The 57,549-nt window shown below is 48.7% G+C and carries 57 protein-coding genes and 2 pseudogenes (1 of these 59 only partly in view); 47 read left to right on the forward strand and 12 right to left on the reverse strand.

The window, feature by feature from the left end; translation table 11 throughout:
- The 31 genes and pseudogenes from OCV62_RS14945 to OCV62_RS15095 all read left to right on the forward strand — a co-directional run.
- Nucleotides 1–707 (forward strand): AAA family ATPase (locus OCV62_RS14945; protein ID WP_262587688.1); only part of this gene is annotated, 707 nt, incomplete at its 5' end.
- A gap of 141 nt (nt 708–848) precedes the next feature.
- A complete protein-coding gene (locus OCV62_RS14950; RefSeq protein ID WP_081016876.1) occupies nt 849–1,007 on the forward strand; it encodes a transposon-encoded TnpW family protein in 159 nt (52 codons plus the stop codon).
- 42 nt (nt 1,008–1,049) lie between these two features.
- Nucleotides 1,050–1,862: pseudogene (locus tag OCV62_RS14955) on the forward strand (VirD4-like conjugal transfer protein, CD1115 family); the annotation flags it as partial.
- A 206-nt stretch (nt 1,863–2,068) separates the two neighbouring features.
- Nucleotides 2,069–2,284, forward strand: a complete 216-nt coding sequence (locus tag OCV62_RS14960) for a Maff2 family mobile element protein (protein ID WP_002576404.1) — start codon at nt 2,069–2,071, stop codon at nt 2,282–2,284.
- 306 nt (nt 2,285–2,590) lie between these two features.
- On the forward strand, nt 2,591–3,457 hold the full coding sequence (locus OCV62_RS14965; protein ID WP_262587691.1) for a VirB6/TrbL-like conjugal transfer protein, CD1112 family: 867 nt from the start codon (nt 2,591–2,593) through the stop codon (nt 3,455–3,457).
- A 17-nt stretch (nt 3,458–3,474) separates the two neighbouring features.
- Nucleotides 3,475–3,867 (forward strand): PrgI family protein, encoded by a 393-nt coding sequence (locus OCV62_RS14970; protein ID WP_118728666.1) that lies wholly within the window; start codon nt 3,475–3,477, stop codon nt 3,865–3,867.
- A 19-nt stretch (nt 3,868–3,886) separates the two neighbouring features.
- Entirely contained in the window at nt 3,887–6,274 is a 2,388-nt protein-coding gene (locus OCV62_RS14975; protein ID WP_262587750.1) for a VirB4-like conjugal transfer ATPase, CD1110 family, read from the forward strand.
- A gap of 3 nt (nt 6,275–6,277) precedes the next feature.
- Complete coding sequence (locus tag OCV62_RS14980; protein ID WP_262587694.1) at nt 6,278–8,047, forward strand: C40 family peptidase; 1,770 nt, start codon at nt 6,278–6,280, stop codon at nt 8,045–8,047.
- A gap of 35 nt (nt 8,048–8,082) precedes the next feature.
- Nucleotides 8,083–8,334 (forward strand): DUF4315 family protein, encoded by a 252-nt coding sequence (locus OCV62_RS14985; RefSeq protein ID WP_013274293.1) that lies wholly within the window; start codon nt 8,083–8,085, stop codon nt 8,332–8,334.
- The gene (locus OCV62_RS14990) at nt 8,331–9,494 is read left to right on the forward strand and encodes a CD1107 family mobile element protein (RefSeq protein ID WP_262587696.1); all 1,164 of its coding nucleotides are present in this window, start codon (nt 8,331–8,333) and stop codon (nt 9,492–9,494) included. Before OCV62_RS14985 ends, OCV62_RS14990 begins: the two co-directional genes overlap by 4 nt.
- A 175-nt stretch (nt 9,495–9,669) precedes the next feature.
- Nucleotides 9,670–10,122 (forward strand): VOC family protein, encoded by a 453-nt coding sequence (locus OCV62_RS14995; protein ID WP_097783062.1) that lies wholly within the window; start codon nt 9,670–9,672, stop codon nt 10,120–10,122.
- 129 nt (nt 10,123–10,251) lie between these two features.
- Nucleotides 10,252–12,330, forward strand: a complete 2,079-nt coding sequence (locus OCV62_RS15000) for a DNA topoisomerase 3 (protein WP_262587700.1) — start codon at nt 10,252–10,254, stop codon at nt 12,328–12,330.
- The gene (locus tag OCV62_RS15005) at nt 12,327–13,214 is read left to right on the forward strand and encodes an LPD16 domain-containing protein (protein ID WP_262587702.1); all 888 of its coding nucleotides are present in this window, start codon (nt 12,327–12,329) and stop codon (nt 13,212–13,214) included. The genes OCV62_RS15000 and OCV62_RS15005 overlap by 4 nt, the downstream gene beginning before the upstream one ends.
- Nucleotides 13,211–13,519, forward strand: coding sequence for an immunoglobulin (locus OCV62_RS15010; protein WP_173859825.1), 309 nt, complete (start codon nt 13,211–13,213; stop codon nt 13,517–13,519). Before OCV62_RS15005 ends, OCV62_RS15010 begins: the two co-directional genes overlap by 4 nt.
- Nucleotides 13,506–14,099 carry a YodL domain-containing protein gene (locus OCV62_RS15015; protein WP_101871407.1) on the forward strand — a complete coding sequence of 198 codons (594 nt, stop codon included), beginning with the start codon at nt 13,506–13,508 and terminating at the stop codon, nt 14,097–14,099. Before OCV62_RS15010 ends, OCV62_RS15015 begins: the two co-directional genes overlap by 14 nt.
- On the forward strand, nt 14,100–14,306 hold the full coding sequence (locus OCV62_RS15020; RefSeq protein ID WP_101871406.1) for a transposon-transfer assisting family protein: 207 nt from the start codon (nt 14,100–14,102) through the stop codon (nt 14,304–14,306). It abuts the gene before it with no gap.
- Between the two features lie 801 nt (nt 14,307–15,107).
- Nucleotides 15,108–15,452 (forward strand): TnpV protein, encoded by a 345-nt coding sequence (locus tag OCV62_RS15025; protein ID WP_227148148.1) that lies wholly within the window; start codon nt 15,108–15,110, stop codon nt 15,450–15,452.
- A 266-nt stretch (nt 15,453–15,718) separates the two neighbouring features.
- Nucleotides 15,719–21,715, forward strand: coding sequence for a DEAD/DEAH box helicase family protein (locus OCV62_RS18545; protein WP_334308300.1), 5,997 nt, complete (start codon nt 15,719–15,721; stop codon nt 21,713–21,715).
- Complete coding sequence (locus OCV62_RS15035; RefSeq protein WP_002576391.1) at nt 21,712–22,044, forward strand: plasmid mobilization protein; 333 nt, start codon at nt 21,712–21,714, stop codon at nt 22,042–22,044. Before OCV62_RS18545 ends, OCV62_RS15035 begins: the two co-directional genes overlap by 4 nt.
- Nucleotides 22,045–22,198: 154 nt before the next feature.
- Nucleotides 22,199–22,504 (forward strand): hypothetical protein, encoded by a 306-nt coding sequence (locus OCV62_RS15040; RefSeq protein WP_112120970.1) that lies wholly within the window; start codon nt 22,199–22,201, stop codon nt 22,502–22,504.
- Nucleotides 22,505–22,520: 16 nt separating this feature from the next.
- A complete protein-coding gene (locus tag OCV62_RS15045) occupies nt 22,521–22,790 on the forward strand; it encodes a hypothetical protein (RefSeq protein ID WP_008396502.1) in 270 nt (89 codons plus the stop codon).
- A gap of 59 nt (nt 22,791–22,849) precedes the next feature.
- A complete protein-coding gene (locus tag OCV62_RS15050) occupies nt 22,850–24,304 on the forward strand; it encodes a relaxase/mobilization nuclease domain-containing protein (protein WP_242410990.1) in 1,455 nt (484 codons plus the stop codon).
- Between the two features lie 183 nt (nt 24,305–24,487).
- Nucleotides 24,488–25,855 (forward strand): hypothetical protein, encoded by a 1,368-nt coding sequence (locus OCV62_RS15055; protein ID WP_262587711.1) that lies wholly within the window; start codon nt 24,488–24,490, stop codon nt 25,853–25,855.
- A 30-nt stretch (nt 25,856–25,885) separates the two neighbouring features.
- Nucleotides 25,886–26,929 (forward strand): O-acetyl-ADP-ribose deacetylase, encoded by a 1,044-nt coding sequence (locus OCV62_RS15060; protein ID WP_262587713.1) that lies wholly within the window; start codon nt 25,886–25,888, stop codon nt 26,927–26,929.
- Nucleotides 26,930–26,934: 5 nt separating this feature from the next.
- Complete coding sequence (locus OCV62_RS15065) at nt 26,935–28,467, forward strand: hypothetical protein (protein ID WP_262587715.1); 1,533 nt, start codon at nt 26,935–26,937, stop codon at nt 28,465–28,467.
- 22 nt (nt 28,468–28,489) lie between these two features.
- Nucleotides 28,490–29,998 carry a Y-family DNA polymerase gene (locus tag OCV62_RS15070; protein WP_262587716.1) on the forward strand — a complete coding sequence of 503 codons (1,509 nt, stop codon included), beginning with the start codon at nt 28,490–28,492 and terminating at the stop codon, nt 29,996–29,998.
- Entirely contained in the window at nt 29,995–30,417 is a 423-nt protein-coding gene (locus tag OCV62_RS15075; protein WP_262587718.1) for a YolD-like family protein, read from the forward strand. The genes OCV62_RS15070 and OCV62_RS15075 overlap by 4 nt, the downstream gene beginning before the upstream one ends.
- A gap of 101 nt (nt 30,418–30,518) precedes the next feature.
- The gene (locus tag OCV62_RS15080; protein WP_242410995.1) at nt 30,519–31,178 is read left to right on the forward strand and encodes a vWA domain-containing protein; all 660 of its coding nucleotides are present in this window, start codon (nt 30,519–30,521) and stop codon (nt 31,176–31,178) included.
- Nucleotides 31,179–31,286: 108 nt separating this feature from the next.
- The gene (locus OCV62_RS15085) at nt 31,287–31,634 is read left to right on the forward strand and encodes a hypothetical protein (RefSeq protein ID WP_262587722.1); all 348 of its coding nucleotides are present in this window, start codon (nt 31,287–31,289) and stop codon (nt 31,632–31,634) included.
- A gap of 40 nt (nt 31,635–31,674) precedes the next feature.
- Entirely contained in the window at nt 31,675–32,067 is a 393-nt protein-coding gene (locus OCV62_RS15090; protein ID WP_262587724.1) for a hypothetical protein, read from the forward strand.
- A gap of 77 nt (nt 32,068–32,144) precedes the next feature.
- Nucleotides 32,145–32,360, forward strand: a complete 216-nt coding sequence (locus tag OCV62_RS15095; protein WP_330667411.1) for a recombinase family protein — start codon at nt 32,145–32,147, stop codon at nt 32,358–32,360.
- Here OCV62_RS15095 and OCV62_RS15100 read toward each other — a convergent pair.
- From OCV62_RS15100 to OCV62_RS15125, 6 genes are all read right to left on the reverse strand, one after another.
- Nucleotides 32,353–34,026 (reverse strand): recombinase family protein, encoded by a 1,674-nt coding sequence (locus OCV62_RS15100; RefSeq protein ID WP_262587726.1) that lies wholly within the window; start codon nt 34,024–34,026, stop codon nt 32,353–32,355. The genes OCV62_RS15095 and OCV62_RS15100 overlap by 8 nt on opposite strands.
- 77 nt (nt 34,027–34,103) lie before the next feature.
- Nucleotides 34,104–34,277, reverse strand: coding sequence for a transposon-encoded TnpW family protein (locus OCV62_RS15105; RefSeq protein ID WP_002604472.1), 174 nt, complete (start codon nt 34,275–34,277; stop codon nt 34,104–34,106).
- A gap of 458 nt (nt 34,278–34,735) precedes the next feature.
- On the reverse strand, nt 34,736–34,978 hold the full coding sequence (locus OCV62_RS15110; RefSeq protein ID WP_002604473.1) for a helix-turn-helix domain-containing protein: 243 nt from the start codon (nt 34,976–34,978) through the stop codon (nt 34,736–34,738).
- On the reverse strand, nt 34,962–35,399 hold the full coding sequence (locus OCV62_RS15115) for a sigma-70 family RNA polymerase sigma factor (protein ID WP_002604474.1): 438 nt from the start codon (nt 35,397–35,399) through the stop codon (nt 34,962–34,964). The genes OCV62_RS15110 and OCV62_RS15115 overlap by 17 nt, the downstream gene beginning before the upstream one ends.
- A 473-nt stretch (nt 35,400–35,872) precedes the next feature.
- Nucleotides 35,873–36,856 (reverse strand): 23S rRNA (adenine(2503)-C(2))-methyltransferase RlmN, encoded by a 984-nt coding sequence (rlmN, locus tag OCV62_RS15120; protein ID WP_002584956.1) that lies wholly within the window; start codon nt 36,854–36,856, stop codon nt 35,873–35,875.
- A 16-nt stretch (nt 36,857–36,872) separates the two neighbouring features.
- Nucleotides 36,873–37,058 carry a cysteine-rich KTR domain-containing protein gene (locus OCV62_RS15125; protein WP_003431289.1) on the reverse strand — a complete coding sequence of 62 codons (186 nt, stop codon included), beginning with the start codon at nt 37,056–37,058 and terminating at the stop codon, nt 36,873–36,875.
- A gap of 398 nt (nt 37,059–37,456) precedes the next feature.
- Between OCV62_RS15125 and OCV62_RS15130 the strand changes: the two genes are divergently transcribed.
- The 3 genes from OCV62_RS15130 to OCV62_RS15140 all read left to right on the forward strand — a co-directional run bounded on the left by OCV62_RS15130 (nt 37,457) and on the right by OCV62_RS15140 (nt 39,639).
- Nucleotides 37,457–37,813: a helix-turn-helix transcriptional regulator gene (locus OCV62_RS15130; protein WP_002584957.1), complete on the forward strand. Its 357-nt coding sequence runs from the start codon at nt 37,457–37,459 to the stop codon at nt 37,811–37,813.
- 201 nt (nt 37,814–38,014) lie between these two features.
- Complete coding sequence (locus tag OCV62_RS15135) at nt 38,015–38,344, forward strand: plasmid mobilization protein (protein WP_002584958.1); 330 nt, start codon at nt 38,015–38,017, stop codon at nt 38,342–38,344.
- Nucleotides 38,305–39,639 (forward strand): relaxase/mobilization nuclease domain-containing protein, encoded by a 1,335-nt coding sequence (locus OCV62_RS15140; protein WP_002584959.1) that lies wholly within the window; start codon nt 38,305–38,307, stop codon nt 39,637–39,639. The genes OCV62_RS15135 and OCV62_RS15140 overlap by 40 nt, the downstream gene beginning before the upstream one ends.
- 201 nt (nt 39,640–39,840) lie before the next feature.
- On the opposite strand, the gene OCV62_RS15145 is transcribed toward OCV62_RS15140, so the two are convergent.
- From OCV62_RS15145 to OCV62_RS15160, 3 genes are all read right to left on the reverse strand, one after another.
- Nucleotides 39,841–40,050, reverse strand: a complete 210-nt coding sequence (locus OCV62_RS15145; protein ID WP_002584960.1) for a transposon-transfer assisting family protein — start codon at nt 40,048–40,050, stop codon at nt 39,841–39,843.
- A gap of 4 nt (nt 40,051–40,054) precedes the next feature.
- Nucleotides 40,055–44,299: a DUF6017 domain-containing protein gene (locus tag OCV62_RS15150; RefSeq protein ID WP_330667412.1), complete on the reverse strand. Its 4,245-nt coding sequence runs from the start codon at nt 44,297–44,299 to the stop codon at nt 40,055–40,057.
- A 128-nt stretch (nt 44,300–44,427) separates the two neighbouring features.
- A complete protein-coding gene (locus tag OCV62_RS15160; protein ID WP_002604486.1) occupies nt 44,428–44,646 on the reverse strand; it encodes a hypothetical protein in 219 nt (72 codons plus the stop codon).
- Between the two features lie 134 nt (nt 44,647–44,780).
- Between OCV62_RS15160 and OCV62_RS15165 the strand changes: the two genes are divergently transcribed.
- Nucleotides 44,781–46,286 (forward strand): recombinase family protein, encoded by a 1,506-nt coding sequence (locus OCV62_RS15165; protein ID WP_262587733.1) that lies wholly within the window; start codon nt 44,781–44,783, stop codon nt 46,284–46,286.
- Between the two features lie 41 nt (nt 46,287–46,327).
- Here OCV62_RS15165 and OCV62_RS15170 read toward each other — a convergent pair whose 3' ends face one another.
- A complete protein-coding gene (locus tag OCV62_RS15170; protein ID WP_330667413.1) occupies nt 46,328–46,852 on the reverse strand; it encodes an ImmA/IrrE family metallo-endopeptidase in 525 nt (174 codons plus the stop codon).
- Between the two features lie 45 nt (nt 46,853–46,897).
- Nucleotides 46,898–47,314 (reverse strand): helix-turn-helix domain-containing protein, encoded by a 417-nt coding sequence (locus tag OCV62_RS15175; protein ID WP_002576372.1) that lies wholly within the window; start codon nt 47,312–47,314, stop codon nt 46,898–46,900.
- 201 nt (nt 47,315–47,515) lie between these two features.
- On the opposite strand from OCV62_RS15175, the gene OCV62_RS15180 reads away from it, so the two are divergent.
- The 5 genes from OCV62_RS15180 to OCV62_RS15200 all read left to right on the forward strand — a co-directional run bounded on the left by OCV62_RS15180 (nt 47,516) and on the right by OCV62_RS15200 (nt 50,585).
- Nucleotides 47,516–48,751, forward strand: a complete 1,236-nt coding sequence (locus OCV62_RS15180; RefSeq protein WP_008396547.1) for a DNA polymerase Y family protein — start codon at nt 47,516–47,518, stop codon at nt 48,749–48,751.
- Nucleotides 48,752–48,832: 81 nt separating this feature from the next.
- Nucleotides 48,833–49,093 carry a hypothetical protein gene (locus OCV62_RS15185; protein ID WP_262587735.1) on the forward strand — a complete coding sequence of 87 codons (261 nt, stop codon included), beginning with the start codon at nt 48,833–48,835 and terminating at the stop codon, nt 49,091–49,093.
- Nucleotides 49,090–49,821 (forward strand): ImmA/IrrE family metallo-endopeptidase, encoded by a 732-nt coding sequence (locus OCV62_RS15190; RefSeq protein ID WP_154265718.1) that lies wholly within the window; start codon nt 49,090–49,092, stop codon nt 49,819–49,821. The genes OCV62_RS15185 and OCV62_RS15190 overlap by 4 nt, the downstream gene beginning before the upstream one ends.
- Nucleotides 49,818–50,078: a hypothetical protein gene (locus OCV62_RS15195; protein ID WP_008396552.1), complete on the forward strand. Its 261-nt coding sequence runs from the start codon at nt 49,818–49,820 to the stop codon at nt 50,076–50,078. The genes OCV62_RS15190 and OCV62_RS15195 overlap by 4 nt, the downstream gene beginning before the upstream one ends.
- Before the next feature lie 216 nt (nt 50,079–50,294).
- A complete protein-coding gene (locus OCV62_RS15200) occupies nt 50,295–50,585 on the forward strand; it encodes a helix-turn-helix domain-containing protein (protein WP_002576367.1) in 291 nt (96 codons plus the stop codon).
- Between the two features lie 265 nt (nt 50,586–50,850).
- Here OCV62_RS15200 and OCV62_RS18555 read toward each other — a convergent pair.
- Nucleotides 50,851–51,033 (reverse strand): annotated as a pseudogene (locus tag OCV62_RS18555) (ATP-binding protein); the annotation flags it as partial.
- 145 nt (nt 51,034–51,178) lie between these two features.
- On the opposite strand from OCV62_RS18555, the gene OCV62_RS15210 reads away from it, so the two are divergent.
- The 7 genes from OCV62_RS15210 to OCV62_RS15240 form a co-directional block, all read left to right on the forward strand.
- Nucleotides 51,179–52,330: an AAA family ATPase gene (locus tag OCV62_RS15210; protein WP_262587741.1), complete on the forward strand. Its 1,152-nt coding sequence runs from the start codon at nt 51,179–51,181 to the stop codon at nt 52,328–52,330.
- A 12-nt stretch (nt 52,331–52,342) separates the two neighbouring features.
- Nucleotides 52,343–52,861: a hypothetical protein gene (locus OCV62_RS15215; protein ID WP_002576365.1), complete on the forward strand. Its 519-nt coding sequence runs from the start codon at nt 52,343–52,345 to the stop codon at nt 52,859–52,861.
- 648 nt (nt 52,862–53,509) lie between these two features.
- Nucleotides 53,510–53,932, forward strand: coding sequence for a type II toxin-antitoxin system PemK/MazF family toxin (locus OCV62_RS15220; RefSeq protein ID WP_002576364.1), 423 nt, complete (start codon nt 53,510–53,512; stop codon nt 53,930–53,932).
- A complete protein-coding gene (locus tag OCV62_RS15225; RefSeq protein WP_002576363.1) occupies nt 53,925–54,155 on the forward strand; it encodes a MerR family transcriptional regulator in 231 nt (76 codons plus the stop codon). The genes OCV62_RS15220 and OCV62_RS15225 overlap by 8 nt, the downstream gene beginning before the upstream one ends.
- Before the next feature lie 71 nt (nt 54,156–54,226).
- Nucleotides 54,227–55,435: a tyrosine-type recombinase/integrase gene (locus OCV62_RS15230; protein WP_002576362.1), complete on the forward strand. Its 1,209-nt coding sequence runs from the start codon at nt 54,227–54,229 to the stop codon at nt 55,433–55,435.
- Between the two features lie 145 nt (nt 55,436–55,580).
- Nucleotides 55,581–56,792, forward strand: a complete 1,212-nt coding sequence (locus OCV62_RS15235; RefSeq protein WP_055222189.1) for a tyrosine-type recombinase/integrase — start codon at nt 55,581–55,583, stop codon at nt 56,790–56,792.
- A 622-nt stretch (nt 56,793–57,414) separates the two neighbouring features.
- On the forward strand, nt 57,415–57,549 hold the beginning of the coding sequence (locus tag OCV62_RS15240) for a ParA family protein (protein WP_004797470.1). The gene runs 687 nt beyond the window's last position; the window shows 135 of its 822 coding nt (coding positions 1–135); it begins with the start codon at nt 57,415–57,417; the stop codon falls past the right edge of the window.

Below are 57,549 nucleotides of genomic sequence, written 5' to 3' on the forward strand. Positions count from 1 at the left end.
AAGCGGAAGCAGACCTTGAAAGAGTGCTTGTCATTGACGATAGGGACACACCGCTGACCCTTGCCGATGAGCGCATAGCAAGAGCAATCCGTGAGAACAACGCAAGGCTGGTTATCATTGACCCGGTGCAGGCGTTTATGGGCGCAGATGTGGATATGAACCGGGCAAATGAAGTCCGTCCCATCTTCCGCAGTCTGGGAGACATTGCACAGGCTACAGGGTGCGCTATCGTTCTGATAGGACACCTCAACAAAGCCGCAGGAACGCAAAGCACCTACCGGGGATTAGGCTCTATCGACATTACGGCGGCAGTCCGCAGTCTGCTGTTTATCGGCAAACTGAAAGACAATCCCACAACGAGGGTGCTTATCCATGAGAAAAGCTCTCTTGCACCACCCGGACAGTCCCTTGCTTTTTCTCTGGGAGACGAGAAAGGGTTTGAATGGATAGGTGCTTATGACATTACCGCCGATGAACTGCTTGCCGGAACGGACACAGCCAAGACGGAAAGCAAGACCGCACAGGCAGAAATGCTGATACTGGAACTGCTGGCAAACGGAAAGAAAATGCCAAGTGCAGAGCTGGAAAAAGCGGTCAATGACCGAGGGATTTCCTCACGCACCATGCGAACGGCGAAAAGCCGTATCGGAGACAGGCTCATAACCGAGAAAGACGGCACAGCATGGGTCTGCTATCTCCGAAGCTGACGCAGGAACACGGCAAGCATGGCAAAGACGGCAAGGTTTTTATAGATACCTTAATGTTGCCGCCTTGCCTTGTTCCCTCATACCGACACCGCCCGATGATGAACAGTCACCGGGCATTTTTCATTTACAGGAGGATTTTGAATGAACAATACCGCAACCAACAGCACCACTTGCCCGACTGTCAGAAAGCAGATCGGCAAGACAACCTATATCGTCCGTGTGCATTTCAGCCAGACTGCAAAAGAAACGATGGAGGACAAAATCAAGCGTCTGCTCCGTGAGGAAGTCCGCAAAATGTGACTTCTTTTTTGAATTTGATGAAAAAGTCCTTGACTTTTTGTCTCTGGCAAGACCTTAAAGTCGATTCTGGTGAGCTGCGGCGCACGTCTTGCTCCCTTCGATATTGAGGAAGTCCGTGGTATCACTATGTACGATGAGCTGTCGCTGGATACGGTGGGAGATAAGAAAACGGCTCTGTTCCTCATTATGAGCGATACAGACCCGACTTTTAATTTCCTGATTTCCATGATTTACACACAGCTGTTTAACCTGCTGTGCGAAAAAGCGGATGATGTTTACGGCGGCAGACTGCCGGTGCATGTGCGCTGCCTGATTGATGAGTGTGCGAACATTGGTCAGATTCCGAATCTGGAAAAGCTGGTAGCCACCATCCGATCAAGAGAAATCTCGGCGTGTCTGGTGCTTCAGGCACAGAGCCAGTTGAAGGCAATCTACAAGGACAATGCCGATACCATCATCGGCAATATGGATTCCCGTATTTTTCTTGGCGGTTCGGAGCCGACTACGCTGAAAGAGCTGAATCAGGCACTGGGGAAAGAAACGATTGATCTGTACAACACTTCCGATACCAGAGGTAATAGCCCATCCTACGGCACCAATTACCAAAAAGTCGGGCATGACCTGGCCTCGGTGGATGAACTGTCTGTGTTGGATGGCGGTAAGTGCATTTTGCAACTGCGCGGTGTGAGACCGTTCAAGTCAGATAAATACGATCTGACCCAGCATCCGAACTACAAGCTCACTGCCGGTGCTGATAAGAAAAACACGTTCAGCATCGAGGCGTTTCTTGACCATCGGCTGAAACTCAAGCCCGGTGATAAGTACGAAGTGGTTGATGCAGATCATGCCAAGTAAGTTCGTTCCGGTGACGAAGATGTCATAGGTGTGCTGTTGGCAACAGAATAAGAAGGGGCGGCGAGCTGCCGCCTCTTTACATAGCCAGGTTTCTGATTGGGATTGGAAATCTGGCTATATGTTTGCCCATTTGCAGGTGCACATGCAGATGGAAAATCACTATTCATCAGCCCATAAGGGCGCAACGTACAAGGAGGTACACATTTATGGCATTTTTCAACAGCGCAGTAACCGTTCTTCAGACCCTCGTTATCGCACTGGGTGCCGGCCTCGGCATCTGGGGAGCGATCAACCTGCTGGAAGGCTACGGCAACGACAACCCTGGTGCCAAGTCTCAGGGCATGAAGCAGCTGATGGCCGGTGGCGGTGTAGCACTGATCGGCACGACTCTGGTGCCGCTGCTTTCCGGTCTGTTCGGTTAAGCAAAGGCTGTCGGAGCGAAGATTCCGACCGGGCGGCGAAAGCTGCCTGTTACATAGTCAGGTGCAGGCAATATCCGCAGCTGGCTATTTTCTGCGCTCTCCGGCAGGTGCACATGTTGGAAGTATGGCGCAGAACCGCAGTTTAGAATCGCACCGGCTGATAGGCCGGACAAGTTACAGGAGGACAAATCTATGGCGTTTCTTACTACAACTGCATCGGCACTGTCTCTTTTCTCACAGCTGTTTATGCTTCTGTCCCGGATGGCGAAGCTGTTCGGCGTGTTCGCGTAAGGAAGGAGGCGGCTCATGCAGAGTATCCTTGAACAGATCACAGATTGGCTCAAGAGCATGATCATCAGCGGTATCATGGGAAATCTTTCAGGGATGTTCGATTCGGTCAACCAGCAGGTTGGACAGATCGCAAGCGATGTGGGAACCACACCGGTGAACTTTTCACCTGCGGTTTTCTCTATGATCCGTAACATCTCGGAATCCGTGATCCTGCCCATTGCCGGAATGGTGCTGACATTCATCGCTTGTTATGAGCTGATCCAGATGCTCATCGAGCATAACAATCTGGCAAATTTCGAGACGTGGACATTTTTCAAATGGGTCTTTAAGACCTTTCTGGCAGTGACTCTGATCTCGAACACATTCAATATCACGATGGCTGTCTTTGATGTGGCGCAGCAAGTGATCTCCCGAAGTGGCGGTCTGATTTCCGGCAGTACGTCCGTCAGCGATGCGACCCTGACAGCAATGCAGGCTACACTGGAAGGCATGGACTTGGGACCGCTGCTGGGACTGTATTTGCAGACCTTTGTGGTTCAGGTCACGATGCTGGCGTTGTCGGCTATCATCTTTGTCATCGTGTATGGCCGAATGGTGGAAATTTACCTCATGGTGAGTCTTGCGCCGATTCCGTTCGCAACCTTTGGAAACCATGAGCAGAGCCACACCGGTCAAAACTATCTGCGCTCCCTGTTTGCACTGGGATTCCAGGGGTTTCTTATCATGATCTGTGTAGGCATCTACGCAGTTCTGATTCAGAACCTGTCCTTTTCGGATAACATCATCAGCAGCATTTGGGGCGTTATGGGCTATACGGTTTTGCTGGCATTTACGCTGTTTAAGACGGGAAGCCTCGCAAAATCCGTGTTTGCAGCGCATTAAGGAAGGAGGCATGATTCGTGGCATCTTATATTTCTGTACCGCGTGACCTTTCAAAGGTCAAAACCAAGGTCTTTATGAACCTGACCAAACGGCAGATTTTCTGCTTCGGAGCCGGTGCGCTGATTGGCGTTCCGGTTTTCTTTTTGCTCAAGTCCAGCGGGAATCTGAGCCTTGCTGCACTTGGCATGATGGCAGTGATGCTACCGCTTTTCTTTCTTGCCATGTACGAGAAAGACGGTCAGCCGCTGGAAGTGGTGGCAAAGCACTTCTATGAGGCAAAGTTCAAGAGGCCGAAAACGCGGCCTTACAAAACAAAAAATTACTATGCACTGCTGGTTCAGCAGGCAGACATGGAAATGGAGGTAAATCGCATTGTTCAAAATTCTCGAAAAGCTGACAGCGAAGAATAAAAAGCAGGATGACATCCGAATGCCGTCTCATCTGTCAGCCGCAGAGCAGAAACAGGTGCAGACGGTGATTGACCGAGCAAGGGTTGACCGCACGATTCCGCATTCGGCACAGGAGAGCATTCCTTTTCAGCGGATGTTCCCGGACGGTATCTGCCGTGTGACGGACAACTACTACACCAAAACCATCCAGTTTCAGGATATCAATTATCAGCTGGCACAACAGGAGGATCAGACGGCTATCTTTGAAGAATGGTGCAGCTTCCTGAACTTCTTTGATTCCAGCATCCGCTTTGAGCTTTCTTTTATGAATATGGCTACGGATGCTTCGAATTTTGAGAAGATGGTGCGTATCCCGTACCAGAAGGATCATTTCAATCCGGTGCGCACGGAGTACAGCACCATGCTGCGCCGCCAGCTTGCCCAGGGCAACAACGGCCTGACCAAGACGAAGTACCTGACGTTTGGCATTGAAGCAGAATCCATGAAACAGGCAAAGCCGAGGCTCATTCACATTGAGATTGACCTGATGAACAACTTCAAACGCTTGGGTGTCCGGGCAAAACTGCTGAACGGCAAGGAACGGCTTCATCTGATGCACGATATGTTCCACATGGGCGACCATGACCGGTTCAATTTCGATTGGAAGTGGCTGCCGGAGAGCGGGCTGTCGGTAAAGGACTTTATTGCTCCGACCGGATTTGCCTTTCCGAAGAACCGGATTTTTCAGATGGGCGGGATGTATGGTTCTATGTCCTATCTCCAGATCACAGCTTCCGACCTGTCGGATCAGCTGCTGAAGGACTTTCTGGATATGGAATCCAGCCAGATCGTGACCATGCACATTCAGTCGGTAGACCAGAACAAAGCAATCAAGTCCATTAAGCATACCATCACGGAGCTGGATCGTTCCAAGATTGAGGAACAGAAGAAAGCAGTCCGTTCCGGATACGATATGGACATCATTCCGTCGGATTTGGCGACTTATGGTAAGGACGCAAAGGCATTGCTGAAGGAATTGCAGAGCCAGAATGAGCGTATGTTCCTGCTGACCTTTCTGGTGATGAACACCGGCGAGACGGAGCAGGAGCTAGAGACCAACGTGTTTCAGGCTTCCAGCATCGCACAGAAGTACAACTGCAACCTGCGCCGTCTGGACTTTCAGCAAGAGCAGGGGCTGATGAGCTGCCTGCCGCTGGCACAGAACCTGATTGAGATTCAGCGCAGCATGACTACCAGCAGCACGGCAATTTTCGTGCCGTTTACCACCCAGGAACTGTTTCAGACCGGGAAAGAGGCTCTGTACTATGGGTTGAATGCCCTGTCCAACAACCTGATCATGGTTGACCGGAAAAAGCTCAAGAACCCCAACGGGCTGATTCTTGGTACTCCCGGTTCCGGTAAATCCTTTTCTGCCAAGCGTGAAATCGCCAATGCGTTTCTGGTGACGGATGACGATGTAATCGTGTGCGATCCGGAAGCCGAGTACACGGCTCTGGTGCAGAAATTTGAGGGGCAGGTTATTAAAATCAGCCCTTCCAGCACGCAGTATATCAACCCGATGGACATCAATGCGAACTATTCGGAAGAGGATAATCCGATTGCCCTGAAAGCAGATTTCATCCTGTCCCTGTGTGAGCTGATCGTGGGCGGAAAAGAAGGCTTGCAACCGGTAGAAAAGACGGTCATCGACCGATGTGTTCATCAGATTTACCAGACCTATTTTGAGAATCCGGTGCCGGAGAACATGCCGGTGTTGCAGGACTTGTACGAGGCATTGCTCCGGCAGGATGAAAAGGAAGCACACCATGTGGCAACGGCACTGGAAATCTATGTGACCGGTTCGCTGAACCTATTTAACCACCGCACCAACGTAGATATCAATAACCGGCTGGTCTGCTATGACATCAAGGAGCTGGGCAAGCAGCTGAAAAAGATCGGTATGCTGGTGGTGCAGGATCAGGTCTGGGGGCGTGTAACCGCCAACCGCAATGCCGGTAAAGCCACCCGCTACTATATGGACGAGTTCCATCTGCTTTTGAAAGAAGAGCAGACAGCGGCTTACAGCGTGGAAATCTGGAAGCGATTCCGTAAATGGGGTGGTATTCCCACCGGCATCACCCAGAACGTAAAAGATCTGCTTTCTTCCCGCGAAGTGACGAACATTTTTGAGAACAGCGACTTCATTTATATGCTGAATCAGGCAGCCGGTGACCGTCAGATTCTGGCGGATCAGCTGAATATCAGCCCGCACCAGCTGTCCTATGTGACTCACTCCGGCGAAGGCGAAGGACTGCTGTTCTACGGAAATGTGATTTTGCCGTTCGTTGATCGTTTCCCGACCGATCTGGAACTGTACCGGATTATGACGACAAAATTAACCGAAGTTCAGGAAGCAAAGGAGGCGTAAGCAATGGCTGGCAAGAAAAATCCGAATCTCGGAGACAAGCTGCGGCAGGAGCGCGAGGGTACGGAGAACACCCTTCGCGATTCCAGAAGCAAAACCGCAGATAGCAGTACGGGAGACGGCGGCAAGAAAAAAGCGGAACACCGAAGGCAGATTCGTCACGAGGCCGATCTTGCTAAGATGCGCAGTAAGAAGCTGAAATCAGATCAGGAAGTAAAAGCGAAAAAGAATGCAGCAGCTTCCGGGAAAAAAGGCGGAAAGCCAAAGAAGCCGGGAAATCTTGCGGCAGATGCACTTTCAGCCAAGGCACATCAGAGTGTGCGCAATGCCGACCAGGATAATAATTCTGGTGTGGAGGCAGCGCATTTTACCGAAGGCTCAGCGGAAGGTGCAGCCCGTGCTGGTTCCCGGTTCCAATATGGTCGAAAGCTGCGGCAGTACAAAAAGCTGGAGCGGTTGGAGAAAAAGGCAGATAAAGATGCCGTAGATTCCATCTTTACGGAACGCATGAAGTCTGATCCGCAGGCTGCCTCCAATTTCTTTTCCCGATGGCGGCAGAAGCAGGCCATTAAAAAAGAGTATGCCGCTGCGAAGGCAGGTGCGGCCGCTACGGAGAACACAGCAGCTGGCACAGCCAAAGCTGCGCAGGGTACTGCCAGTATAACGGAAAAGGCATTTCAGTTTGTGCAGAGCCACTCGCATATCATCATCGGTATCGCAGCCGTGGGACTGCTTGTTTTGGTGATTGCCGGGTCGGTTTCGTCCTGCTCCGTCTTGATCAATGGCGGCGGCAATGTGGTGCTGGGGACTTCCTACACGGCAGAAGATGAAGATTTGAAAGGCGTGGAGACGGATTATACCAAGCTGGAAGATAAACTTCGCAAACAAATCGACCGCATTGAAACCGACCATCCGGGCTATGACGAGTATCGCTACAATCTGGCAGAGATCGGACACAATCCCTATGAGCTTGCATCTCTGCTGACCGTAGAATTTGAAAATTACACGAGAAGCCAGGTGCAGGCGCGGCTCCAGAGTATTTTTGAAGCGCAGTATGAGTTGAAGCTGGTGGAAAAGGTGGAAATCCGGACAAGGAAAGAAACTCGTGTGGGTTATAGTTACAATCCAATCACCGGAACCGGGCACACCTACACCTATCAGGTAACGGTACAGTATGAGTATAAAATCCTCAATGTAACGCTGCTCAATCGGGGTATGGACTATGTTGCCAGAAATTCCGGTCTTACAGATGACCAGCTGGAACGCTACGAAGTCACATTGGAGTGCCGGGGCAATCGGGATGACCTGTTTGCAGGCATCGCCTTTGCAACGCCGGATGGCGCAGGTTCCAGCGGAGAATACCAGGATTACGACATTCCGGGCGAGGCTCTGACGGATGAAAAATTCCGAAAGATGATTACCGAAGCAGAAAAATATCTCGGTTATCCCTATGTCTGGGGCGGCAGCTCGCCGAGCACGAGCTTTGATTGTTCCGGCTTTGTCAGCTGGGTCATCAACCACTGCGGCAATGGCTGGCATGTAGACAGACAGACGGCCAATGGTCTGATGGGAAAATGCGACATTATTCCGAAAAGTGAGGCAAAGCCCGGAGACCTGATCTTCTTCCAGAAAACCTACAACACCAGCGGAGCGTCCCATGTGGGCATTTATGTCGGCAACGGGATGATGATTCACTGCGGCAACCCAATTTCCTATGCTTCCACTGAGACGAACTACTGGAGGCAGCACTACTACTGCATGGGAAGAATTCGATAAAAACAGGGCGTTTATTCGCCCGGAAAGGACACAACATGAGTTTGAAACTGGAAAAGATTGCTGCGGAGCGTGAGAAAGCCCGCAGGAAACGCGATGAGTGGGAGGAACGCAGAAAGGAATGGGACAGAAAGTACCACGAGCAGGAAAACAGCGAAATCTGTGAAATGGTACATGCCCAGAGCCTGACCCCGGAACAGCTGGCAGTTATCATTCAGATGGCGCAGGCTGCGGTTCCCAACCCGGAAAATCTGAAACTGGATGAGAAAGAAACGGAGGATATGGAATGAAAAAGATGATGGCAATGCTGCTTGCCAGTGTGATGGCGGCAGGAACCTTTACGACCACTGCATTTGCCTATACGGGCGATGATGTGCAGAAGAACACATCTGTCAGTACCGCTGCGCAGGAAGCGGATGCAGCAGAAAGCGCAAATGCAGGGGAAACGGACAATACCGACAGCATCGAAATCGACTCGGACATGCAGGTGCTGCCGGATGGCTATGAGGTCTCTACGGATGCGGATGGGAACCTGATCGTTACGGTGGGCGGCAAGGAATACAATATCGGCAGCGAAAAGTCCCAAAAGCAGATGGGTACGGTGGTGCCGGGTATCACCAGCCTGCATTTTCGTTCCGGTCCCGGCATGGATCAGGAGATTATCGGATATCTGCATTCCGGCGATACGGTGGAGATTGTCGAAAAATGCGGTGACTGGTATAAGGTAAACTTCAACGGCAAAACCGGGTATGCACATGGAAAGTACCTGAATGTCACGGATTCTGCAAAAGACAGCAGCATGTTCAGTGAAGATGCGCTGAAGCTGTTTCTGGATCTGATGCAGAGCGGAATGTCATCCGAGGATGAGACGGAATCCAGTACAGCTTTGACTCCGGAAGGAAATATGACGCTGGTGGACGATATCGGTGAGGAAGAAGATAAATCCAGCCAGCAGTTCATTACGCTGGTGACAAAGGCGGGCAACACCTTTTATCTGATCATCGACCGCGATAAAGACGGCAACCAGAATGTGCATTTTCTGAATATGGTGGATGAGGCCGATCTGCTTGCGCTGATGGATGAAGAGGAAGCCGCCAAGTATCAGGAGAAGAAACCGGAAGTCACGGAACCTGCTGAAACCGAAAAGCCGAAGGAGACGGAACCTGCACCGGAAGAGCAAAAAACAGAGGGCGAGCAGAAGAAAGCTTCCCCGCTCCCGATGATTATGCTGCTTCTGTTTGTGATCGGTGCAGCCGGTGTCGGCGGTTATCTTTATGTTAAGATGAAGGGCGTAAAGCCTGCGTCCAAGAAAAATCAGTCGGACCCGGATGCGGATTATCACGATGAGGATGAAGACGTACTCCAGCTGCCGGAGGATGATGGTGACGAGGGCGAAGAAGTGGATGTCAACGAGGATTACGAAGCAGAATCGGACGATGAACCTGTCTGATTAACGCAGCGTTGACCGGTGGGGCGGCTGAGAAGCCGTCCCTTTTACATAGCCAAATGGTTTGTGGATGAACTATTTTGAGCCATGAAGCTATGGAATCTGTAGGCGATATCTGATAAAATAGAAAGTAAAAACAGCTCAACAACTCGGGATTTTCTCAGGAGGCTATAAAAATATGATTGGAAGAATTTATCATGTTGGATTGACCGTTTCTGATTTGGATCGCTCGATTGCTTTCTACAGAGACATCCTTGGACTTGAATTTCAAGGAGAAATTTTTATGGAAGGCGAAGAAACAGATAAAATGTTTCGCAAGTCGAATTGCAAAGCAAGGGTCGCTTATTTGAACGGTTCTAAGGTTATTGAAACGCCACCGGTCGAGCTGATTCAGTTCGTAGATAGCGAGATCCATAAAGAACAATCAGACTTGTTTACGACATCCATCTCGGAAGTATGTTTCTATACGGATGACATTGATTCTGTCTATAATATCCTTATCGAAAATCATGTGGAGTGCTTATCTGAACCGCAGTATTTCGACTTTAGAGCAAATGGATTTGGGGAGAGCCGAGCTTTTTATTTCAGAGACCCGGATGGCATTATCCTTGAAATGATGCAGCCTCTTTGATAAGAAATTATAGGTATAGGAAATTGCCAACTTCAAGTTTGTAGACCTAAAACAGAATACCGTTCCTTACATAGCAGTCATGTGCTTCGGTGCCTGGCTGCTAATTTTTTGCGAAAGGAGCAGTATCGAATGAAGCTTGTATTAGCGGAAAAGCCCTCAGTTGCCATGAGCCTCTCGAAGGTGATCGGATCAAATCAGCGCGGGAACGGTTATATGGAGGGCAATGGTTACCTTGTCAGCTGGTGTGTGGGGCATCTGGTGGAACTTTCCCAGCCGGAAGCCTATGATGAAAAATATGCTAAGTGGAGATATGATGATCTTCCAATTTTGCCGGAACATTGGCAGTATCAGGTGTCCGCCAGCACGAAAAAGCAGTTTGGAATCCTGAAAAAGCTCATGCAGAGGAAAGATGTGGAGAGCCTGATCTGTGCAACTGACGCAGGGCGTGAGGGAGAACTGATTTTCCGATTGGTTTACCATCAGTGCGGCTGCAAAAAGCCGGTAGAACGCCTGTGGATTTCCTCAATGGAGGACAGTGCTATCCGGGAAGGCTTTCAGAAGCTCAGACCGGGAACAGAATATGATGCCTTATATGAGGCGGCTTTATGCCGGGAGCGTGCCGACTGGATTGTCGGAATCAACGCAACCCGGCTTTTTTCATGCCTGTATGGGCAGACCCTGAATGTGGGGCGCGTGATGACACCAACGCTTGCGATGGTGGTTATGCGGGATGCAGCTATTCGGGCGTTCAAGCCGGAACCATTCTACTCGGCAGAATTGAAATTCCGGGATTTTCAAGCGGGTGGTGAGCGGATGAAAGCAAAAGCAGATGCAGAAAAACTGGTGGCAGAGTGCTGTCAGGCGGGTAGTGCCATCATTACCAAGGTGGAGCAGAAAGAAAAATCAGAGAAGCCCCCGGCCTTGTTTGATCTGACATCGCTTCAGAGAGAAGCAAACCGGCAGCTGGGATTCACTGCCCAGCAGACCTTGGATTACACGCAGGCTCTGTACGAGAAGAAACTCGTGACCTATCCCCGTACCGACAGCCGGTATCTGACGGATGATATGGCACCGCTTGTGCCGGAACTTGTTTCCGTGATTCAGCAGAGCTTTCAGATTCAGCCAGATGCACCGGCACCGGTGAATACAGCACAGGTCATCAATACCAAGAAAGTTACCGATCACCATGCTATTATCCCTACAAAAACAGCGGCGGGTTATGACATTTCCTCTCTTCCCAGTGGAGAACAGGCGATTCTTACCATGCTGACGGTGCGGCTGATTTGCGCGGTAGGCACTCCCTGCCGCTATGCAGAGACCATAGTAGAAGCCGAGTGCGCCGGTCAGAAGTTCCGCACGAAAGGCAAAACAGTCACGGATATGGGCTGGAGGCAATATGCAGGAAAGGCAGTTGAAGATGCTGAGAAGAATGCAGAGGCAGGTGAACTTCCGATACTTTCGGAAGGCATGACACTGGAACTTGCCGGTGTCGATCTGAAAGAGGGCAAGACCAGCCCGCCTAAGAGATTTACCGAAGATCTTCTGCTTTCAGCGATGGAGAGTGCCAGCTCGGATGAATTTCCGGCTGGTGTAGAGCGAAAAGGCATCGGTACACCAGCTACACGCGCTGCCATCATCGAAAAACTGGTGCAGAAAGGCTTTATCGAGCGTAGGGGTGATAAGAAAACGAAATACCTTTGCTCTACGGACAAGGGAAATGCGCTGGTGACGGTGGTGCCGGAACAGATTCAGTCTCCATCCATGACGGCAGACTGGGAGGAAAAACTGCTGAAAATAGAACACGGCGAGTATGACAGCGATGCCTTTATGGGCGAAATCAGCAGCATGGTTAGCGGACTTGTTAAAACCTACGAGGCTGTAAAAGGAGCCGATGTGCTGATGCAGCCGGAACGCAAGGTCATTGGTTCCTGTCCCGCCTGCGGCAGTGATGTCTGCGAAACGGCAAAAGGATGGTTTTGCAGGGATAAGAGCTGTAAATTTGCGCTCTGGAAGGAAAACAGGTTTTTTCAGACACTGGGAAAGCAGATGACAGAGGAACTGGCAAAGCAACTGGTAAATCGTGGAAAAGCACGGCTTACCCATTGCTATTCCAGGAAGTCCAATCGTTACTATGACACAACCGTTCATGTAGAGACCGGCGAGGACGGTGCAGCAGCATTTAAGCTGGAGTTTGGAGGTAAAAAATGAGCATGAAAATGATGAATGCAGCTTATCTGGTGGATAATGTCGCTCTGCTTTCCTTGCAGGAAAAGCAGGACGGCGTGGAATTCCATTGTTTTGATATGGACAGCAAGGTGCAGATTGCCGAGGGACACATTGGCTGGGATGTGTTGGATAAACAGCCGTTTTCTACGCTGGAAGAAAGCGCGAGGGTGGCAGCACTCAAGGAGATTCCCCAGCTGGACGGTCTTACCGTTGCGCCGGTAGCCCCGGAGATGCTGGAGCAGATGCGCGGCGGCAGAAAGGTTCTTTGGCAGATGAAAAAGGCTGATCCTGAACTGGAGAATGCTAAAAATATCCGGTTTATCACCAGCAGCTACGAGGATCGTTTCAAAATTCCGGATGGCAGTGCGGTAGAGATTGAGTATCCGAATCGGAAATTCTCAGCCCGCTGCGAATATATGGACGAATATCATCTGCGCCTGGGGTATGATGTTCTGCACATTTGCCAGCTGGCAGAAATGCTGGAACGCGGCGGTGGCACATGCCGCCCGGAGCTGTTGATTACGGAGGAACACAGCGCATGGGATTTGGGAAGCAAGGGCTTTCTTGCCATTCAGACCTGTGAGGACGGTTACGACTATACCTTATATCATAAGGACTTCACGGAAATTGACGGTGGACAGATCGACAACCCGGAAATCAGCATGAATGCAGCCAGAGACCAGATTCTTTCGGATTATGGGTTCGGTGGCCGTACCATGACGCGGATTGACTATGATGAACTTTGTGATCGTGCAGAGGATGCAGAAATCAGCAGACGGGAATCTGTGCTGGGTAAACTCTCGGATTTATCTTCCAGAACGGATACGCCTGTGAAAGCTACTAAGGCGAAGGAGACGGAGCGATGAAACACAAGCTCACGAAGGCGGAGCAGGAAACCGTCATCAATTTTGATAATGAACTGGATACCGCCAGCATTTATACCCATGACAGCCGCCTGATTAAGAAGCTTCGGGAACTGCGAAAACAGTATCCGGAGCAGTTTATTTTGGAGCACCGGGAGCATGGGTCGGTCACTTATACGATTCCGAAACGCTGTGTTGGTATCCGACCGCCGTACAGTGAAAAGCGGCGGGAACAGCAGCGACAGGAAGCAAAGGAAAACGGCCTGCCGTTTATGGAGAAGGGAGAAATGAACGATGGCAAGAATTGAAAAATGGGATGAAGTGCATGGAAATCAGGCACCGGACGAAAGAATGATGGCATTTCTCGACAGTGCTACCGACCAGTATGCGATTTTGCAGCTTCGCCGCATCGAGGATACGGTATATGAACGCTTTTCGTCTATGCGCGAACTGGAACGGATGGGGCTGGAACCGGATATTGACCATTATGAAGTGGTTTATACGGCTCCGCTGCTTCCCTACAAGGATCAGAATACGATGTTGGAGGAACTGTATGCGAAATTCAATGTTTCCCGCCCTGATGATTTTACTGGGCATAGTCTTTCTGTGTCTGACATCGTGGCTTTACGGCAGAATGGTGTTGTAAGCTGTCACTATGTGGATTCCATCGGCTTCCAGGAGCTGCCCGGATTTTTGAAACCGGAGAATTATCTGAAAGCCGCAGAAATGGCAATGGAAGACGATTACGGTATGATTGACGGCGTAATCAATAACGGAAAGAAGGAAGAACCGGCGGAGAAAGCATCGGTTCTGGATCAGCTGAAGGAAAAGCAGGAGGCGGTGCCGCCTGCGCCGCCTCGTAGGTGCTGCGAAGAAAAGGAGTTATAAATGCGTTTTACGGATGACGAATGGATGCTCATGATGCTTTACAGTCCTGGCACACGGACAGGGCTGATTGCAGAGCTTCAGATGATGCAGAAAAGTCTGACCGGCAGAGATAGAAACCTGCGCAGGTGGACGGCCTCGCTGCTTGCGAAACTGGCAGAGATGACGGATGCAGAATATGAGGCACTGGATTTGTATCCAGACGAATAAAGGAGAGGAGGAAAAAATAGATGATGACGAAAACGGCTTATTATATGCAGATGGCGCAGGAAGCTGCGGCACAGATCACTGGCAGCAAAGAGCAGTGGACAGCGTTTCTGACCACATCCGCACGGCTTTATAAGTATCCTTTTGCGGAGCAGCTGATGATCTATAAGCAGAGACCAGAAGCGACGGCCTGTGCAGAGTACGATCTCTGGAATGATCGGATGAACCGCTATGTGAAGCGTGGCTCCAAGGGCATTGCTCTTTTGGACATGCGCGGCGAGCAGCCGAAACTGCGGTATGTATTTGATGTGGCAGATACCGGAGAACGGAAGAATTCCCGACCGGTACAGCTCTGGAAAATGAATGCGGAGCATGAGCAGCCAATCATTCGCGCACTGGATACAGCATTTGATGTTTCTGCCGGTGCCGGGTCTCTGGAAAATCATATCATGGAAGCGGCAGAACGCCTTGCAAGGGATTACTGGGAGGAAAACCGCAGGCAGATCAGTGACATCGTTGCAGATTCCTATCTGGAAGGATATGATGAACTCAACATCGGAGCTTCCTTTAAGAGAGCTGCCGCTGTCAGCATCGCATATTCCGTCTTTACCCGGACGGTGGGCAATGCAGATGACTATTTTGAGCACGAGGATTTTCTGGACATCTTTGATTTTAATACGCAGGCTGCCGCCAATGTGCTGGGAACTGCGGTCAGCGAAATGTCCAGCCAGATCTTCCGGGAAATTGAACGCACGATCCGAACCTATGAAAGAGATAAGCAGGCAGAAAGGAGCCAAAACTATGATGGAGCTGAATTACACGAAGAACGGCGATTACCTGATTCCGGACATCCAGTTGTCGGTGCAGGAACAGAAGCCCCTGGGCAAGTACGGGAGGATGCGCAGAGCGTTTCTGCAGGAGAACAACACGCTGCTGTACAATCACCTGATCCTGACCGAGAAGCTGTACCCGCACCTGTGGGAGATTCAGGAGACCGCGACCGCACGGATGGAGCAGATGATGGCGGATCTTCTGAAAGCGAATCCGGCACCGGACAAGAAATCAAACCAGATGGCCTGGGTGCAGCACATGAACATGCTGAAAGCGCAGGCAGAGGAAGTCATTCTGACGGAACTTATCAACAGTTAAACTTCATGAGTCTGTTTCAGTCCGAAGCAGAGCAGATTCAGAAAATTGATGCGGCGGCAGAAAATGCAGCCAAAGAAGCGGAGAGCGAAAAGCCCTCCGCTTTTGTCATTTCTGAGGATGAAATCGACCGGATGCTGCGGACAGGCTCCAATTTTGAAGGCGGAAAGATCCGTATTTATGCGCTGTATCAGCAGCAAGGGGACGCAAAAGAACGAGCTGCATTCTTGAAAGCGGAATACGGTCTCGGTGGCCACAGCTATACCTTTATGGATGGCAGTCGCGGTTTTGCCGATTATAACGGAAGAGGTATTCTGCTTCGCAATTATGACCATGACCGGGAAGTGCGACTCACATGGTCGGCGGTGGATAAGCGGTTAGACCGGCTTGTGGAAAATGATCAGTACCTGACCGCGCTGGAAATGGAAGAGTATCGGAAGCTGGAGCAGGAATACGGCGCGCCGCTTCCTATGCCGACTGCCGCCCATGTGTTTCCGCCAACGCCACCGGAACGCTACGATACCGGAAATGAGCATGTGGACAACATGCTGAATACGGCTGCGGATGTATATGCCCGGAGTGAACTGGCGGCACCACAGCGGTTTACCGTGATGGAGACAGACGATGGTTATGCGGTCTGGGATGATATTCAGGACGGCATTCATGTGGAGCCGGATGGCGTCAGCGAAGAGTTTACCAGCGAATGGGAGGCAGAGACCTACCGCCAGCAGCTAATTGAAAAAGTCCAGGAACGAGAAGCAAAAGACTGGCTCTATGTTGAACAGAGCAAGCAGAATTTGCAGCAGGACATTCCATTCCCAGATGTGGAATCCGAAGAAGCACCGGAATCGGCTCACGCAGAGACAGATCCTCTGGTGCTGGAAATGCAGGAACACGCCAGAGAACTTGCCAGAGAGTCTGGCTATGCACCGGATGAACGGTTTGTGGTCACAATGACCGGCAAGAACTTTCCGGATTCTAAAGATGCGTTTGCCATCTGGGATTATGTCAAAGAAGAGTATTACGGATATTCGGACGGAAAAGTGCAGACATTTGCCGATTATGTGAGTGCGTCAGAGGCGTTGCAGGAGATTCGCGGCAGGAATATGGAGGCTGAAAAAGAGCCTGCAACTGTGCAGCCAGAACCGGCAGCTCTGGTGCAGCCGGATTATCGCGTTGGCGATACGCTGTATCTGGACGGAAAGGCATTTACGATTGAAAAAGTCGGGCTTTTCGATGTGGAACTTCGGGACCCGGATTCCGTGTATCCGATCTTCCGCTCGGAAAGCAAGGAAAATCTGGCAAGAATTTTGGGGCATGAGGAAAATGTTCACCTGCACAATCTGGTGGTTGATCTGAATCCCGGCAGAGAAAAGCAAAGTGAGGAACAAAAATCGGTAATTCCAGAGACAGCGCCGGAGAACACTCATGCAGAAAACTATCGTATCAACAGCTTTCATCTTGGCGAAGGCAGTCCCAAACAGAAATTCCGTGCCAACATGGATGCTATCTACACGCTGAAAACCTTAGAAAACCAGCACAGGGATGCGACACCGGAAGAACAGGAAACACTGGCCAATTATGTCGGCTGGGGCGGGCTGGCAGATGCATTTGACGCAGAGAAAGCTGCCTGGACAGGCGAATATAAGGAACTGAAAGCAGCTCTTACGGAAGAAGAATATGCCGCAGCCAGGGCTTCGACTCTGAATGCGCACTACACCAGTCCTACCGTGATCCGTGCAATCTATGAAGCGTTGGACGGTATGGGATTTGAGAAAGGCAATATTCTGGAACCGTCGATGGGTGTCGGCAACTTCTTCGGTATGCTGCCAGATTCCATGCTGGGAAGCAGACTGTATGGTGTGGAACTGGATTCCATCACAGGGCGTATTGCGCAGAAGCTGTATCCGCAGGCAGAAATCAAGGTGGCAGGTTTTGAAACCACCGACCGCCGCGATTTCTATGATCTGGCCGTGGGCAATGTGCCATTTGGCAACTACCGTGTCAGCGATAAACCCTATGATAAGCTCGGTTTTTCTATCCACAACTATTTCTTTGCCAAGGCATTGGATCAGGTTCGTCCCGGTGGCATCGTGGCCTTTGTTACCAGCCGCTATACGATGGATTCCAAGAATCCGGACGCACGAAAGTATCTGGCGCAGCGGGCAGAACTGCTGGGAGCCATCCGACTTCCCAATAACGCATTCCGTGCCAATGCCGGTACAGATGTAGTGTCGGATATCATTTTCCTGCAAAAGAGAGACCATCCCATTGATATCGAACCGGATTGGGTGCATCTGGGGCTGACTTCGGAGGGCATTACCCTTAACAGCTACTTTGTTGACCACCCGGAAATGGTGCTGGGTGAGATTACAACGGAAAGCACCCAGTACGGCAAGGAAGAATGTACAGTCATTCCGATTCCGGATGCAGATCTGGGAGACCAGCTGCATGAGGCTGTGCAACATATCGGCGGCCACTATGAAGCGCAGGAGCTGGCACCGGAGGAAGAACTGTCCTTGCAGGGCGAAACCATTCCGGCAGACCCCAATGTAAAGAACTTCTCCTATGCAGTGGTGGATGGGAATGTCTACTTCCGTGAGAACAGCATCATGCGGAAGGCTGACCTTTCTGCGACAGCCACCGGAAGAATCAAGGGCATGGTGGAGCTTCGCACCATCGTGCAGGAACTGATTGACTACCAGCTAAACGATTACCCGGAGGACACGATTGCCCAGAAACAGCGGGAACTGAATGTAGCCTATGACCGATTCGCCGATCAGTATGGGCTTATCAACTCCCGTGCAAATGCACAGGCTTTTTCGGAAGATTCGTCGTATTATCTGCTCTGCTCTCTGGAAAATGTAGACGAAAACGGCAGGCTGGAATCCAAGGCGGATATGTTCACCAAACGGACGATTCGACCGGAACGGGCTGTTACCAGTGTAGATACTCCGGCAGAGGCTCTGGCAATCTCCATCGGAGAGCGCGGCAGAGTGGATTTGCCCTATATGTCGGAGCTTTTAGGCACACCGGGGGAATATGAAAAAATCCAGCAGGAACTGCATGGTGTCATTTTCAAAGACCCGATGACGCAGGGCGGCGAGGAAACCGGCTGGGTGACGGCTGATGAATATCTGTCCGGCAATGTCCGGGAAAAACTCCGCGTGGCAGAACTGGCTGCGGCTTCTGATCCTGCCTTTGCGGTAAATACAGAATATCTGAGAAAGGCACAGCCGAAAGACCTGGATGCGTCGGAGATTGATGTGCGCCTTGGTGCCACATGGGTCAATCGGGATTATATCCAGCAGTTCATGGAAGAAACCTTTGAACCGCCGTTTTATCTGCGCCGGAACATCGAGGTGAAATTCTCTCCCATGACGGCAGAGTGGCAGATCACCGGTAAGAGTACACCGAGCCGGAATGATGTTCATGCCTATATGACCTACGGCACCAGCCGAGCTAACGCCTACCGGATTCTGGAGGATACGCTGAATCTGCGGGATATCCGTATCTACGATACCGTGGAGGATGCAGACGGCAAGCAGAAGCGGGTTCTGAATAAAAAGGAGACCACCCTCGCTCAGCAGAAACAGCAGGCCATTAAGGATGCGTTCCAGAACTGGGTGTGGAAAGACCCTTATCGCCGTGCGGAACTGGTGGAAAAGTATAACGAGCTGTTCAACAGTACTCGTCCCCGTGAGTACAATGGCTCCCATATCCGCTTTGGCGGCATGAATCCGGAAATCCGGCTGCGGGAACACCAGCAGAATGCCATTGCCCATGTGCTGTACGGTGGTAATACGCTGCTGGCCCACGAGGTAGGTGCCGGCAAGACCTTCGAGATGGCCGCTTCTGCTATGGAGGCAAAGCGGCTGGGACTGTGCCAGAAATCTATGTTCGTTGTTCCGAATCATTTGACCCTTCAGTGGGCAAACGAGTTCCTGCGCCTGTATCCGAGTGCAAAATTGCTGGTGGCAAGCAAAAAGGACTTTGAAACCGCCCGCAGAAAGAAGTTCTGTGCACGAATTGCCACCGGCGATTACGATGCGGTCATCATCGGGCATTCCCAGTTTGAGAAAATCCCAGTGTCCGCAGAACGGCAGGAGCGAATTTTGACTGCCCAGATTGATGAAATCGAAAACGCCATTGCTGAGATGAAATCCCAGAATGGCGAACGCTTCTCCATCAAACAGATGGAAAAGACCCGGAAAGGATTGGAGGCGAGATTGGAGAAACTCCGGGCAACCGACCGAAAAGACGATGTGATTACCTTTGAGCAGCTGGGCGTGGACCGGCTGTTCGTAGACGAGGCACACGCGTTTAAGAACCTGTTCCTCTACACAAAAATGCGCAATGTTGCAGGCTTGTCCACTTCGGAAGCGCAGAAATCTTCGGATATGTTTATGAAGTGCCAATATATGGACGAGTTGACAGGCGGGCGCGGCATCATTTTTGCGACCGGCACCCCGGTCAGTAACAGCATGACGGAACTTTACACTATGATGCGGTATCTCCAGTACGGCACGTTGCAGCAGAAAGGGCTGACCCATTTCGACAGCTGGGCTTCTACCTTTGGTGAGACCACCACAGCCATTGAGCTGGCACCGGAAGGAACCGGATACCGGGCAAGAACAAGATTTGCGAAATTCTTCAACCTGCCGGAGCTGATGAACATGTTTAAGGAAGTGGCGGATATCAAGACTTCCGATCAGCTGCATCTGCCGGTGCCGGAGGCAAAGTTTGAAACCGTGGTGGTGCAGCCTTCGGAGCATCAGCAGGCGATGGTGGCGGAGCTTTCGGAACGGGCGGCGGCTGTGCATTCTGGTGTGGTAGACCCGTCGGTCGATAACATGCTGAAAATCACATCGGATGGCAGAAAGCTGGGGCTGGATCAGCGGCTGATGAATCCTCTCCTGCCGGATGACCCCAACAGCAAGCTCAATGCCTGTGTGCGGAATGTGCTTCGTATTTATGAAGAAGGGCAGTCGGACAAGCTGACCCAGCTGCTTTTCTGCGACCTCAGCACACCGAAGAACGATGGGACCTTCAATGTCTATGAGGATATCCGCGCTAAACTCATCCAGTCAGGTGTACCGGAGGAAGAAATCGCATTTATCCATGATGCTGATACTGAGGCAAAAAAGAAAGATTTGTTTGCCAAAGTCCGTACCGGACAGGTTCGGGTGTTGTTAGGTTCGACACAGAAGATGGGCGCAGGCACGAACGTGCAGGACAGGCTGGTGGCCGTGCATCATCTGGATGTGGGCTGGCGGCCTGCGGACATGACCCAGCGAAATGGTCGTATCATCCGTCAGGGAAACCGAAACAAAGAGGTGCAGGTTTATCAGTATGTGACGGAAGGAACCTTTGACGCTTATCTCTATCAGACACTGGAGAATAAGCAGAAGTTTATCAGCCAGATCATGACCAGCAAATCTCCGGTACGTTCCTGTGATGATGTAGATGGGCAGGCTCTTTCCTATGCGGAGATCAAAGCACTTTGTGCAGGAGACCCGCAGATTAAGGAGAAAATGGATTTGGATGTGGATGTTGCAAGGCTGAAAGTATTGAAGGCAGACCATCAGAGCCAGCAGTACCGATTGGAGGATAAGCTGATGAAATATTTCCCTGCGGAGATTGAAAAAACGCAGGGGTTCATCAAGAGCTTTCAGTCGGATATTCGGACGGTGGCGGCACATCCGCTGCCGGAAGAAGGGTTCTGCGGCATGGAAGTAAATGACACACGCTTTACTGAAAAAGCAGAGGCCGGTGAAGCAATCCTCGCAATCTGTAAAACCAATCAGAGTTTGGAGCCAGTGCCGCTTGGCAGCTATCGCGGTTTCAAGATGGAGTTGTCATTTGACAGCTTCCAGAAAGAGTATCAGGTGCTGCTGAAAGGCGAGATGACCCACCGAGTGCCCATCGGCACCAGTGCTGCTGGCAATATCCAGCGTCTGGACAATGCTCTTGCCGGGATTCCAGCAAGGCTGGAAAAGGCGGAACAGCAGTTGGACAATCTTAGGAGCCAGCAGGAAGCGGCGCAGGCCGAGCTTGGAAAGCCATTTCCCCAGGAGGCAGAACTGGCAGAAAAGAGTGCAAGACTGGCAGAACTGGACGCACTGCTGAATATGGATGACCGTGGAAATGATGATCCTGACCGTGAGAGAACAACGGAAAAACCGTCTGTCCTGGCAGAGCTACGTGACCGTGCCGGTCGCATTCCGCCGATGGCACATCGAGATGATGAGGAGGTGGCACTATGAGTGTTCGGGAACACTGGATCAACGTCCGGGTAAATCCGGAAGAGCTGGCAAGGATTCGTGAAAAGCAGAAGGAATTGGGTATTCGGAACACCGGTGCCTATATGAGAAAAATGGCGATGGACGGGTACTGCGTGAATCTTGATTTGTCGGATGTGGCGCAGGTATCCACTCTTCTTCGCCGATGCAGCAACAACCTGAACCAGTACGCAAAACGAGCCAATGAATCCGGAAGCATCTATGCGGAGGATATCCGGGATTTGCAGAAGCGGCTGGATGAACTCTGGGAGATGCAGAAGCTGATCCTGAAGAGGCTTTCCGGTATTCGCTGACAGCGCAAACGTGCGGGATTTTTACAGCACATGGCACAGATGAAACTGTCTGTGCCGTTACATATTTTTTGCAGGTCTTCCTGTTGACATCGTGGTGTTTGACAAGCGGGTACGATAAAATGAAGATGAAAAGAAAAGCGAAGGGGTGAAATCCATGAAGATCGTATGTTTTTTGTTGAAGCTGGTGCTGAAAATCCTCTTGCTGCCGGTTGCGTTTCTGCTGCGATTTCTGTGCTTTATCTGGAATCTGCTGATGCAGCTATCCCTGTGGGTACTTTCGCCGGTTATGCTTTTCGTTCTTGGCTGCGGCATTTATTCTGTGGTTCGGGCGAGCTGGACGGATGTGTTCCTGCTGACCCTGATTGAGATGGGACTGTTCGCAGCTGCGGTTGGAGCGGGCGGCATCATGGAACTGATGGAACGGCTGTGCGAGTGTGTAGAGGATGTTTTGACAATTTGAGTTCAGGAGGGATTCGATGGATATTCAGTTTATGAAAGATTATTATGATTTACGGTACGAGGAAACAGATGGAGAGAATCATTTTGTGGAAGAGACTGCTTATCAGGAAAAACAGTCTGAGCAATCGAAGATGGAAGACCAGCTGATGGAAATGGTGGGCGGCAGCGAATCTAATGTGTGGAAGCTGTACGAAAGCATCATGTGTGTCTATTTCGATATGGAAGAGATCATCAAGCAGGCCGTTTATTTGCAGGGAGCTTATGACCGAGAACGGATGCTAAAATGAGAATATTGGATTGGTAAGAGCTGCCTTTGGGTGGCTCTTTTTAGATGGAGGAATAAGGAATGGCGGCTACAAGACTAATCGCGCTGCATATCAATAAAGGAAAGACGGTAGCGCAGTGTCTGGCTGACCGTACTGATTATTCTGAGAATGCAGCAAAGACGGAAGATGGAAAATATATCAGCGCGTATGCCTGTGATGCAAAGACCTGTGATGAAGAATTTCTGCTTTCCAAACGGCAGTATGAGCATATCACCGGTAGAACCCAGGCGCATGATGTGATTGCATATCAGATTCGGCAATCTTTTAAGCCCGGAGAAATCACGCCGGAGGAGGCGAACAAGGTTGGATATGAGACGGCCATGCGCTTTACTAAGGGAAAACATGCCTTTATCGTGGCTACCCATGTTGATCGTGCACACATTCATAACCACATTATTTTTAATTCGACTACATTAGACAGCACCAGAAAATTCCGAGATTTTCGCTTATCCGGTCTTGCACTGGCAAGGCTCAGTGATATCGTCTGTCTGGAACACCGGTTGTCGGTCATTATCCGGAAGCCCTATGGAGAGCGGCAGAAGAGAACGGAATACCCGGTGAAAAAATCGCAGCGGGATGAAATCTGCGAGGCCATTGATGCAGCATTGGCAAGAAAACCGAAAGACTTCCGGGAACTGATTGGAATTTTGCAGGAAGCAGGGTACGAGTATAAAGATGGAAAACAGCCTGCACTGCGGGGAAAAGGCCATGCCAGATTTGCCCGCTTCCGCTCTCTTGGCAAAGGATATTCGGTCGAAGAACTCTGCGAAGTGATTGCTGGGAATGTGGTTCATAAAAGCAAATTTGCAGAGAAAACCCGCACAAGCGCAAGGTCAGCACAGGTGCATCAAAAGGCAGAGCTGTCGTTCCTTATTGATGTCCGTGCCAAAATGCAAGCAGGCAAAGGCGCGGGATATGCGCGTTGGGCGAAAGTATTCAATCTGAAGCAGATGGCAAAAGCCATGATGTTCATGGAAGAGCATGGAATCAAGAGCTATGCAGAGCTGAAGGAAAAGGCGGATGGAATTTCTGAAAAATGCGATGCGCTGCTGGAATCTGTAAAAGCAGATGAGGTACGGATGTCGGAAATGTCGGTACTGAGGAAGCATCTAATCAATTATGCCAAGACAAAAGATGTTTTTGCTGCGTATAAAGCATCCGGCTACGACCGGGAGTTCTATGAAGCCCATCGGGATATGCTGGCCTTGCGCAGCGCAGCAAAAAAGGCGTTTGATGCCTATAAGAAAGAGAACGGTTCTGACAAAAAGCTCCCGCGCATCAGCGAGCTGAACACAGAGTATTCAATGCTTCTGGAACGAAAGAAAAGCTCCTATGCAGAGTACCGCGAGACCAAAGCGGAAATGCAGGATTGGCTTGTGGCACAGAAGATTGTGCAGGAAATCCTAAAAGAGGACGAGCAGAAAAAAGAGCAGATGCATGAGCAGGGAGAAGAAAATAGAGAGAATAGTAGATGATGGAATGCAGTGCAGGACAGAAAAATCTTCCTGCGCTGCTTTTTTTTGCGCGTATCAAAATACAGGCACCCTGTGTGCATAATAATGTACATTGCATCTGTCATTCTATGTTTGGAAGATATATAATAATATCGAAGCGAATGATGAGAATGTTCTAAATACAAAAAGAAAGAGGAAGACAAGATGTCAGTATGGAGATTACAGGTGAATACAGGAGGCACAAATGTTGCCGACTATTGCTTGAAAAATCATGTCGCAGCAATGGGATGGAGTCTTCGTGAATTAACCCAGGCAGAACGTTCTGGGATACATACATTTTTGGATTACTGTAATCTGGCAAGAACTCAGTACAAATCATTCGACAGTGTATGCCGCATGGTAGAGGATGTGAAAGAAGGAGACCTCCTATGGATGCGCTCAAGAAATGAAGGGAAATACTATATTGCGAGAGTTAAGGTGAACAGTACCTGGGTGTTTCGCGAAGATGCAGTACAGATGGATGCAGCGAATCAGTTGACCAATATAGACTGGTATCCAGCTACAGATAAGGCAGATGAAGAATCTGTTCCTGGTGCTGTGGCAACATCATTTATTATGGGTTCAACCATCCAGAGAATTAAGAAAAATGGAGTGGAAGAATACAGTCAGATGTTGTATAACCGTGTCCACGATTCAGCGCTGGATCTATTCAATTATCCCGATCCAGCCCTCTCGTTATGTGAGAAGCATTTTTACAGCCTGCTTCAGCCGGAAGATGTTGAGGATTTACTTGCGCTGTGGCTGTATGATACGAAAGGTTACGTTTGCATTCCATCGACAAATAAAATTGCTACGCCAAAGTATGAGTGCGTTTTGGTTGATCCAAATGACCTGAACCGAAAGCATATTTACATTCAGGTAAAGAAGGGTGATGTTGATCTCAATACAGATGACTATTCCGGCCTGAATGGTGAAGTGTATTTGCTTACAACAGAAGGAAACGTTCAGAATGCACAGAAATATTCAAATGTGAAAGTAGCAGATCCAACGGTTATCTATGAATTTGCGATCAATCCGGATAAGTCTCATATCATTCCGGAGAATGTTTTATACTGGGTGAAGTTTCTGACAGAAATAGAAAATAATCGTTTGAAGTTTTCTGCGTGTAAAGGAATCATGTTTGATACGAATATCTCGTATTCAGATACAAATGAATCCGAGATGATTCTCGGAAACAAAATAGCGGCATATGGAGATGCCAAACGGTATATCGACAGCTTTCGCAAAGATGACTATGCTCTTTTTTATTCCAAAGGAAGAGGAATTATTGCAGTTGGACAGATAGTTACAGACACACCAACGGAAGTGGGTGATGAAAAATATCATAGTGTCAGAATGATTGTGCCGGAAAATTTCAATGGAGATGTTAAAGCATTGCCTGCTCTTTCTCCGAATGAGATTAAAACAATTTTGAAGCGGAATTTTTATTGGGCATCGACAATCAAAACACCATTCCTTACAGGAGTACAGGTTGAGATGTTGATTCGTGAACTGAAAAAGAAGCATATCTAACGAGGCGGCAGAAGGGGGGAGAAATAAGCAATGCCCTTACAGATTATCAGAAACGATATTACAAAAATGAGCGTTGACGCAATCGTCAATGCTGCCAATACTTCTCTTTTGGGCGGCGGCGGTGTGGATGGCTGCATTCATCGCGCTGCAGGTCCGGAGCTGCTGGTGGAATGTGAAACGCTCCACGGCTGCAAGACCGGGAGCGCAAAAATCACGAAGGGCTACAAGCTGCCCTGCAAATATGTCATTCACGCAGTTGGTCCGCGCTGGTATGACGGGCGGCATAGTGAGCGCGAACGGCTTATCTCATGCTATCGGACTTCGCTCATGCTGGCTAAGGAATACGGATGCGAGTCGGTTGCGTTCCCGCTGATTTCCTCCGGCATTTTCGGCTATCCGAAGGATCAGGCTCTCAAAGTGGCGATTGACACCATTAGCAGTTTCCTTCTCGAAAACGAAATGACGGTGTACATCGTCATTTTTGACCGCAAAGCCTATCAGATCAGCGGCAAGCTGTTTGCCGATATTGCAGCGTACATAGATGACCGCTATGTGGACGAGCATACTGATAATCGTTCCGAGCGTCTGCGCAGGATGAACGCCTTCCGGATGGAAGAACCCATGCCTTGCGAGGCATCCGTTTGTGAAGAGGCAATCGAACAGCTCATGCCTCCCGTCTCTGCGGCGGCTGCCCCCAAAAAGGCGGCAACCCTTGATGACGCGCTGGGACAGATCGACGAGAGTTTTTCCGAGATGCTTCTGCGAAAGATTGATGAGCGCGGCATGACGGACGCGCAGTGCTATAAGAAGGCGAATATTGACCGGAAGCTCTTCTCGAAGATCCGCTCGGACAAGTCTTATAAGCCTTCCAAGCCCACGGTCATTGCGTTTGCCATTGCCCTTGAGCTGCCGCTTGTTGAAATGAAGGATATGCTCAGGAAGGCTGGCTTTGCGCTCTCCCACTCCAACAAGTTTGACATCATCGTGGAGTATTTCGTGGAGCATGGGAACTATAATGTCTTTGAGATCAACGAGGCTCTGTTTGCCTTCGACCAAAGTTTAATAGGAGCATAAGGTCTATGGATAAAGTGTTTCAGAAATTTTTGCGAAGTGGTATTGACCTTTCGCCCGTAGGAGTGAAGCGTCGTGAAGATAACAACCCATACTTTTGCACGCCAAAAGGTGCATCTATTTTTGGCTGGGCGGGTGTGGACGGCATCCACTTCTGCTTTGTTCGAGGCTTTGGCGGTATGGTATTTTCCGTCAGTCCCATGGACTCGGCTCCGGATTTTGTTCATCCGCTGGCAAACGATTTTGAAGACTTTCTGAGGTTGCTCCTTGCTTGCAGTGATTCGGCAGCGCTGGAACAGGCGTGGATGTGGGGTAAAGCCCAGTTTGAAGCCTTTTTGCAGGACAACCCTCCAACACAGGATCAGCAAAGAACGCTATCAGAGCTTGCTGAGAAAATGAAATTGACGCCTATGGAACAGCCGTGGGTATACATCAAAAAGCTGCAAGCATCTTTTGATTATAGCAAGATCAAGTACACCGAGGACTATTATGATGTTGATATGAACCCAGAAGCAGAACCGACCATGCCTGAGTGGAAGGTCTACTTTGAGGGAAACTTCTGGGGACATTCGGGAAAAGACCATGCCGGAACGGAAATCCGGTTGAATAAGCAATTTGACTGGGCGAGGCATCATTGGGTTATTCCTGCGGCGTATTCTTGCAGCAAGGGACTCGTCATGGACTTTTGTATGCGCACCCCGGAAGAAGACATTCGCAAGTTCATAACTAAATGGGATTTACACCCCGAAAACGACTCCTGCGAATACTTCACGCAGGAGCAGCAAATGCAGATAGATTTAGACAATCCACTTTGCCTTGACTTTATTCCTCGTTTGGAATTGAACGGGAAAACAATGCTGACCTCCCACGGCTGTTCCGTGGTCTTTAATCCATGTTTGCCAGACGGGGTGATCAATGAAGCGGAAGCAAAGTGGGCATTGGAACACTATGATTTGGATACATCCTATGGATGGATGATTTTTCGGGCAGCTTTTCCGTGGACAAGCAAACGCCGTCCTGAAATAAAAGCCCTCTCCCTTACAATGGAGCAGCAGTCGTGTCGTGTCCCGGGACCACATTTCAAGGCACACGCTCCCGGTGATTCGTTTTCTTTCCTCCATCCGGTCAGTGGAAAAAAATACACATTGACCGTACAGGAATTGGAGCGGCAGACAATTTCCGAAAAGCGTTTCGGTTCTGACCGCTGGCTTTATCCGACGCATTTTACCGCCATGAGCTATACGTTTTCTCCTGAACCAGACGATGATATTTCAATCTGTGATTGCGCTGAGGGGGACAAACCTTTGAAAATTGCGCCATGCTCTGACCGCTATGCACCAGAGGCACGAAACGATATTGCTTGTATTGGCATTATCGGCGGAGCGGACGGTCCAATCGCAATCGTGTGTGAAGGCAGCTCAAAAGAAAAACTTCATGCAGTTTGTTCCTCTCTACACTTTGAGCCGGTGGAGGGTGATATTGAATGGCGTATCGTATTCAACATTAAAAGCTCCAATGAAATGTCATTAGAGCTGATCTAAGAAGAAAGCGGAGGCAAAGAAGGTGAAGCAACACACTTACATCGCAATCGACCTGAAATCCTTCTACGCCTCCGTGGAGTGCCGGGAGCGCGGCTTAGATCCTCTGGACACAAACCTTGTTGTCGCAGACGAAAGTCGGACGGACAAGACCATCTGCCTTGCCGTTACTCCCTCCCTCAAGAGCTACGGCATCTCCGGACGCGGGCGGCTATTTGAAGTCAAACAGCGCGTGAAGGAAGCGAATGCCGGACGGCAGCACGACGCACCGGGACGCAGACTGGACGGCACATCACACTTCTTCTCGGAGTTGCAAGTAAACCCGTCTCTGGCGATTGACTTTATCATTGCGCCGCCCCGAATGGCGTATTACATGGAGTACAGCACCCGCATCTATCAGGTCTACCTCAAGTACATCGCGCCGGAGGACATTGTGGTCTATTCCATTGACGAGGTGTTCATGGACGTGACGGACTACCTGAACACCTACAAGCTCTCGGCACATGACCTTGCCATGAAGATCATCCTCGACGTGCTTGAGACAACCGGCATCACGGCAACCGCTGGGATTGGGACGAATCTCTTTCTCTGCAAAGTGGCAATGGATATTGTGGCGAAGCACATCCCCGCCGACAAGAACGGTGTCCGCATTGCAGAGCTGGATGAGATGAAGTTCCGGCGTGAGCTTTGGTCTCATCAGCCTCTCACGGACTTCTGGCGCGTGGGTCGGGGCATTGCCAAGAAACTTGAGCAGAACGGGATGTTCACGATGGGTGATGTTGCCCTCTGTTCAGAGCGGAACGAGGACTTGCTTTACAAGCTGTTCGGCAAGAATGCGGAATTGCTCATTGACCATGCGTGGGGATGGGAACCGACCACCATTGAAGCAATCAAAGCGTACCGTCCCAGCTCCAACAGCCTCAGCTCCGGTCAGGTATTGCACTGTCCCTATGAGCCGCAGAAGGCGAAGCTGGTTGTGCGGGAAATGACGGACTTGCTTGTGCTGGACTTGGTAGACAAGGGGCTTGTCACCGACCAGATGGTTCTCACAGTTGGCTACGACATTGAGAACCTGACTGATCCGGCGCGACGGGCAAAGTATCACGGCGCGGTGGAGACAGATCATTATGGGAGGCAGATTCCGAAACAGGCGCACGGCTCTATTAACCTCGACGGTCACACATCCTCTACTCGCAAAATAATGTGTGCTGTGTCAGAACTCTTCGACCGGATCGTGGATAAGAATCTGCTTGTCCGCCGTATGTATGTTGTTGCAAATCATGTCCTGCCGGAAGCTGATGTACCGAAGAAAAACGACGGTGCAGTCCAGCTCGACCTCTTTACCGACTATGCCGCCGAAGAGGAAAAACAGAAAGCCGAAGATGCCGCTTTGGAGCGTGAGCGGAAGATACAAGCCGCCACGCTTGCCATCAAGAAGAAGTATGGAAAGAACGCCATCCTCAAGGCAATGAATCTTGAAGAAGGTGCAACCGCGAAAGACCGCAATGCGCAGATTGGAGGGCATAAGGCGTGAACGGAAAATACGACGAGATCATGGGACTTCCTCACCACGTTTCCAAAACGCGACCACAAATGCCGATGTCAGATCGTGCAGCGCAGTTTGCGCCCTTTGCCGCCCTCACCGGCTATGATTCTGCAATCAAGGAAACCGGACGTCTGACCGACGAAAGGATTGAGCTTGATGAGGGAGCCTTGACCGCTTTGAACATGAGGTATCAGCTTCTCATGGATGCCCTTGATGAAGAGCCGGAGGTTGAAATAACCTACTTCAAACCTGATGAGCGCAAAGCTGGCGGTGCGTATGTAACTGCAACCGGCGCAGTCATAAAGGTTGATGACTTTGAGCGCCTAATTACCATGCAGGACGGCACAATGATTCCGATGGATGACATCCTAAGCATTGACGGAGAGCTGTTCTTATCCTTAGAATAATGTCGCTTGCCATGCGACCAAATGAAGTGAATACCGAAGTACAATATGACTGTAAGGTGAGACACCAAGCAGTCATTTTTTTATATACGGAGGTACAAAACATGAGAAAGAACATGACGGAGATCGTATTCATCCTTGATCGCAGCGGCTCTATGAGCGGACTGGAAACAGACACCATCGGAGGATTCAACTCCATGATTGAAAAGCAGAAAAAAGAGAATGGCGAGGCATTGATCTCTACCGTTCTCTTTGACAACGTGAGCGAGGTTATCCATGACCGTGTGCCGGTTCAGAAGGTGGAGCCGATGACCGACAGGGACTATTCCGTTCGCGGATGTACTGCCCTTCTGGATGCTATCGGCGGAGCAATTCATCACATTGGGAATGTCCACAAGTACGCAAGAAATGAGGATGTCCCTGAACATACGCTGTTCGTCATCACAACGGACGGCATGGAGAATGCAAGCCGCCGTTATGACAGTGAGACAGTTAAGAAAATGATCGAGCGGCAGAAGGAAAAGTACGGCTGGGAGTTTCTATTCCTCGGCGCAAATATTGACGCAGTAGAGACAGCAAGTCAGTTCGGAATCGGCGCAGATCGTGCAGTCAACTATCAGTGCGACAGTGAAGGAACTGCGTTGAATTATGAGGTGGTCAGCGAAGCAATCAGCTCTGTCCGGTGCAGTGCCCCGCTGAGCGCAGACTGGAAAAAGCGTATAGACGAGGACTACAAAAAGCGTGGAGGCCGCAAGCACAAGTAAATGTTTTTTGAAGCCGGGGTGATGATTCACTCCGGCGTTTTCTTTGGCAGGAACTGCCGTTAAAGCATCCGAAACGGATGCGCAGCCCGATGCCGCAGGCAGCGTTCTATGGGGATTGGGGAGTTTCCCCAACAAGCAGAAAATCGCTTTCGTGTCACGAAAGCCCTGCTTGCTAAGTTTGTTTTGAACTTAGCAAGCAAATCGAAGATTTTCATTTTTCGCAAAATCAGCAGCACTGTGTTTTGTGAAAAATCGCAGAGTGTACATACACCTACTGTGCTTGCTATTCTCTATTTTTCAAAATGGCAAGTGCCATTTCCTAAATGGAAATCGGCGGCAACCGCCGCCTTGTCTGCCCATAAGCAAAACGGACGAACGCTGTCAATGGCGGCGAAGCCGTTCATCTTGACCATTGACGGCGTTCGGCGGTTTTGCTATCTTGCAAAATTTGAATGAAAAGAATCGAAGCGAATGAAAGAAAAGGAGGTTCGACACAATGGATGAAAAACGTAAAGAGGAAGAAGCTCGTGAGCTTACTCCCGAAGAAATAGATGAAACGATTTTTCAAGAGCAGATTGCGAGTGGAGAGTATGACGAGGAAGTCCCCGAATACTATTTCTCCAATCCCGACCCATACGCCAAGGTCGAGCCTCGTCCCGATGATGCACCTAAACGTAATTTCTCTTTTGACGAGAACGGCAACATTATTGTAAAAAATCTTTCTGCGTTCTGGCTGCCCGATGTGAAAATCGTGGAGAACATTGGCGGCACAGAATACACAGTAACAGGCAGCTACGAGGGCACGGAAACTCTCGACAAAAAGATCAAACGCATTATGGAGCAGAACGCTGCCGATGATGAATCTGATATCACGGAGGATGGCGAATGAACAGCGACACCTCTTTTGATATAAGTACAAATTCCAATCCTGTACAGACAGTTGCCCAACCGAAGGAGGATAACGAAATGTTAAGGGCAACCGACAAAATCACAGCGCTCTATTGCAGATTGTCCGTAGAGGACACCAAAGAGGATAAGAAGAACGGCAAGGAAGATTTGTCGAATTCCATCCAGAATCAAAAAGCCATGTTACTCCAATACGCACGAGATAACCGCTTCCCCTCTCCGACGTTTTTCATCGACGACGGATATAGTGGTGTGAACTATGCTGGGGTTAGATAGCGATACTTTTTACATCTACCATGTTGCGGCGGTCATGGTTGACAACTTGCGTCGGCTCCTGCTCGGTATCAACCTGTCCGACAAAGCTATAATGGATTTCGATTTTCCGGGTGTTGGTTTCCCGGTCTAATTCATGTATCAAAATACGGTCGATAAACTCATGGACGTTTTCATAGGTCAATTCCTGTATGTCGCTGTATTTCCCGACAATCTGAATAAACCTTGATATATCCCTTTTTCGCTCGGTAACGGTTGCGATCTGCTGTTGTAACTCGTCTATCCTTGCGGCAAGGGATTTCTTTTCGTCCTCATAGCCGGAAGTTAGAAACACAAACCGTTCATCTGTCAGTCTGCCTAATGCGTTGTCCTCATACAGCTTGCGGAAAAGCGTGTCAAGTTCGGTCATACGCGCCTGTGCTTTGAAAAGTTCCTTTTGCTGCTGCGCTAATGCCTTTCTCGCTTCCATGTCGCCGTACTCGGTAGCTTTACAGATAAAGTCCTGTTCGTGTTCCTTAACATACCGCAAAACCCGCCGCATATCTTCCAGCACTAAATCAAGAAGTACGTTTTTGCGGATATAATGAGAGGTACACTCGCTGCCTGTCCTTGCCCTGTTGCGCCATGCGCCGCAAGAATAGGAAAACTTGCGCGGCTCGATATTTACGCCCTGTTGGTAATACATCTTATGTCTGCAACCAGCGCAAAACAGCAAGCCGGAAAAAATATCAATCTCCGCTGCTTTTGTCGGGCGGTGGCGGGTAGCAATCCGCTTTTGCGCAAGTTCAAAGGTTTCCTCGTCAACAAGCGGCTCATGGGTGTTTGGGAAGAAATAGCGTTGTTCTTCTTCGTTCTTCCGGGTCTTTTTCGACTTGTAGGATACCTTGTGAGTTTTCGCGGTTATGGTATGCCCTAAATATTCCTGCCTTGCTAATATGTCATAGAGCGTTTTGTCCGGCCAAGTATAGGGGGCGATCATTGCCCGCTGATACCGCGCCTGTCCTGTACGCTGATAGCGCAACGCTCCAATCGTCAAGACTTTGTTTTCCGCAAGCCATTTTTGGATTTCGCACATACGCACGCCGCTAACAAACATAGCGAAAACCTGTTTGACAATCGGCGCGGTTTCCGGGTCGGGTATAAGGTGGTGGCGGTTGTTCGGGTCTGGGCTATAGCCGTATGGATATTCCCCGTTGACGCGCTCGCCTTTTTGCGCCTGTGCCTGTTTAACTGCGCGGATTTTCTTGCTTGTGTCGCGGGCGTAAAACTCGTTAAACCAGTTCCGCAAGGGGGTAAACTCGTTATCCTCCCGCGCTGTGTCAACTCCGTCGTTGATCGCGATATAGCGTACTCCGTTTTCGGGAAATACAATCTCTATGAGTTCGCCCGTTTTCAGATAGTTTCTGCCAAGACGGGAAAGGTCTTTGGTAATGACCGTCGCCACTCGTCCGGCTTCCACTTCCTGCAACATCGCTTGCAGCCCCTCGCGCTCAAAACTCACGCCGGAAAATCCGTCGTCCACAAAAAACTTTGTGTTCAAAAAATGGTGTTCGTCCGCATAGCGTTGAAGTATCATTTTTTGGTGCTGTATGCTTCCGCTTTCTCCGGCTTGCATATCCTCTTGACTTAAACGGCAGTAAAGGGCGGTGATTTTATTCGACTGTAACATTAGTCCTCCTTTCCGACAGCCGAATAAACAGGTATAATGTGTTGCTATCATTATACCATATCCCGCCGCCTAATGCACTACTCGGACGCTAAAAATCCCGGATTTCCGGGCTTTTTCTGCAAATCCTTTACAATGAGTTTCTCAATCTTTTTATGGATTGTATCGGTTGCCTTTTCACTCGGCAACGCTTGAACAAGATAGGTGATTTTCCCTATTTTGCGTTCGGTTGTAATTGTCTGTTTTTTATCCATTAGAAAAACCTCCTTTTCCTGTATGGATAAACTATATTCGTCAAAAGGCAAAAACGGGCGGTTGTTAGCTGCAACCTCACGGGAGTTTCACCCCGGCCCATGCTTATGGGTGCGCCGCGCAATACTTTGAGGGTGTTCAACGCGGGAGTATCATTGTGCCGCCTTGTATGTCGTCGCCCACAAGCTGCTAAACCTGTTTTACGGCGCGGTAGTTCTCGCTCGGCTTTTCCCCTATGGGGAAAAGCTGTCATGGCGTACCCGCCGACTGGCTCGGTACAGACGGAATGTACCCGTTTGCCTGTTATGCTGCGCACCAAAGGCCGCTTTCTTTGTCAAAGAACAATAGGCTTTGTCGGCCTGCAAAAGCACATCAACAGCGGATATGCTTTTGCGGAACGACAAATAGCCCATAACGGGAAGCGTGGAAAGGGGACACGCTCCCCGCATGGGCTAAAAGATTATCCTACATGAAAAGCAAGGGTGCGGGTAATAAGGCGCACTTGCAGCCTGTTACGCATTTCCTCGTCCACATAGGAATAGGTATTGCCCGCGTCGTCTTTCAGCGTGCGGGTACAAAGTTTCGCTATGTAACCCTCGTAGTGCTTCAAGATCGCGCACATGGCGGTTGTGTCGCCGTTTGCCGCTGCGGAAATGACAGGGAACGGCAACAGATTTTCAGACTTCCTAACGGTATTCATCATCTGCTTTTCCCTCCAAATACTGTTTGATTTTCGCAAGCGCGGATTTCCTGTGCCGGAAAACCGTCGTGCGTACAACATTCAGCAGTTCGCCAATTTCCGCGTCGCTCATATCCAAGAAGTAGGACAAAAGGATAATGTCGCGTTTCCTTTCGGGCAAAGCGTTAAGGGCTTCGGCAAGCAGTTCATTTTTGACGAGTACATCAAAGCCGGACACTTGAAAACGGAAATAATCGCTTTCGTATTCGTCCGTTGTGAAAAGCTGCGCGAGTTCGCTTTCGCTCAAATCCGAAAAAGTAACTTCGCGTGCTGCGCGTTTCGCAAGAGTGCGGCGGTGGCTTTTCGCTTCGCCGACCAAAGTTTTCTTTGCTAATGCGTCGTACTGATGTTGTATTCTTTCCTTGTCGGAAGAAGATAGCTCCATAGAGTTCACCTCCTTCCCGCGTGGAGTAGAGGACGGGAGTTAAGGGCTTGTCCTCTCTGCCCCTTTCGCTCCGTACCCGTTCGGGAGATGGCTCTTGAGTGCGCTTTTCAGAAAAAAGTTGAAAAAAGCAAAATGCGCCCGTCCGCAAGACGCGGACGGGCGCAAAGGAAATGTAAGCAGTAGCTAAATGTATTGACAGTTCACATTCATAGCCGGAATATCCCGCTTGCGGAGCATAGCTTTTTTTGACCGCAAAGCATTAGGCGGGTTACAGTAAATAAAAATGGACACGGCGATACCTCCCCGATACCGCCGTATCCTTAAAAAAGGGCGACTTTAATACACTACCCGCAATCCATTCTATAATAGGGAACAGCGGCTTTTGCGCAATATTAAATAAAAAAGCCGATAACACATAGGTTTTTTGACCTAATGCGTTATCGGCTCTGCGTCTATGCGTCTGGCACTTTTAATCATTTTTTTTTGAATTTATTATATGTGTTAGCTAACTGTCCACAAGCCGCGTTAATCTCTCTGCCATGAGAAACTCTCATAGTAACTTCAAGTCCTGCTTGCTCTAATTGATGTTTGAATGCAACTATTTCCCGTTTCTGTGGTGCTTTAATTCTTGAATTGCTTGTTGGGTTGTATTGTAACACGTTAATCATAACTTTTTTGCCCCGAAACCATTTTGCAAGTTGTCTTACATCTGAGGGCCGGTCATTTATACCCGGTAAAAGCAAATACGCAAAGACAATTTTGCGATTATGCCTTTCAGAATAGGATAAGGCTTGCTTAACAACATCTTCAATAGCATATATGCGCATGTGAGGAATAATACGATTTCTTGCAGATTGTGTTGCTGCGTGTAAAGATATTGTCAACTGAATTTTAAGATGTTCCTCGCGCAATTTTTTTAATTGATCGACCGGACCAACTGTTGATATGGTAATGCCGTCGGTTGGAAAGTTGAGCCCATATCTATCTCGGAGAATATGGATTGCTTTTATCAAGTTGTCATAATTGAATAAAGGCTCTCCCATACCCATAAAAACGATACGGTTTACTTTTCGACGCAACAATATAATCTGTTGTACGATTTCTGACGATGTTAGATTACGAACAAAGCCATTTCGCCCGGACTCACAAAAAATACAACCAACAGGACAACCGACTTGTGTGCTCACGCAAACAGTTCCACCATCTCGCCGCTTGATAAAAACCGTTTCAATGTATTTGTTGTCTTTCAGTTCGTAAACATACTTTTCAGTATCACTGCTTTTGCAAATATTTTTTACCAACATTGATAGATTTTTTTTGCGTGGTAATTGCTTATATAATTCTTCATATAAGGCTTTTGCTTCATTCTCGCCAATAACTTCCGACATTTCTTTGTAAGTAAATCCGTATGGATCATTCCGTACTTCCGCAGGCGTATATTTAGGTAAACGTTTCATTTTTATATCCTTTCTTCTAAATAATAAAAGTTTGTTTTTCTGTATTTTTGATTACAATCTCTAATTTTTCTACATCAATGATATGCGTCAATTTGCATTTAGGGCAGAAAAGAGGAAAATCTTTTAATACAGTATTATGAAATACTTGAACTCTCGTCTTTCCGTTACAAATCGGACATTTTATCCAATATTTTTTAAGCATTATATTTCACTCGTCCTTTTTACACAAAAAAATGCAGGTCAATCCTCAACATGAGCATTGACCTGCATTTATAATGCACAGAGCAGTACAACAAAACTAAGGCATAGCTTGCACTATGTCTATACTATATCTATACGTCGTTAGTTTTTTGTATAGCATCCGCAAAATAAGCATGACAAAAAAGCCCATGTTGAAAATGGGAAAATCCTTTTTTTCAATGCTTATCTAATACGCATGCTATGCAACATAAACGCCGCCTCCTTTTACATAAATTTTATTTTATCAGAAAATCAGTCTACTGTCAATACACAACAGGAAGTATTTAACCTAATGATATGAATTGTGTGGACATATCCAAAAAGAAAGGTGAACTGTAAAATGTAACAGGGTGAATGAAAATGGCAAAAAGACCCGTACCATTGTACGACTTTAAGGCTTTCGGGGCAGCTATAAAAGCCGCGAGAAATGAATACGGCGAGAGCCGCAAAAAGGTAAGCGACGAGTTATATATTTCCCCGCGCTACCTTGCGAATATCGAGAACAAGGGACAACAGCCGAGTTTACAGGTATTCTATGACCTTGTAACCCGGTATCATATTTCGGTAGATCAATTTTTCTTCCCGAACAGCAATGCGGAGAAATCCACCGGGCGGCGGCAGCTTGACGCGCTGCTGGACGGTATGAGCGATAAAGGCATACGGATTGTAACCGCAACAGCAAGGGAGATAACGGAAGTCGAAAAAGCAGAGGATTAACCTCACAATATGAGAAATCGGGAGATTGCAGCGCATGGCGGCTGCAATCTTTTTTTGCGTCCAAAATCAAAGGAACGCGCAACAAATACCGCCTTTCGGTGGGGGTATGGAGTAGATAGCAAGCACAGCAAACGAGTACCCGTTTGCGGAAAATGCTTGTTGGGATAATCCCAAACCCTTATACCGAAAGGCGGTGCGGAAATGGAAAACCGAAAGAGAAATATACAGATGAAGTTTTACGTTACGGAAGAAGAAAAGCGGCTGATCGACGAGAAGATGAAGCAGCTTCCCATAAAGCAGTATGGGGCATACTTCCGTAAAATGGCGATAGACGGGTATATTCTTGTCGTTGACCGAAGCGACACAAAAGCATATATCCGGGAACTGCAAGCGGTGAGCCGGAACATCAACCAAATTGCAAAACGCGCCAATGCGACGGGGACGGTTTACAGGCAGGATATAGAGGACATTAAAAAGGCGGTGGACGAGATATGGCGGTTACAAAGACGCACCCTATTAAATCAACCTTAAAGGCTGCGATAGACTATATCTTAAATCCCGAAAAGACAGACGGGAAGCTGCTTGCGTCCTCTTTCGGCTGCGGGCTGGAAACCGCCGATATTGAGTTTGCATGGACGCGGGAAGCTGCCGGAGATCGCGGCACACATTTAGGGCGGCACTTGATACAATCCTTTGCGGTGGGAGAAACCACACCGGAAGAAGCGCACAAAATCGGCATGGAACTTGCCGGGGCGGTATTAGGCGGCAAGTATGAGTTTGTTTTGACAACTCACGTCGATAAAGACCATCTGCATAATCACTTGATTTTCAACGCGGTTAGCTTCGTTGACTACAAAAAGTACCATTCCAACAAGCAAAGCTATCACTTTATCCGGCGCACCAGCGACAGGATATGTAAAGAGCATGGGCTATCCGTCGTCGTACCGGGACAGGACAAGGGAAAAAGCTATGCAGAATACACCGCCGAAAAGCAAGGGACAAGCTACAAAGCAAAGCTGAAAACGGCGATAGATACTCTCATTCCCCAAGTGAAAGATTTTGACGAACTGCTGCGCCGCTTGCAGGAAATGGGGTATGAAATCAAACAGGGCAAATACATTTCCTTTCGCGCTGCCGGACAGGAACGGTTTACCCGCACAAAGACGCTCGGCGCGGCCTATACGGAAGAAGCGATAAAGGAGCGTATCAAGGGCGTGTATGTTGCCAAAACAAAAACGCTGCGGGAAGATAAGAAAATCCGGCTTGTCGTCGATCTTGAAAACAGTATCAAAGCCCAACAGTCGGCGGGCTATGAACGGTGGGCAAAAATCCATAATCTGAAACAGGCTGCTAAAAGCATGAACTTCCTAACCGAAAACAAGATTGAGTATTATAGCGAACTTGAAAGCAAGATAGCCGATATTATGACCGCTCATGACGCGGCGGCAAAGGCGGTTAAGGAAGTGGAACAGCGTATGTCTGATTTGTCGCTGCTTATCAAGCACACCACCACATACCGACAGTTAAAACCGATTTACGATGAATACCGAAAATCGCCGGACAAGGAAAAGTATCTGCGGGGGCATGAAAGCGAAATTATCCTGTTTGAAGCTGCGGCAAGGGCATTAAAGGAAATGCAGATAAAGAAGCTGCCCGATCTCGCCGCGCTGCGCAAGGAGTATAGAAGCTTAAACGACAGGAAAACCAAATTGTATGAAGATTATCGGCAAGCCAAGAAGCAAATGCAGGAATACGGCGTTGTCAAAAAGAACGTCGATAGTATTCTTTACCCGTCCCAAAGCAGGGCGCGGGAGCAGGAGCGATAAGGCGCAAAACATGGGGTGGCAAGTGGAATGTTAAGGGCTGAAAACGCCTGTGTTTCTGCGGCTTCCAGCGCATGAAAACGACATAGACGATAAAGTATATTCAAACCCGCAAAAACGGCTTTCTAATTGTCCACGCAAGGACAAAAAAAGAACAGGGGCGCGGTGCCGGAAATCGGCAACCGCGCCCCTGTTCTCTATGGGCTATTCCTCGTCGGTCAAGATAAACTCCCTTTCGGAAAACTCGCTGTCCGTCATGGCTTGCAGCTTGTTCACCGCTGCGGCGGCAAGCTGGCGCATATCCTCGTCCATGTAGGGCATGGCGGCAAGGATATTTTCAAGCGTTGTTTCCCGGCTGTCCTCGGCGTAGATCGCAACAATGTTTTCTTCCTCAATGGTAAAGCGGGTATTCATGCTATCAAACCTCCAAATCCTTTTTATGCTCTTTCTGTTTATCTTTCGGCTGCTGCGCCGCCTGTTTCTTGTATTCGTCCAGCTTCTTCAAAATGGACGGTTTTTTCTGCGGCTGTTCCCGTTTCTCGGCTTTTACCGCTTTTGCAAGGTCGGTAACGGAAATCGCTTCCCCCGCCTTTGCCCGCTGCTCAAAATCTGCAACGGTGGGCGTTTGCGGCGTATTGTTGATAAGCCCGTCAAAATTGTTGTCGTTCTGCTCTATGGTGTCCTCGACGTGCTTTAAGGGATTATCCCGCTGCGGCTGCTCGGCGGCTATGGCATAAGCCTGTGTGCCATTCCCCATAATGAGATACTTCCCGTCCTCCGACGCATGGTGAAAACCAAATCCCGCCGCTTCGATCTGTTCACGGCTCATATCGGTAATATGAAAATTGCCCCTCGGCGTTCTAACGGTTTCACCCGTCAAAAGGCTGTCGGGGGTCGCTTCCGGCTGCTGCTTTTCAAGCTGCCCGTCCTTGTAGGAATATCCTTGCGCCGCGATTGCTTCAAGGGTCTTGCCCGTAACGTCGCCATAAATCCGCTTGTCTGCGTCAACCAGCATTTGCAAAGTGTCTTGTACGGTGTCGGACAAGGCTTGCTGCTGTTCGGGCGGCAGCTTGTCAAATACGGGGGTCTGCTGCTCCTGCAAAAACTCCGGCACTTGCTGAAAACCGATACTGTCTACATAGTGGGCGGTGTCCTCGTCGTTCTGATGAAGCACAACAATGTCGGAAACGGAAAGGCTATGCCCCTTAAAGTCGGCGGGGTGGTCGATATTAAACCTTTCCCAAATGTCGCCCAGCGTCATATCCTTTGTAAGCGGTGCAGTATAGACGAGTTCATAATTTACCCGGTCAATGGTAAGTCCAGCCGCTTGCAGACGGTCATAAGGCTCAAAGCGCAAGTCCCTTGTTTCGTCCCCGCGCTTTAACTGATAAATGGAAAAGGTATCGCCCTGCTCCTGCTCGGCTTGCCGCTGCTGCTGCAACTCGGTAAAATGCCCCTCAATCTCGGTAATGAGTTCCTTTGCGGTGGTCTGTATTGTTTCAAGGGACGCTTTTAACTCGGTCATTTCCTTGCCGCTGCTCCAACCAGCCACATAGCCGAAAGAGTAATCGGAAGTATCAAGGCCGAAATGCTGGCAAACCGTATAAGCGACGCTTTCCGCTTCTACCTCGCAGGTATGGCGGTCAACGCGGTTTTGCTGCTCCGGCGGGGCGTTTAAGTCTACGTCGTGCAGCTTCGCATGGGCGATTTCGTGAATGGCGGTCTTTACCGCCTGTAATTCACTCACGCCCTCTTTGATTGCAATACGCTTGTCGGTCAAACTGAAATACCCATTTGCGCCGTTTGTGATCTGCTCAAATGCAATCGGGACGGGGGACGCTTTTTCAAGGGCGGCGAAAAAATCCTCGTACTGCTCCACATCGGCAAGCAGCGGTTTAACGGAAAGGTCGGGAAACTCCTTGCCCTCGGTCTGCGAAATATCAAAGACGGTTATAACCTTAAAGGCGGGGACGGTGATTTCCTTTTCTTCCTTTACCACTTTTCCCTCGCGGTCAAGCATGGGCTTTCTCGTTTCGGGGTCGATTTTATCAACCAGCTTTTTCACCTTGTAGGGCGCGGGGGCAAAGATTTTAATGCCTTTCTCGCCTTTCTTTACATGGCGGTCAAACTCCTTTTCCCATTGACGGAAGCCCATTACCAAATTGCCGCCCTGCATAGCAATTAGGATAGTGTTATTCAAACTATAATCATGGAACTTTGACATAGCGGTTAGAAACTCTTTGTAGCGGTCGCTGTCAAAAATCGCCTGTACGCCCTGTTCCAAACGCGCGGTGATCTCCTTTACCTTTTCGGCGGGCTTTTCGGAAGTAAGGATAATGGGGACGACGGGGCGGGGCTGCTGCGGCTCTGCGGCCTGTGCGTCTGCTTGCTGCGTTTCGGCTGCGTCCATATAGGCTTTGTCCTGTTCGCCGCGCTCCGGCTGCGGGTAACTCATAATGCGGTATTCTTCCGGCACTTCGCGCCCCTCAAACTGCCGTTCCCACTCGTCGCCGCTTTCCACGATATAGCCGTACTCGGTAAACGCGCCTTTTTCCTGCGCGGCAGCGTTCCTGCCAAAAGTAGAAAGGTCAATGCCGCCTTTCCATTCTTCGGGCATTTGTACCATGCCGGATTGATTTAAGTAATAGTCGCCCAAATCGTGGTAGTTATGTACTTCGGGGATATGGACGTAAAAATCCACGTTGTAGGTGAAGTCAATTACCTGTCCAATATTTGCAAGCCCGTTTTTCTGCTGCAAAGCTGCGTTCAGCTTGCCAACCTCGGCGGGGTCAAGCTGTTCGAGCCGCGCCGCAAGAAAATTGAGTTCGTCCACGTCGGCGGCGCATACCATTTCATAAGGCAAGGCAATATGTTTCTCCGGGTCGTCGGAATAGCCGCGAATGGAAAAATCCTGCGGGTTGTCGGCGGTAATGCCGACGTTCCGCATAGCTTCGTGCAACTGCTCCTTTGTGGCGGGCATATCCAACCAATAGCCGCCGGGGTCGCCCGCGTCAAAGCGGCTGCGGTTGCCTATCATAATAGAAAACTGTTCGCTCATGTGTTCACGCTCCTTTTCCTGCCCGGTATTTTCGGGGATAGCTGCCGCCTGTTGCTGCTGCGGGGGTTCTTCGCCCTCTATGGTGTAGTCCGGCATGAGCATACCGTTTACTTTGAAATAGTCGGCGTACTCCTGCGGGATAGGCGGGGAGATTTCCGTAAACAAGCGGTCATACGCTTTGATACGCCCATTCAGATACTTTTCCATAGCTGCCTTGTCGGTGAAAACCTTTCTATCTTGTCCGGCAATCTTCGCTTGGGTTCTGCTTGGGCTGTTGGTGCGCACGCTCCATGTAAGCGTCCATGAATACGGGATAGATTTCTGCGCTTCTTTGTCGTAGCGGGTATTCTCGTAAATGTAGTAATTCATCTGATATACCCGGTTGCTGCGAATATGGCGGTTATGCTCGGTGGTCTGCCACTCGTTAGCGGTGTGCTGGACGTGCGGCGTTCTCACATATTCAAGTGTTTTATCCAGCAAAAGCGTTCTTCCCGCCTGTTCTTCCCATGCGGCGGCGCGTTCTTTAAGGTCGTCAAAAATCGCCTGTTCTGCCGCCGCGCTTTCGCTGCGCATGGAAAGTAGCTGCGCAATCGGCAAGGAAGCATAAGGGGCAATCTCCCTGTCCTTTGCTTCAAAATATATCCGGCGTTCTATCCGCATGGTTTCGGCGGCTTCTAATTTGTCATGGTCGTATGAGGAATAGTAGCTGTCAATGGTACTCGGCGCGTTGAACAGCACCGCTTTTAGATACTGCTTGATGTTGCGCACTTTGGTTGTGTTCTCCCTCATGCAATCCAAAACAAACTCAATATGGCTGCTGTTCAGCTTCAAAAACTTGGATTTCACCAATTCGGCGGGGTAGTCGTCCCCGGCAATACGGATTGTCTTTCGGGCTGTGCAGACGGTTTCCAGCATAAGGTCAACAATCTCGTCCAAACGGTCTTTGTCAATTTTGCAGTTTTGAATGAGATGGTCGTATTCGATATTGTCCTTGATAATCTCCCTGTAAATCTCTACTGCGCTATTGCTTTTCGCTTCCGTTCTTTTCCTTTCCGGCGGCGTAGCCGCTTCGCCATGCGCAAAGGGCAAGGGGTTTAGGGAATGGAAAGGAATGGAATCGGTACTTGATAAATCAGTAATTGATTGTTCTTTACTTAATATATCTTTATTTAATTGCGTTGGATTTTCCAACATAGGTTTTTCCTGCGTAGGTTTTTCCAACGTTGGATTATCCAATGTTGGATTTTCCAATGTAGGTAAATCCAATATAGGCGGCTGTCCGCCGCTGGTAGCTGCTTCCGGCTCTCGCGGCTGCGGCTGCTCGTATATGACGTAATCTGCGCCCCGCAAGCGTCCCTTTTCGTCGCGCTCCCGGCTGCGCACGATATATCCGGCTTTTTCGAGTTCCTTTACCGCTTCGCGGATTGCGTCGATCTTCTCCCGGTTGATATGGGATAAGCCCGCAAGGGTATAATCCCAATCTTCGGGCAGCGAAAGCATTTGCGACAACAAGCCCTTTGCCTTTAAGGACAATTCCTTGTTTCGCAAGTGGTGGTTGCTCATAACGGTATATCCCGTATTTCGCTCCACTCTGAAAACTGCCATATTTCCTCACTTCCTCTCTTGGTATGCGTGGACAATTAGAAAGCCGTTTTCGGCTGTTTTGGTATTGCAATATGCCCTTTGCCGTTTTCGCGTCTGCAAAGCCGCATGGCACAAGGGCTTTTGCCCGTCTATTTGTCCATGCTGGCGTGCGTTTTCCGCGTCCTTTTGCCGGGGCAATAGGGACACTCTTTGAAAACGCAAAACTCATATTTCCACCCGGGGCGGTAGAAACGGCAAGTGCCGCAATCTTCATCATCTCCGGCACAACCGGATTGATAGCGGTCAAATCCCGGCTTCTGCTGCATGAGCAATTCAAACGCCCGCTGCTTGCCCTTTGTGAAATACATTCCGGCTGCACCTCCTTTCCTGCGGGCATAAAAAAACGGCGTTACTTTCTCCCCCAAAGGGGTTAAGGTAACGCCGTTTGTGTGCGTATTCAGTTTTTAACACATTCCCTGTCTATCCGCTGTCCGCAAAACCATTGATTTTATTAGCTTTTTGCCGCTATCGCTATCACACCTCATTATTTGACCGCCCAGGCTTTCAGAAAATGCTTGATGAAATCGAAGTCGGTCATGTGGCTACGGTCATTACAAAGGACCTGTCAAGGCTTGGTCGCAACTCCGCATTGACGGGACTGTACATCAACTACACATTCCCTCAGAACGATGTTCGCTACATTGCCATCAACGACCACTATGACAGCATCAATCCAAACAGCACCGACAGCGACATTGCCGGTATAAAGAACTGGTTCAATGAGTTTTTTGCCAAGGACACCAGCCGCAAAATCCGTGCGGTGCAAAAAGCAAAAGGCGAGCGTGGCGAGAGATTGACCGTCAATGTGCCGTATGGCTACATGAAGAATCCCGAAGATCCAAAGGAATGGATTATCGACGAAGAAGCTGCACAGGTGGTCAAAAAGATTTTCACGCTCTGCATGAACGGGCGTGGACCGAGCCAAATCGCAGACCAGCTTGAAAAGGACAAGGTACTCACGCCTACCGCATACAAAAATAAGCAAGGCGTGAAAACACCGAACACCGAGCCGGAGAAGCCTTACCGCTGGCACGAAAGCACCGTAGTCAATATTCTTGAACGAAAAGAATATATCGGCGCAACGGTCAACTTCAAGACCTACACCAATTCCATTTGGGATAAGAAGCAGAGGGAAAATCCCGAAGAAAATCAAAAGATTTTCTACAACACCCATCCTGCCATCATTGAGCAGGAAGTCTTTGATAAGGTGCAGGAGATTCGCAAGCAGCGACACAGGAGAACGGCAACAGGCAAGAACAGTCCGTTTTCGGGTCTGGTGTTCTGTGCCGACTGCAAGCAGAAGCTCTACTATTCCACCACCAACTACTTTGAAAAGCGGCAGGACTTTTTCATCTGTTCCACCCATCGAGCCAACAAGGATAAGTGCAGCAGTCACTACATTCGTGCCGTGGTTTTGGAGGATGTGATCTGGAAGCACATGAAAGAGGTTATCTCGTATGTGACCCGATATGAAGCTCATTTTAGGGTGGAAATGGAGCAAAAACTCCGTCTGCAAAGCGAGGAAACCATAAGGGTATATAAGAAGCGTCTGTCACAGGCAGAAAAGCGTATAGGGGAGCTTGATCGCCTGTTTATTAAAATCTACGAGGACAACGCCAAGGGCAAGCTGAACGATGAACGCTTTGCCATGATGAGCAAGACCTACGAGGACGAGCAGGCGCAGCTTAAAGCTGAAATCGTCAATCTGCAAAACGAAGTCGAAGTACAGGAACGACAGATAGAAAACCTTGAGCAGTTTATTCAGCGGGTACACAGATACACCAACCTCACAGAACTCACGCCATACGCTCTCAGAGAGCTTGTGAAGGCGGTTTATGTAGAGGCACCGGACAAGTCCAGCGGCAAGCGCAAGCAGAAGGTACATATCGAATATGACCTTGTTGGCTACATTCCCGTGGATGAACTGATAAAAGCGGAACAGGCATGACCGAAATCATGCCTGTTCCAAGAAACTCAAATATTACTGTTTTACGACCACCGAGCATTCAAAAAGTTGCTCTTGTGTTCCAGCGCGTGCAGATTATAGCCAAGTGTAGCCAGGTGCGCTACCTTCAGCGCAACCAGATTGATGTCGGTGGACATCGCACTGGCGATCTGCTCGGCTGTGTATCCATACTCATAGATGTAACGAAGGACTTCATCGCTGTCCATCAGAATCTCTGCTGCTACGATGTTCGCTTCATATTCCGGTTTGGATTTCATATCGTAGAGCATGAACTCATGAATCGGGGTGGTTTTCGCCATATTCCGGTGAAGCTGATCATGCCCTAATTCATGTGCGCACACGATGCGCAGCATATTTTCATCCAGACTGTTATTCAGGAAAATAAAGCGATTTCGCTTAATCACCCGGTACATTCCCTTCAGGGAACCGAAATTTTCGCAAAGCATGACATTGATACCAAGCTGCCTTGCAATTTCAAAAGGGTCTCTGGAACCGCAGCGTTTTACCAGTTTCTCACCGACCCGTGAAAGCTGTTCCGCATTCATCATACCACCTCCAGTTTACAGTATAGCGAAAAGTGTGTACGATAAATATCACTGATCGGATTTTTTACGCCTCGTTTTCGGGGCGTATTTTTTATTGTTCTCTTTGGCAATCCAGTAGGCATCGGTCAGAGCTTTATAAGCTCCTTCGATGGCATCTTCGCTTAATTCGCCGCCAGCGAACATACCGGTCACTTCGCTGACCAGTTCTTCAATATCTTTCGCTGCTTTTGCGCCGCCTTTTTCATGAGCTTCTACGACATAGGTGCCGCTGCTTCCCAGCAGGTACTCAGTAGTAGTATTCAGCGCATCCGCAATCTTCTGGATCGTAACCATATTGGATGGTTTGCGGCTGCCAAGCTCATAATTCTGAATTGTGCGGGCGGTTACACCGGCCTTCTCTGCAAGTTCTACCTGAGTTAAATTGGCTTCTGTTCTTTTTTCTTTCAACCTTTCTTTGAAGACCATAGAAATACCTCTTTCTTTTTTGATAACGAACACGAACACTTTTTCATAAAAACCTATTGACACGAAAAACTGTGCTTGCTATAATGACGATGAAAACACGAAATACAATTCGTGTAATTATAGTATCACAAGAAATGCTGTGTGTCAATGCGTTCGTGAAAAGTTGTTCGTGCTTTCACGAACGGAGAGGAGGAATACAGGATGCAAAGAGTGATTCTTCACTGTGATATGAATAATTTCTATGCCTCTGTCGAGTGTATGCTGAATCCGGAACTGAAGAACAAGCCGGTGGCAGTGTGTGGTTCTGTGGAGGAACGGCATGGTATCGTACTTGCGAAGAACTACGCAGCAAAGGCGTTTGGCGTTTCCACGGGAGAGGCAATCTGGCAAGCAAAGCAGAAGTGCCAGGATCTTGTGATCGTGGAGCCGCACTATGAGCAATATATGAAGTTTTCAAAGCTGGCTCGTGGGATATACGGTCGCTATACCGATCAGATCGAGCCGTATGGGATGGACGAATGCTGGCTGGATGTGACCGGAAGCGGCTGCATGGGAACCGGATTTGAAATCGCAGATGAGATTCGCAGAACGGTTAAGTTTGAATTGGGACTTACGATTTCCGCAGGAGTGAGCTTCAATAAGATTTTTGCCAAGCTTGGGTCGGATATGAAAAAGCCGGATGCGATTACCTGCATCGAAGCAGATTCGTTCCAGGAGAAGATTTGGTGTCTTCCCGCCTCTGACTTGCTTGGAGTCGGCAGAGCGACCGAGAAGGTTCTGTCCGGTTATGGGATTCATACCATTGGAGAGCTTGCTGCAACATCGGATGATTTCTTGAAGTGCCGCCTTGGAAAGAATGGACTGGCGATTAAGAAATATGCCAATGGACTGGATGATTCGCCGGTTATGCGTTCCGATTATGTCTCCCCAGTAAAGAGCATTGGGCACGGAATAACGACCATGCAGGATTTGGAGAATAACGCCGAAGTCTGGTGTGTCATGCTGGAACTGGTGCAGGAGATCGGAACCAAGCTGCGAGCACATAAAAAGAAAGCTGGCGGAATAGCGATTTCCATCCGCAACAACGAGCTTTACACGAAAGAGTGGCAGTGCCGGATTGGTATTCCGACACAAAGCCCTACCTATCTGGCGAAAACCGCATTTGCACTGTTTGCAAAGAACTATCAGTGGGAGCATCCGATTCGTTCAGTGACGGTTCGGGCAATCAACCTGTTTGAAGAGGATTGTCCGATACAATACGACCTATTCACCGACGTGAAATCACTGGATCGCCAGGAACGGCTGGACGCAGCGATTGAGCAGATTCGATTCCGATTCGGGAAAGATGCGATTAAAAATGGGGTACTTTTTCAGAAAAGCAAGATGCCGACAGAGCGAAAAGTGGATTTGGTTATGCCGACAGGAATGATTGGTTAATACAGCACCGGTAGAATCTGGTGAGTTCTTTGCTAAAAGAAGTCAACACATTCGCCGGTTTGCAGAGGAGGAGCGTAGAATATGGCGGAACAGAAATGTAGAAAAGTATATGTACCTGTGAACTTAGATGTGGATGCAGAGGGAAATATTCGCCCGCGCCTAATTCGATGGATTGACGGACGGGTGTATGAGATCGACCGATTGAAGCATAAGTGCCGAGCTTCTTCCACGAAAGTGGGCGGCTGCGGAATTCGTTATACGGTCATGATCGGTGGGCATGAGAGTTTTCTGTTCAACGAAGATGAAAAATGGTTCGTTGAGGCAAAGGAGCAGTGCCTATGATCCTTTCACAGAAAAAAATAGAAGAAATCGCTGTTGCAGTGATAAGAGATTTTCAAAAGTCCTTTTTCGGCAGCGAAGCAGATGATCCGGCAAGATTTGCGCTTCCGACACCCATTGACCAGTTTGCATCCGATTATCTGAACCTGAAGGTGTCATTTCAAAAGTTGTCCTCGGACGGAAGCATCTATGGTCTGACCGCGTATGTGGATACAGAATATCAGATAGAGGTTGATGGAAGTCAGAGGAGCATCTTCCTGAAAACTAATGATGTGGTTCTGGACAAGAGTTTCATTGAACCAGAGAATATTCGGAAACTCTGCGGAAAACGCAGATTTACGCTGGCACATGAGTGCGCTCACCAGATATTGTTTCAGCTGGATGCCGATGACCGAAAGATAGCCTGCCATAAGAGACCGGAAGTGAGGAAAAAAGGTTCCCGCGTTCTGAGAACGCAGGAAGATTGGAACGAGTGGCAGGCCAATTCGCTGGGAGCTGCCATCCTGATGCCCCAGTCAGAAGTGGATCGGGCGATGTGGTTCATCAACAGCAGAAAGCCTCTGACATGTTATGGATGGCGTTTTTATAACAAAGACCAGGTGAAGATAGATACTTTCTGTGGTGTCTTTGGCGTTTCGAGATCGGCAGCTGCTATCCGCTTGGAACAACTGGGCTATCTGAACCGGAAAAAGGATTATGAATATCGTGATCCATTGGAGGTGTGGCCATGAGCAGGAATATCAGAGTATCGGAACCATCTGCGGAAATGCAGATTAAAATCATCCGGGCAAAGGATGCGATTGCTTCGCAAAAGCCCAGGATTGTCAGGTGCCCTTATTGCCGACACAATTCAATCATCGTCTTTGAGGATACCAGAGGACATGTGCAGACCAAATGTAAGGCCTGCGGACGCGAGACCGTCTTCAATGTTTTGGAGATGAGAAGATTACGAAGATTGCAGCTCTACTATTCGTCTTTGAATGGTTGAGATGACAATAAATAACCCTATTAACACAATTTTATAAGTCATAGCTGTGCTGTGGAGCCGCTGATAGGCGAAGTCTTCCGAATGCCGCATGAGACAGAATTATGGGATACCCATGTTCTGTTTTATCGGCACAGGATTTTTCTTCACCGTCATGCGGCTCTTTTTTTGACCTTCCGTCGATCCGGTTCTGTACCGGCTGTGCGGAAGGAGAAACGTATGTATTTTGACGCAAAAGAGTTTGGTAAGAGACTTCACGATGTTCGCACTTCCCGTGGCATTACGCAGGAGGAACTGGCGGTTCGCCTGGGCCTGGCAAGCAAGCAGCATGTCAGCCGCATGGAGAACGGTGAACGCAGCTGCTCTATTGACTTGCTGATTGAACTGTCCTGCATCCTCCATGTCAGCACGGATTATCTTCTGATGGGCAGCGAGCCAAGCAAAGAGGAAGTCAAAAATGATCTTCTTAGTATTATTTCGGAGCTGTCTACGATTGCGAAGAAAATCTAAAAAGCATTAGGCGCAATATAACTGCTGACGGCGTAGAATCATGGTGGCTATCTTGGTGGATACCTTGATGGGTGTCATCCTCTAAGGTATCATGGGTTGCGTCATAGGACTTATCATTGGCTGTACCCATGATAGAGTGAGCATGAGTGATTTGAGCACCCTCACTGCCGTGGGCAATAAGGTGGATACAAAGATTCAAAACTGTGTGTGGGATGTCCGGCGATTTATCTTGCTCACTAACTTGGTCATTGACTAAGTTTTTCTGACTAAGTTGGTAATTTACATTTTTCAAGATGACTCTGAAATCTGTTGCCGTTGAGAAAATTTTCGGATTATATGCCGCTGTATATCCAGGCGGCTTTTCGGTTTCCCTGACGATTTTGCGTAGGCCGCTTCCATGACGCTCCATGTATTTCATGCGGTGGAACGGGTCAGCAATCATAGGGCTTGCCATATTGAACGGATACTTTTTAGTGTCAAAAACAAATCAGAAAATAAAAACGGAAAATCCGTTGATATTTTCTGATTTGCGGCGTATAATAAGATTATAAGAAAATAAAAACGAAAAAACTGTTTTTAGAGGAGGGCTACCTATGAAAATACTCCGCATCACCGCACAAGGACTCCCATTATTCAAAAAAGACTTGGATATTTGCTTTTATACGCAGCAACGTGTTTGCGAAGAGGACAAAGATAGTCTTTACCGTTTGACGGATAACTACTATCTCCACTCTGCCTGTGCTTTCATTGGAATTAACGCATCTGGCAAGACCTCGGTATTAAAGGTCATTAGCTTGGCCTTAAATATTGTGAAAAATGAGCCCATCAATCATGTGGAGGCAAAAAGCATTCTTGGCGGAGCGAAGAATGTTACAATCCGCACATATTTTTATGATAAGCGTAGCTATGTCTGCTGCTTGGAAACTGTAATTGCGGCAAAGAAGTCGAAAACAGGGGAATATGTGTATTCGATTCTGTCTGAAAGCCTTTGGGAAAAACCGATTGCAACCGTTAAGTCGAAAAAGTATCTGACAGATTTTACAGGAATGAAGCCTGTAGAGCAGCGCAATAGCGATGAAGTATACCTTTCTGATGATGTCAGCTTTGTCATTGCACATAATAAAAAAGCGAATGATACAGTGGAAATATTCAGCCTGCTTTCCTATACGAATGTGAATGTGCTTCCATTTACCGAAGATATTCCATTGGAGGTAATTGCATTTCTCGATCCGACCATTGAGAAATTGTGTTTTGAGCAGACAGAGGGAAAAACATTTATCCACTTGAAGTTTAAGGATGAAGAAGAGATTATCCTGAATAATGCGGCAGACCTTGAGCAGTATCTGTCCTCTGGTACGATTAAGGGTATTATTACATTCTCGATGGTAAAGGAAGTTCTTCATTCAGGTGGTTATCTTCTGGTAGATGAAATAGAGAATCATTTCAACAAGGAAATTGTAACGACCTTAGTGCGCTTCTTTATGGACAGCCGACTGAACAAAAATGGCGGAACGCTTATTTTCACTACGCATTATCCGGAACTGCTGGACGAATATGACCGAAATGACGGAATTTGTATCGTTAGAAACCGTAATGGCATTACAGCAGAAAATCTGAGCTATATATTGAAACGTAATGATATTAAAAAGAGTGATGCTTACCAGAGCGGCTTCCTTGAGGGAACAACGCCAGCATATGAAGCGTATATGCGCTTGAAGAAAAGCTTGGCTGCTTCAATCAATTAAGGAGGCGGCAGAATGGAATTAGCAAAATACAAGGCGTGTATATGTGAAGGCTCTGCCGAAGAAGCTATTATCGACATACTGGTTGATAATGATCTTCTGATTTTCAACAGAGAAGAAATGTTGGAAGAACGTGTCATCCGTTGCAGAAGTGCTAAACGATTCGAGGAGCGATACTTACGGAAAGGATTCGATGAGCAGATTTCTGTGATACGGATTTTGGATTCTCGCAGAGAGGAATTTCGATTGAGTAAAGCATATGAGCAGAAAATTGACGTGGTAAATGTCATTACTGCTCCAGAAATTGAAATGCTGATTATTCATGCGGAAGGAGCATATGATCAGTTTAAGCGTTCTGGAAAAAAACCAAGCGAATTTTGTAAAATAAATCTTCGGATGCATGATGTGAAGTCGTATGATTTTGTGAAGCAGTATTTCAGTAATCCTCAGCTCTTGGTGAAAGCCATAAAAGAGTATCGCAGAACAGCAAATATCCCCAAAGGAGAATACAGCTTGTCTGATTTGCTGAGATGAGCGTTGCTTTTTTGATACATTGGCCGTGACTCAAATGGTCACCAGGAGATAAACGGGTACCAGTTTATAGAAAATAGAATAGAATCGTCTTTGATGCCTCGTTGGGAAACCAACGGGGTATTTTTTTGCCTCAATCCGGCCGTATAGAACACTGAAAAAGTCAAAACGAACCGTATGTAGTCCTGCAAGGACAACCAAAGTGCGCCTACGAGGCCAACGCGAAACCGGAGAATTCTTGTTAAACTTACTTTGTAAGGACGAAAGTCCGGATGTCCCTTGAAAACTGAATACTCATTCTTCAGGTACATTCCTGTTTGGTCGAGCCTTCGACTGCACGCCATGAAGCCCATCGGGGCGATAGCGGTTTCGCAGAAGCAAATGCCGGATTGCAACCGGCGGCGGTGTTAAAGCCGGACAGGGACAATGATACTTCCGTAATTCGCGGTCCGGCCATAAGGAAGGCGGGATGGTTAAATTCCAATGGAGCAGTGAAGCACACTGCCGCCTGTGAGAAATCCTACATCTCTGGGGTGATAAGAAAAAGTACAGAGAAACCATATTTTCAGAAAGCGCTGCCGGGTGCTGTATCAGCATGATACCTGGCAGGCTTTATCCATATCAGTGTATGGAGATTGGAGACAACAGCATATGAAAGAAAACTGGGTTTATCGGCGAGGTGATTTATATCTCGCCAATCTCGGTGTTCCGGTCGGATCAAAGCAGGGCGGTGTTCGTCCTGTTGTGGTTCTTCAGAATGATGTCGGCAATTATTATGCGCCGACGATCACGATTGCTCCGCTGACATCGAAAATTGAGAAGAAGCGAAAACAGCCAACGCATTTCTTTCTCCGTAAAGCAAAGGGACTGGCAAAACCGTCTATGGTATTGGCAGAACAGCTCGACACCTGCGACAAGATATGCGTGATTCGCTATCTTGGGCGGGTAAGTAAGGGGCAGATGCGTGGGATTGATGAAGCTGTAAGGATTCAACTTGGATATTACATTCCGGAACAAGCAGAGAAAAAAAGACAGGGCAAATGCCGAAAGGATGGCGAAGAAGGCGATGGATAAACTGATTACAAGGAAAGAAGCAGCCAGTATACTGGGAATCAGCGTAAAAACACTGGATGCTGCAAGAACAGACGGTTTGATCTCCTATGTTCAGTATGTGGAAAACGGCTGCGTTTATTTCACGGAAGTGGGGATTCAGGAGTACATTGCAAAATGTACGCACCGTGCAAAACCGATGGAACGTGCTGCGACATATCGCAAACCTCGAAGCTTTCGGCGGTGAAAATCGACATCGTTGAGTATGGACGATGAATCCGCAATAATGAAAGCATCAACAGGATTGGAGGTAATGATATGGCGGCAAGAAGAATGATGCTTCCCGATTATGGTACGGTGAGTATGAAGGGAACGCAATATTATCGAACCCGTGTAACAGATCAGCAGGGACGGCGGGTTTCCTTATATGCAAGAACGAGAGAGGAACTGTACCAGAAGGAACAGGAAGCGATCCAGCAGATTGAGAACAAGACGTATCGCCGCAGTACACCTACAGTGGAGGAGTATTGCGAGAAATGGCTGCTGATGCAGTCGGCACAGATCAGGATGACAACGCTGATTGACTATACATCGAAAGTGAAGAACTACATCATCAAGCCATTGGGCGATATGCATATGGGAGATGTAACAGCAGATGACATTCGCCTGGCACTGTTGGCGGCATCGAAAAAGTCGGCATCCGTGTACAAATCAGTGAACGTTCTATATAAGTGTATTTTCACGGCAGCAATGGAGAGTAAGATCATTGATGAGAATCCGACCATCTATCTGAAGAAGAATGTGGGCGGGATTCCCCAGAAGGACCGCCTCCCGCTTACGGATGAGCAGGTGGATAAGCTGCTGGATGCCATTTACGGCTTACCGCCGTATGTGTTCGTGATGCTGGGGCTGTACGCAGGATTGCGGAGAGAAGAAATCCTCGGACTTCAATGGGATTCGGTGTATCTTGATTGCGAGGCTCCGTACCTTACCGTTCGGAGAGCCTGGCATACGGAGCATAATCGTCCGGTGATTCTGACAGAGCTGAAAACAAAGGCAGCGCATCGGAATGTCCCTCTGCCGGACAATCTTCTGGAATGTCTGAAAGAGGCGAAGAAGACATCGACATCGGATTTTGTGGTTGCAAACCGGGATGGAGACCCGTTGTCCTATACGCAGTTCAAGAGATTATGGCAGTATATCGTAACCCGTACCACCAAGGAACGCTGCTATTACCGCTATGAAGATGGCAAGAGGGTGAAGCATACGGTGAAGCCGGTTCTGGGGCAAAAGGCAGCACACAATGGAAATGTGGTTTACAGTCTGGACTTTGAGGTGACTCCGCATCAGCTGCGGCACACCTACATTACGAATCTGATTCATGCTTCGGTTGATCCGAAGACGGTTCAGTATCTTGCCGGTCATGAAAGCAGCAAGATCACCATGGATATTTACGCCAAGGTGAAATATAATCGCCCAGAGCAGCTCGCAGGAGTGCTGGAAGATGCTTTTGCATCGTGGGATTAAGAGTAAATCAGAAAGAAATTAGGGCAGGGATGGTCAAAAATTCCTGCCTTTTTACATACATTCGACATCCTTGAAGGAAGTGCTGTACGCCATGATAATAAAAGTGACAACACGCAATGTATGAAGATAGATAGGAGGAGAACACATGGCTAAAGGGAAAAAGCGTCCTGCTGAACTTCCGGAATACGGAACAGTGATGATGAAAGGGGTACAGTATTACCGCACCCGGATTACAGATGCAGACGGAAAGAGAGTGGCGATTTACGGGCTGACACGCGAAGAATTGTATGACCGGGTGGAAGATGCCCAGAAGAAAATCGCGGAAGTGGTTTTCCATAGAGAGAATCCGACCGTGGAAGAGTACTGTGAAAAATGGTTGCTGATGCGGTCTGGAACGGTAAGAACTAATACGTTGGAAGGATACGCACGGATGGTGAATCGGTACATCGTGGGTCCGATTGGACAGATGTATATGGACGAGGTGACCACAGATGACCTGCGGCTGCTGATGGTTCCGTTATCAAAAGGTTCTTCCGGAATGTATGGTCAGCTCAATATGCTGATTAAGAACATTTTTAATTCAGCAGAAGAGAGCAAGGTGATTAAAGAGAATCCATCCAAAACGATTTGCGCAAGAGGCGGAAAGCCAGCGAAACGGCGCGAGGCTTTGACGGATGAACAGACTGCCATTTTGCTGGATAGCATTCGTGAGCTTCCACCGTATGTCTTCGTGATGATCGGTTTGTACGCGGGATTGCGTAGAGAAGAGATCCTTGGATTAAAATGGGACTGCGTATTCCTGGATGAAAAAACGCCGTACATTTCGGTAAGGCGTGCATGGCATGTGGAAGGCGGTGAGCCGGTAGTCAACACGCTATTGAAGACACCGGCAGCAAAACGAGATGTTCCGATTCCAAAATGCCTGGTAGCCTGTCTCAAGGAAGAAAGGGAAAAATCAGAATCGGAATATGTGATCTCGAATTCGAAGGGAACTGTTTTGACGGAAACACAGTTTGTGAGAGTCTGGAAGTACATAACAGTCCGTTCTACTGCAGAACGCTGTTATTACACTTATGTAAATGGACAGTCCATCAAGCATAGAATAAAGCCAAGGCTTGGTGAGCATCAGCCGAATAATCCCAAACTGGTGTATACGATGGACTTCAAGGTGACTCCGCACATGCTGCGGCACACCTACATCACCAATCTGATTTACAAAGGTGTTGATCCTAAGACGGTGCAGTATCTGGCAGGCCATGAGAACAGCAAAACGACTATGGACATCTATGCGAAAGTCAAATATAATAAACCTGAGGAATTAAGCAGCGTTGTGAATGCTGCATTCGGGCTGCGTTAAACTGCACCAAAAATTTCGCGATTTCGTGGGTTTACCTATGGGTTTACTGAGAGAGGAAAGCCCGAAAAACCGCATGAATACTGGTCTTTTTGGATCAAGGTCAGGTGAGTACGGCCTGAAGGCTGCACGTCGTGCACCGCAGTTCAGCAAGCGATAATCGATTGCTCAGATTATATCAAAATGGTTCAAAAAGCCCGGAAAATCAAGGTTTTCCGGGCTTTTGCTATATCTAAACGGGCTGATATGGTTTGACCAAATTTGGCAAAACGAGAGCCGATTTCATCCAATTTTTAGTGGTCCGCAAGTGGTTAACTGGCCAAAAAGAGGGCAAAAAGAGGGGGAAGTGGTTCCCAAAGTGGTTAACCGAGAGCCGATTTTTGGGGTGCTTTTCAGCCCTCCTTCCCCTCGTTTTTTGACTGTGGCAGTTTGGCATAGTTTGAGCTAATTTGAATAATTGAATATGAATTTGATGTAGCACACAGTATAAATGCTGGGTGCTTTTTTCATTTCAGGAACTCGTATTCCGGCGATAGAAAGAGCCGTCACTTCACTGTTAATTTTGAAGTGGCGGCTTTTTCTATTTCCAGAAGCAACAGCAATAATTAGAAATGAGGTGAAGTCAATGAACACGCAAATCATCGCCATCGCCAACCAGAAAGGCGGCGTTGGCAAAACAACAACCTGTGCGAACTTGGGAATAGGTCTGGCACAGGCCGGAAAGAAAGTGCTTCTGATAGACGGGGACCCACAAGGAAGC

The sequence above is a fragment of the Gallintestinimicrobium propionicum genome (assembly GCF_025567525.1).
Classification (GTDB): domain Bacteria; phylum Bacillota; class Clostridia; order Lachnospirales; family Lachnospiraceae; genus Gallintestinimicrobium; species Gallintestinimicrobium propionicum.

What these genes read in the sequence shown, in the direction of transcription:
- OCV62_RS14985 (WP_013274293.1), top strand. Translation starts at nt 8,083, where the DNA reads ATGAGTTTGAAACTGGAAAAGATTGCTGCGGAGCGTGAGAAAGCCCGC.
- OCV62_RS15185 (WP_262587735.1), top strand. Translation starts at nt 48,833, where the DNA reads ATGGCGGAACAGAAATGTAGAAAAGTATATGTACCTGTGAACTTAGAT.
- OCV62_RS14990 (WP_262587696.1), top strand. Translation starts at nt 8,331, where the DNA reads ATGAAAAAGATGATGGCAATGCTGCTTGCCAGTGTGATGGCGGCAGGA.
- rlmN (WP_002584956.1), bottom strand. Translation starts at nt 36,856, where the DNA reads ATGAAACGTTTACCTAAATATACGCCTGCGGAAGTACGGAATGATCCA.
- OCV62_RS15190 (WP_154265718.1), top strand. Translation starts at nt 49,090, where the DNA reads ATGATCCTTTCACAGAAAAAAATAGAAGAAATCGCTGTTGCAGTGATA.
- OCV62_RS15175 (WP_002576372.1), bottom strand. Translation starts at nt 47,314, where the DNA reads ATGGTCTTCAAAGAAAGGTTGAAAGAAAAAAGAACAGAAGCCAATTTA.
- OCV62_RS15005 (WP_262587702.1), top strand. Translation starts at nt 12,327, where the DNA reads ATGAGCATGAAAATGATGAATGCAGCTTATCTGGTGGATAATGTCGCT.
- OCV62_RS15200 (WP_002576367.1), top strand. Translation starts at nt 50,295, where the DNA reads ATGTATTTTGACGCAAAAGAGTTTGGTAAGAGACTTCACGATGTTCGC.
- OCV62_RS18545 (WP_334308300.1), top strand. Translation starts at nt 15,719, where the DNA reads ATGGATGGCAGTCGCGGTTTTGCCGATTATAACGGAAGAGGTATTCTG.
- OCV62_RS15100 (WP_262587726.1), bottom strand. Translation starts at nt 34,026, where the DNA reads ATGTTACAGTCGAATAAAATCACCGCCCTTTACTGCCGTTTAAGTCAA.
- OCV62_RS15170 (WP_330667413.1), bottom strand. Translation starts at nt 46,852, where the DNA reads ATGATGAATGCGGAACAGCTTTCACGGGTCGGTGAGAAACTGGTAAAA.
- OCV62_RS15035 (WP_002576391.1), top strand. Translation starts at nt 21,712, where the DNA reads ATGAGTGTTCGGGAACACTGGATCAACGTCCGGGTAAATCCGGAAGAG.
- OCV62_RS15180 (WP_008396547.1), top strand. Translation starts at nt 47,516, where the DNA reads ATGCAAAGAGTGATTCTTCACTGTGATATGAATAATTTCTATGCCTCT.
- OCV62_RS15010 (WP_173859825.1), top strand. Translation starts at nt 13,211, where the DNA reads ATGAAACACAAGCTCACGAAGGCGGAGCAGGAAACCGTCATCAATTTT.
- OCV62_RS15130 (WP_002584957.1), top strand. Translation starts at nt 37,457, where the DNA reads ATGGCAAAAAGACCCGTACCATTGTACGACTTTAAGGCTTTCGGGGCA.
- OCV62_RS14950 (WP_081016876.1), top strand. Translation starts at nt 849, where the DNA reads ATGAACAATACCGCAACCAACAGCACCACTTGCCCGACTGTCAGAAAG.
- OCV62_RS15215 (WP_002576365.1), top strand. Translation starts at nt 52,343, where the DNA reads ATGGAATTAGCAAAATACAAGGCGTGTATATGTGAAGGCTCTGCCGAA.
- OCV62_RS15040 (WP_112120970.1), top strand. Translation starts at nt 22,199, where the DNA reads ATGAAGATCGTATGTTTTTTGTTGAAGCTGGTGCTGAAAATCCTCTTG.
- OCV62_RS15225 (WP_002576363.1), top strand. Translation starts at nt 53,925, where the DNA reads ATGGATAAACTGATTACAAGGAAAGAAGCAGCCAGTATACTGGGAATC.
- OCV62_RS15080 (WP_242410995.1), top strand. Translation starts at nt 30,519, where the DNA reads ATGAGAAAGAACATGACGGAGATCGTATTCATCCTTGATCGCAGCGGC.
- OCV62_RS15095 (WP_330667411.1), top strand. Translation starts at nt 32,145, where the DNA reads ATGTTAAGGGCAACCGACAAAATCACAGCGCTCTATTGCAGATTGTCC.
- OCV62_RS15125 (WP_003431289.1), bottom strand. Translation starts at nt 37,058, where the DNA reads ATGCTTAAAAAATATTGGATAAAATGTCCGATTTGTAACGGAAAGACG.
- OCV62_RS15160 (WP_002604486.1), bottom strand. Translation starts at nt 44,646, where the DNA reads ATGTATTTCACAAAGGGCAAGCAGCGGGCGTTTGAATTGCTCATGCAG.
- OCV62_RS15055 (WP_262587711.1), top strand. Translation starts at nt 24,488, where the DNA reads ATGTCAGTATGGAGATTACAGGTGAATACAGGAGGCACAAATGTTGCC.
- OCV62_RS14980 (WP_262587694.1), top strand. Translation starts at nt 6,278, where the DNA reads ATGGCTGGCAAGAAAAATCCGAATCTCGGAGACAAGCTGCGGCAGGAG.
- OCV62_RS15135 (WP_002584958.1), top strand. Translation starts at nt 38,015, where the DNA reads ATGGAAAACCGAAAGAGAAATATACAGATGAAGTTTTACGTTACGGAA.
- OCV62_RS15235 (WP_055222189.1), top strand. Translation starts at nt 55,581, where the DNA reads ATGGCTAAAGGGAAAAAGCGTCCTGCTGAACTTCCGGAATACGGAACA.
- OCV62_RS14995 (WP_097783062.1), top strand. Translation starts at nt 9,670, where the DNA reads ATGATTGGAAGAATTTATCATGTTGGATTGACCGTTTCTGATTTGGAT.
- OCV62_RS15065 (WP_262587715.1), top strand. Translation starts at nt 26,935, where the DNA reads ATGGATAAAGTGTTTCAGAAATTTTTGCGAAGTGGTATTGACCTTTCG.
- OCV62_RS15060 (WP_262587713.1), top strand. Translation starts at nt 25,886, where the DNA reads ATGCCCTTACAGATTATCAGAAACGATATTACAAAAATGAGCGTTGAC.
- OCV62_RS15220 (WP_002576364.1), top strand. Translation starts at nt 53,510, where the DNA reads ATGAAAGAAAACTGGGTTTATCGGCGAGGTGATTTATATCTCGCCAAT.
- OCV62_RS15000 (WP_262587700.1), top strand. Translation starts at nt 10,252, where the DNA reads ATGAAGCTTGTATTAGCGGAAAAGCCCTCAGTTGCCATGAGCCTCTCG.
- OCV62_RS15110 (WP_002604473.1), bottom strand. Translation starts at nt 34,978, where the DNA reads ATGATGAATACCGTTAGGAAGTCTGAAAATCTGTTGCCGTTCCCTGTC.
- OCV62_RS15085 (WP_262587722.1), top strand. Translation starts at nt 31,287, where the DNA reads ATGGGGATTGGGGAGTTTCCCCAACAAGCAGAAAATCGCTTTCGTGTC.
- OCV62_RS15150 (WP_330667412.1), bottom strand. Translation starts at nt 44,299, where the DNA reads ATGGCAGTTTTCAGAGTGGAGCGAAATACGGGATATACCGTTATGAGC.
- OCV62_RS15050 (WP_242410990.1), top strand. Translation starts at nt 22,850, where the DNA reads ATGGCGGCTACAAGACTAATCGCGCTGCATATCAATAAAGGAAAGACG.
- OCV62_RS15230 (WP_002576362.1), top strand. Translation starts at nt 54,227, where the DNA reads ATGGCGGCAAGAAGAATGATGCTTCCCGATTATGGTACGGTGAGTATG.
- OCV62_RS15045 (WP_008396502.1), top strand. Translation starts at nt 22,521, where the DNA reads ATGGATATTCAGTTTATGAAAGATTATTATGATTTACGGTACGAGGAA.
- OCV62_RS15210 (WP_262587741.1), top strand. Translation starts at nt 51,179, where the DNA reads ATGAAAATACTCCGCATCACCGCACAAGGACTCCCATTATTCAAAAAA.
- OCV62_RS15020 (WP_101871406.1), top strand. Translation starts at nt 14,100, where the DNA reads ATGCGTTTTACGGATGACGAATGGATGCTCATGATGCTTTACAGTCCT.
- OCV62_RS15115 (WP_002604474.1), bottom strand. Translation starts at nt 35,399, where the DNA reads ATGGAGCTATCTTCTTCCGACAAGGAAAGAATACAACATCAGTACGAC.
- OCV62_RS15015 (WP_101871407.1), top strand. Translation starts at nt 13,506, where the DNA reads ATGGCAAGAATTGAAAAATGGGATGAAGTGCATGGAAATCAGGCACCG.
- OCV62_RS14960 (WP_002576404.1), top strand. Translation starts at nt 2,069, where the DNA reads ATGGCATTTTTCAACAGCGCAGTAACCGTTCTTCAGACCCTCGTTATC.
- OCV62_RS15105 (WP_002604472.1), bottom strand. Translation starts at nt 34,277, where the DNA reads ATGGATAAAAAACAGACAATTACAACCGAACGCAAAATAGGGAAAATC.
- OCV62_RS15090 (WP_262587724.1), top strand. Translation starts at nt 31,675, where the DNA reads ATGGATGAAAAACGTAAAGAGGAAGAAGCTCGTGAGCTTACTCCCGAA.
- OCV62_RS15195 (WP_008396552.1), top strand. Translation starts at nt 49,818, where the DNA reads ATGAGCAGGAATATCAGAGTATCGGAACCATCTGCGGAAATGCAGATT.
- OCV62_RS14965 (WP_262587691.1), top strand. Translation starts at nt 2,591, where the DNA reads ATGCAGAGTATCCTTGAACAGATCACAGATTGGCTCAAGAGCATGATC.
- OCV62_RS15025 (WP_227148148.1), top strand. Translation starts at nt 15,108, where the DNA reads ATGGAGCTGAATTACACGAAGAACGGCGATTACCTGATTCCGGACATC.
- OCV62_RS14975 (WP_262587750.1), top strand. Translation starts at nt 3,887, where the DNA reads ATGCCGTCTCATCTGTCAGCCGCAGAGCAGAAACAGGTGCAGACGGTG.
- OCV62_RS15145 (WP_002584960.1), bottom strand. Translation starts at nt 40,050, where the DNA reads ATGAATACCCGCTTTACCATTGAGGAAGAAAACATTGTTGCGATCTAC.
- OCV62_RS15140 (WP_002584959.1), top strand. Translation starts at nt 38,305, where the DNA reads ATGGCGGTTACAAAGACGCACCCTATTAAATCAACCTTAAAGGCTGCG.